This window comes from Flavobacterium crassostreae, assembly GCF_001831475.1.
Lineage (GTDB): Bacteria > Bacteroidota > Bacteroidia > Flavobacteriales > Flavobacteriaceae > Flavobacterium > Flavobacterium crassostreae.
Map to the genome: position 1 here is coordinate 1,326,443 of NZ_CP017688.1, position 57,671 is coordinate 1,384,113.

The 57,671-nt window shown below is 36.7% G+C and carries 40 protein-coding genes, 2 tRNA genes and 3 rRNA genes (1 of these 45 cut by a window edge); 20 read left to right on the top strand and 25 right to left on the bottom strand.

From position 1 onward, the window contains the following. Nucleotides 1–9: 9 nt before the first annotated feature. From LB076_RS06005 to LB076_RS06020, 4 genes are all read right to left on the bottom strand, one after another. A complete protein-coding gene (locus tag LB076_RS06005; RefSeq protein ID WP_066333715.1) occupies nt 10–555 on the bottom strand; it encodes a DUF1003 domain-containing protein in 546 nt (181 codons plus the stop codon). Nucleotides 556–729: 174 nt separating this feature from the next. Further along, nucleotides 730–2,910 carry an ATP-binding protein gene (locus LB076_RS06010; protein WP_066333712.1) on the bottom strand — a complete coding sequence of 727 codons (2,181 nt, stop codon included), beginning with the start codon at nt 2,908–2,910 and terminating at the stop codon, nt 730–732. Nucleotides 2,911–3,087: 177 nt separating this feature from the next. Further along, the gene (locus tag LB076_RS06015) at nt 3,088–3,696 is read right to left on the bottom strand and encodes a hypothetical protein (RefSeq protein WP_066333710.1); all 609 of its coding nucleotides are present in this window, start codon (nt 3,694–3,696) and stop codon (nt 3,088–3,090) included. Nucleotides 3,697–3,832: 136 nt separating this feature from the next. After that, the gene (locus LB076_RS06020) at nt 3,833–4,999 is read right to left on the bottom strand and encodes a glycosyltransferase (protein WP_066333707.1); all 1,167 of its coding nucleotides are present in this window, start codon (nt 4,997–4,999) and stop codon (nt 3,833–3,835) included. 2 nt (nt 5,000–5,001) lie between these two features. On the opposite strand from LB076_RS06020, the gene LB076_RS06025 reads away from it, so the two are divergent. Continuing rightward, a complete protein-coding gene (locus tag LB076_RS06025; RefSeq protein WP_078055263.1) occupies nt 5,002–6,144 on the top strand; it encodes a glycosyltransferase in 1,143 nt (380 codons plus the stop codon). Between the two features lie 4 nt (nt 6,145–6,148). After that, complete coding sequence (locus LB076_RS06030; RefSeq protein WP_066333702.1) at nt 6,149–6,553, top strand: sugar 3,4-ketoisomerase; 405 nt, start codon at nt 6,149–6,151, stop codon at nt 6,551–6,553. On the opposite strand, the gene LB076_RS06035 is transcribed toward LB076_RS06030, so the two are convergent. The 3 genes from LB076_RS06035 to LB076_RS06045 are packed head-to-tail and all read right to left on the bottom strand — an operon-like array spanning nt 6,543 to nt 9,061. Continuing rightward, complete coding sequence (locus LB076_RS06035) at nt 6,543–7,490, bottom strand: glycosyltransferase family 2 protein (RefSeq protein WP_066333699.1); 948 nt, start codon at nt 7,488–7,490, stop codon at nt 6,543–6,545. The two genes, LB076_RS06030 and LB076_RS06035, sit on opposite strands and share 11 nt — an antisense overlap. Next, a complete protein-coding gene (locus LB076_RS06040; protein ID WP_066333698.1) occupies nt 7,491–8,378 on the bottom strand; it encodes a glycosyltransferase family 2 protein in 888 nt (295 codons plus the stop codon). Then, a complete protein-coding gene (locus LB076_RS06045; RefSeq protein ID WP_066333696.1) occupies nt 8,378–9,061 on the bottom strand; it encodes a cell division ATP-binding protein FtsE in 684 nt (227 codons plus the stop codon). Before LB076_RS06045 ends, LB076_RS06040 begins: the two co-directional genes overlap by 1 nt. A 190-nt stretch (nt 9,062–9,251) precedes the next feature. Between LB076_RS06045 and LB076_RS06050 the strand changes: the two genes are divergently transcribed. The 7 genes from LB076_RS06050 to secDF all read left to right on the top strand — a co-directional run bounded on the left by LB076_RS06050 (nt 9,252) and on the right by secDF (nt 23,153). After that, nucleotides 9,252–12,266, top strand: a complete 3,015-nt coding sequence (locus LB076_RS06050; RefSeq protein ID WP_066333694.1) for a tetratricopeptide repeat protein — start codon at nt 9,252–9,254, stop codon at nt 12,264–12,266. Between the two features lie 123 nt (nt 12,267–12,389). Beyond that, nucleotides 12,390–14,138, top strand: a complete 1,749-nt coding sequence (locus tag LB076_RS06055) for a porin family protein (protein WP_066333692.1) — start codon at nt 12,390–12,392, stop codon at nt 14,136–14,138. 215 nt (nt 14,139–14,353) lie between these two features. Continuing rightward, the gene (locus LB076_RS06060; RefSeq protein WP_066333689.1) at nt 14,354–14,803 is read left to right on the top strand and encodes a hypothetical protein; all 450 of its coding nucleotides are present in this window, start codon (nt 14,354–14,356) and stop codon (nt 14,801–14,803) included. A gap of 199 nt (nt 14,804–15,002) precedes the next feature. Next, nucleotides 15,003–16,679 carry an asparagine synthase B gene (gene asnB, locus LB076_RS06065; RefSeq protein WP_066333688.1) on the top strand — a complete coding sequence of 559 codons (1,677 nt, stop codon included), beginning with the start codon at nt 15,003–15,005 and terminating at the stop codon, nt 16,677–16,679. A gap of 316 nt (nt 16,680–16,995) precedes the next feature. Beyond that, nucleotides 16,996–18,939 (top strand): DNA topoisomerase (ATP-hydrolyzing) subunit B, encoded by a 1,944-nt coding sequence (gene gyrB / locus LB076_RS06070; RefSeq protein WP_066333687.1) that lies wholly within the window; start codon nt 16,996–16,998, stop codon nt 18,937–18,939. Nucleotides 18,940–19,022: 83 nt separating this feature from the next. Next, nucleotides 19,023–19,958, top strand: coding sequence for a malate dehydrogenase (mdh, locus tag LB076_RS06075; protein ID WP_066333685.1), 936 nt, complete (start codon nt 19,023–19,025; stop codon nt 19,956–19,958). A 225-nt stretch (nt 19,959–20,183) separates the two neighbouring features. After that, on the top strand, nt 20,184–23,153 hold the full coding sequence (gene secDF / locus LB076_RS06085; RefSeq protein WP_066333679.1) for a protein translocase subunit SecDF: 2,970 nt from the start codon (nt 20,184–20,186) through the stop codon (nt 23,151–23,153). 135 nt (nt 23,154–23,288) lie between these two features. On the opposite strand, the gene LB076_RS06090 is transcribed toward secDF, so the two are convergent. The 3 genes from LB076_RS06090 to LB076_RS13830 form a co-directional block, all read right to left on the bottom strand. Further along, complete coding sequence (locus tag LB076_RS06090; RefSeq protein ID WP_066333677.1) at nt 23,289–23,957, bottom strand: response regulator transcription factor; 669 nt, start codon at nt 23,955–23,957, stop codon at nt 23,289–23,291. Between the two features lie 6 nt (nt 23,958–23,963). Continuing rightward, entirely contained in the window at nt 23,964–25,628 is a 1,665-nt protein-coding gene (locus LB076_RS06095) for a tetratricopeptide repeat-containing sensor histidine kinase (protein WP_141672822.1), read from the bottom strand. Between the two features lie 110 nt (nt 25,629–25,738). Then, nucleotides 25,739–25,903 carry a hypothetical protein gene (locus LB076_RS13830; protein WP_157776669.1) on the bottom strand — a complete coding sequence of 55 codons (165 nt, stop codon included), beginning with the start codon at nt 25,901–25,903 and terminating at the stop codon, nt 25,739–25,741. A 327-nt stretch (nt 25,904–26,230) separates the two neighbouring features. Here LB076_RS13830 and LB076_RS06100 point away from each other — a divergent pair, with 327 nt between their 5' ends. Continuing rightward, nucleotides 26,231–27,136: a hypothetical protein gene (locus LB076_RS06100; RefSeq protein WP_141672821.1), complete on the top strand. Its 906-nt coding sequence runs from the start codon at nt 26,231–26,233 to the stop codon at nt 27,134–27,136. A gap of 85 nt (nt 27,137–27,221) precedes the next feature. Here LB076_RS06100 and rplT read toward each other — a convergent pair whose 3' ends face one another. The 4 genes from rplT to thrS all read right to left on the bottom strand — a co-directional run bounded on the left by rplT (nt 27,222) and on the right by thrS (nt 30,575). Further along, a complete protein-coding gene (gene rplT, locus LB076_RS06105; protein WP_026708677.1) occupies nt 27,222–27,566 on the bottom strand; it encodes a 50S ribosomal protein L20 in 345 nt (114 codons plus the stop codon). A 176-nt stretch (nt 27,567–27,742) separates the two neighbouring features. Next, a complete protein-coding gene (gene rpmI / locus LB076_RS06110; RefSeq protein WP_022827375.1) occupies nt 27,743–27,940 on the bottom strand; it encodes a 50S ribosomal protein L35 in 198 nt (65 codons plus the stop codon). Nucleotides 27,941–28,054: 114 nt separating this feature from the next. Further along, complete coding sequence (infC, locus tag LB076_RS13620) at nt 28,055–28,552, bottom strand: translation initiation factor IF-3 (RefSeq protein WP_218058910.1); 498 nt, start codon at nt 28,550–28,552, stop codon at nt 28,055–28,057. Nucleotides 28,553–28,628: 76 nt separating this feature from the next. Beyond that, on the bottom strand, nt 28,629–30,575 hold the full coding sequence (gene thrS / locus LB076_RS06120; protein ID WP_066333667.1) for a threonine--tRNA ligase: 1,947 nt from the start codon (nt 30,573–30,575) through the stop codon (nt 28,629–28,631). A 934-nt stretch (nt 30,576–31,509) separates the two neighbouring features. Between thrS and LB076_RS06125 the strand changes: the two genes are divergently transcribed. The 6 genes from LB076_RS06125 (at nt 31,510) to pafA (ending at nt 38,967) form a co-directional block, all read left to right on the top strand. Next, nucleotides 31,510–33,023: ribosomal RNA gene (locus tag LB076_RS06125) — 16S ribosomal RNA — on the top strand. A 128-nt stretch (nt 33,024–33,151) separates the two neighbouring features. Then, nucleotides 33,152–33,225 (top strand) — tRNA-Ile (locus LB076_RS06130). A gap of 94 nt (nt 33,226–33,319) precedes the next feature. Continuing rightward, a tRNA-Ala gene (locus tag LB076_RS06135) sits at nt 33,320–33,393 on the top strand. 124 nt (nt 33,394–33,517) lie between these two features. Next, nucleotides 33,518–36,400: ribosomal RNA gene (locus tag LB076_RS06140) — 23S ribosomal RNA — on the top strand. A gap of 126 nt (nt 36,401–36,526) precedes the next feature. Then, nucleotides 36,527–36,636, top strand: a 5S ribosomal RNA gene (gene rrf / locus LB076_RS06145). Together the 16S, 23S and 5S rRNA genes with 2 tRNA genes alongside form the textbook arrangement of a ribosomal RNA operon. A 717-nt stretch (nt 36,637–37,353) precedes the next feature. Then, on the top strand, nt 37,354–38,967 hold the full coding sequence (pafA, locus tag LB076_RS06150) for an alkaline phosphatase PafA (RefSeq protein ID WP_070786677.1): 1,614 nt from the start codon (nt 37,354–37,356) through the stop codon (nt 38,965–38,967). Between the two features lie 64 nt (nt 38,968–39,031). On the opposite strand, the gene lysA is transcribed toward pafA, so the two are convergent. Next, complete coding sequence (gene lysA, locus LB076_RS06155) at nt 39,032–40,249, bottom strand: diaminopimelate decarboxylase (RefSeq protein WP_070786678.1); 1,218 nt, start codon at nt 40,247–40,249, stop codon at nt 39,032–39,034. A 474-nt stretch (nt 40,250–40,723) separates the two neighbouring features. On the opposite strand from lysA, the gene sucC reads away from it, so the two are divergent. Beyond that, the gene (gene sucC / locus LB076_RS06160; RefSeq protein ID WP_070786679.1) at nt 40,724–41,917 is read left to right on the top strand and encodes an ADP-forming succinate--CoA ligase subunit beta; all 1,194 of its coding nucleotides are present in this window, start codon (nt 40,724–40,726) and stop codon (nt 41,915–41,917) included. 103 nt (nt 41,918–42,020) lie between these two features. Here the strand turns inward: sucC and LB076_RS06165 are convergent, their stop codons facing one another. Continuing rightward, nucleotides 42,021–42,680: an NAD(P)H-binding protein gene (locus LB076_RS06165; RefSeq protein ID WP_070786680.1), complete on the bottom strand. Its 660-nt coding sequence runs from the start codon at nt 42,678–42,680 to the stop codon at nt 42,021–42,023. Between the two features lie 4 nt (nt 42,681–42,684). Beyond that, nucleotides 42,685–43,149 carry a DUF1456 family protein gene (locus LB076_RS06170; protein WP_070786681.1) on the bottom strand — a complete coding sequence of 155 codons (465 nt, stop codon included), beginning with the start codon at nt 43,147–43,149 and terminating at the stop codon, nt 42,685–42,687. A 325-nt stretch (nt 43,150–43,474) separates the two neighbouring features. Here LB076_RS06170 and LB076_RS06175 point away from each other — a divergent pair, with 325 nt between their 5' ends. Further along, nucleotides 43,475–43,879 (top strand): hypothetical protein, encoded by a 405-nt coding sequence (locus LB076_RS06175; protein ID WP_070786682.1) that lies wholly within the window; start codon nt 43,475–43,477, stop codon nt 43,877–43,879. On the opposite strand, the gene uvrB is transcribed toward LB076_RS06175, so the two are convergent. The 8 genes from uvrB to trmD all read right to left on the bottom strand — a co-directional run bounded on the left by uvrB (nt 43,876) and on the right by trmD (nt 54,992). After that, the gene (uvrB, locus tag LB076_RS06180) at nt 43,876–45,867 is read right to left on the bottom strand and encodes an excinuclease ABC subunit UvrB (protein WP_070786683.1); all 1,992 of its coding nucleotides are present in this window, start codon (nt 45,865–45,867) and stop codon (nt 43,876–43,878) included. The two genes, LB076_RS06175 and uvrB, sit on opposite strands and share 4 nt — an antisense overlap. A gap of 159 nt (nt 45,868–46,026) precedes the next feature. Continuing rightward, nucleotides 46,027–46,974 (bottom strand): 23S rRNA (adenine(1618)-N(6))-methyltransferase RlmF, encoded by a 948-nt coding sequence (rlmF, locus tag LB076_RS06185; protein WP_425598068.1) that lies wholly within the window; start codon nt 46,972–46,974, stop codon nt 46,027–46,029. Between the two features lie 100 nt (nt 46,975–47,074). Next, nucleotides 47,075–47,737: a thiamine diphosphokinase gene (locus LB076_RS06190; protein WP_070786685.1), complete on the bottom strand. Its 663-nt coding sequence runs from the start codon at nt 47,735–47,737 to the stop codon at nt 47,075–47,077. Between the two features lie 208 nt (nt 47,738–47,945). Beyond that, nucleotides 47,946–48,767: a DUF4249 domain-containing protein gene (locus LB076_RS06195; RefSeq protein ID WP_070786686.1), complete on the bottom strand. Its 822-nt coding sequence runs from the start codon at nt 48,765–48,767 to the stop codon at nt 47,946–47,948. A 5-nt stretch (nt 48,768–48,772) separates the two neighbouring features. Further along, nucleotides 48,773–51,154 carry a TonB-dependent receptor gene (locus LB076_RS06200; protein ID WP_070786687.1) on the bottom strand — a complete coding sequence of 794 codons (2,382 nt, stop codon included), beginning with the start codon at nt 51,152–51,154 and terminating at the stop codon, nt 48,773–48,775. A gap of 141 nt (nt 51,155–51,295) precedes the next feature. Further along, on the bottom strand, nt 51,296–53,518 hold the full coding sequence (locus LB076_RS06205) for an NADP-dependent isocitrate dehydrogenase (protein WP_070786688.1): 2,223 nt from the start codon (nt 53,516–53,518) through the stop codon (nt 51,296–51,298). Between the two features lie 274 nt (nt 53,519–53,792). Continuing rightward, nucleotides 53,793–54,143 (bottom strand): 50S ribosomal protein L19, encoded by a 351-nt coding sequence (gene rplS / locus LB076_RS06210; RefSeq protein WP_070786689.1) that lies wholly within the window; start codon nt 54,141–54,143, stop codon nt 53,793–53,795. A gap of 171 nt (nt 54,144–54,314) precedes the next feature. Beyond that, nucleotides 54,315–54,992 (bottom strand): tRNA (guanosine(37)-N1)-methyltransferase TrmD, encoded by a 678-nt coding sequence (gene trmD, locus LB076_RS06215; RefSeq protein ID WP_070786690.1) that lies wholly within the window; start codon nt 54,990–54,992, stop codon nt 54,315–54,317. Between the two features lie 174 nt (nt 54,993–55,166). Between trmD and LB076_RS06220 the strand changes: the two genes are divergently transcribed. Together LB076_RS06220 and LB076_RS06225 are read left to right on the top strand one after the other, a co-directional pair. Beyond that, nucleotides 55,167–57,290: a M3 family metallopeptidase gene (locus LB076_RS06220; protein WP_070786691.1), complete on the top strand. Its 2,124-nt coding sequence runs from the start codon at nt 55,167–55,169 to the stop codon at nt 57,288–57,290. 266 nt (nt 57,291–57,556) lie between these two features. Continuing rightward, nucleotides 57,557–57,671 carry the 5' portion of a peptidylprolyl isomerase gene (locus tag LB076_RS06225; RefSeq protein WP_070786692.1) on the top strand. Its footprint extends 818 nt past the window's final position, so 115 of the gene's 933 nt are visible here — the first part of the coding sequence; it begins with the start codon at nt 57,557–57,559; its stop codon lies beyond the right edge, outside the window.

The following is a 57,671-nucleotide window of genomic DNA, read 5'->3' on the forward strand; positions in this document are numbered from 1 at the left end:
TAGTTTTTTTTAAGGTTTTTCTTTCATTATTTTTCTTTCCAAGCGCTTTAAAATTTCTAATTGTTTGGCTTGACTATCAAACAATACTTTAATTTGTTCCTCCAAGAGTAAATCTATTTTTTCATGTAAGGCCCTAATGGCCAATTCGGATTTTAAATTAATCAAATAATCGTTTTCACTACGTTTGCGATCTTTTTCTTCCACTCTATTTTGGCTCATCATAATTATAGGCGCCTGTAGTGCAGCAATACAAGACAAAATCAAGTTCATTAAAATAAAAGGGTAAGGATCAAAATTATCCCTTAAAGGTGTTATGGTATTAAAGGCTATCCAAGCAAATAAAAGGATAAAGAAAGAAATTATAAACGCCCAACTTCCTCCAAAGGAAGCTACTTTGTCGGAAATTTTTTGTCCCTTAGTAAGCACATCTTCGGGTGGATGGAGTAGGTTGTCCAAAATTAATTTTTCGTTCTCAATGGTTTGCGTTACAATTTTTTGAAGTTTGGCTAATTGTTCCGTTTCAGAATTTAATAATATTTTAGCGTCTTTATTCATTTGGATTACAATTTGGGGATATAAAATCAATAAGCAAGGATGTTTTAAAACGACACTGCATACCAGTAGTTGCAATTTTAGCAACGTTCTCGGCTTTGAGATGGTTCAGAATGCGAAACGGTAATTCCACTAAATCTACAAATGGCGCAAGATGTGCGTTAGCAGTAGCTTTTTTTAGTTTAAAGCACTAACTTTTTCGTATAAATCTTTTAAATGAAACACAGACATATCTATTAATGGTTCATACATAAATGCATTTATATGGATGTTTTCTGGGGTCATTAAATTTACATTTTCTAAAATTCCCAATGCAGAACTTGTTGGGTATTTTATTTTATATTTTAAAAACAAATCACTAGTTTGATTTGAAGTGATTTCATCTAGATCTACTTCAGGCAATTTAGCTATTAAATATTCTTCTGTTTTAAGTCTTGTTGCAATCGCTAGAGTTATTTTATTTTCTAAATTTATTTCATTTATATTAACTTCTGCGCAAATTGAATTTGCTATTGTAATAATAAATTCTAAAAGATTTTCATTTTCAAATTCTATTGTTTTGTCGGATAGTTTTATCAATCTTGTTTTGTAAATATCGAAAATATCTTTTACGATTAATGCAGTTGAATTGTTTTTTTTATGCAGACAACTAGTTAGTTTTAAATAATCGGAGCATTCTGTAGATTCTGTGTATTCAATAATGTTTCTAACAAAAGCAATTAAACTAATGAAAATTTTAGGATTTCGGTAGTTATCGATGAAGTAGACAAAAACATCATTTCTATATTGACCATTTTGTAACTTAATAATTTTCTCATTTGATTTAGTAGTCATATAAACTACTTGTCTTTTTAAACTCAATCTTGAAGCTATTGTTCTGTAAAAATCAAAATTATGTGTTAAAACAATTATTCTGAAATCATTTGATAAATGTAATTCTTTAATATATTCAATTATAGCGAATTTATTTTTGTAATCGAATGAGTCCGCAATATCATCAAAGATGATAATATTTTTTTCTGCATTTGTTTTCCTTGATTCTATTTCAAATAAAAATTGTAAAATAAAATATGCTCTCTGTTCGCCTTTACTTAATATGGGTATTAAATTCTCTTTTTTTTGACGAACAGGATTTTCATTAGTATCAATATATTCAAACTCTAAGTTGGCAGTTTCTTGCTTTAATATTATATCACCTTGATTTATTAAAATAACTTTAAAAGGAACGTAAAATCTAGAATTGAAAGTTGTGATAATTTTTTCCCATAAAGCAAACTCTTTTTTCGCTTCATCTATTATTATCTCTAATTCTACTTTTTTTATTCTGTACAGTTCAGTTAATATTTCAGATTCTTTTTTAATTTCTGATAAATAATTAATCCATATTTTCTTTTGAAAACCTTCATAATCTTTTAGTTCTACAAGTATTAAATTATCTTTTTCAATTACTCTTTTGAAGGCTCGAAGTTCTAAATTTGCACCAATAGCTTTGTCAATTTTATCAAATGTTTGCTTCAATTTATCATCATTAATAATATTACTTATTTCAGATTCTACAAGTTGCTTTAATAAATCTGAATTAGTTATTTCAGTTCCATCATCCAACACAAATTTATGTCCTGCATCGAAATATGAGTTGTCTTCAATAGATTTTAAAATTTCTGTTGCTTGGTAGGTTCCAAAAGAATTATTTGCTGTTTGTTTAAAAAAAACAGATTTCTCTAATAAGGTTTTATAATCCGTAATATATTGTTCTAAAATTCCCTTATTCTTATCTAAAAACTTTTTTACATTATCTTTTTTGTCAAAAACATCATTATATTTAAAGTTATATTTTTCGAATTTGTCTTTTAGATTTTCTATTTCAGTTAATAATACTTCAAAAAAAGGAATAGCATTATTTTGTGAAAAAGTGTTTAAAAGTTCACCTTCACAGTCTGTACTTTGAGAAATGACTTTTAACTTTTTTAAGTATTCATTTTTTTGAGTATTTAATTCTGAATAGATATCGTCATATTTTTTTTTTAATTCTTTACTAGCTAAGAAATTACTAATCTTACTTGAAGCGTCAAAATTATTATCTTCCGCATTTAAAACTAGTATGTTTTGTTGATTAATAGGAAGTGCATCTACTAAAATTTCGTATTTTGAAACTTTAGAAGTATAAATTCTATCACTAGGAATATTTTTTAAGTCATTTTTAGAAACTAAATCAAAAGTTCTTGCAAAAGAAGTTTTCATTGTTCCATTTGGAGCATAAATTAAAAACGTATTTGAATCAAAATTTTCAAATTTAAATTCGTGTTCTAATTTTCCAATTCCAAAACAATTTTCAAAATCTATTTTAAGTATATTCATTTTATAAGTATAATTTAGTCATTTTGTGAGGCAAATTTACGACTAACTTTTCGCCTTAAATAGTTAGCAGGCTTGGAATACGATTACCTTCTCTGTAATGAATATACAATTAAAAACGGTAATTCCACTAAATTCCTCAATACACACAAATGTGTGTTGCGCGTTCGTTTTTTTTAGTCATATGACTCCTAAAAGTTTTCTAAAGTCTTCTTCTAATTCTTTTTCTAAAACCATTACGTTTTCTAATATTATATCACTACTAGTTCTTAAATTTTTGAATTCAATGTTTTCATTAAATATGCTATTTATGTTTTGAGTAATATTTCTATTGTCACTAAAAAAAGATTCTGTCATCTTATTTATTTGATTTATTTCTGAATGAATTCTGTTAATAGAATTTACTTGTTCAATTGAAAAAAATATTTTGTTTTTATGAAAAGTTTCACTCAAAGTGATTGCTAATGATGACCAATGGTCTAATTTTTGTTTTAAGTGTCCGATTGGATTTTGTTCATCTAATAAATTATTCATTACATCGTGAATAATGTTTTTATGGTCATAAAGTAAATTATATATTGATTTTATAATTTCGGCTCTTTCAGCGTGAAGTGATGAAAATTGTATTTGGTATTTAATATTTAATTTTTCCAAATTACTTTTATGTTTATCTATTTGTTTTACTAGATAATTTTCAAATATTTTTTGAGATAAATATTTAATTAATACATAAGCTAAAACAACAGAAGAACTTCCAATTCCAATATATTTTAAAAATTCATCAATCATTTCTTTATGTTTTAATTTCTGTTTTTTTAGTTGCTTGTACCTAACTTTCAGTTTAGGCTAGTAAAACAAGTCTTTAAAAGTAATAAAACTATTTTTAGATACTATATAACGAGTTAATTAGCACCTCCCTAAACCATTACGCTGGTCTGTTTAAAACAGGGTTTAACGGGTACTGTTCCCAAGTGGTAAGGTATTTTTGGGCTACTTTTATACAATCGTGTTCTTGTTCAATAAAGGCACGGGCTCGTTGGCTTATGGCATGGATTTCGTGGGGGTTTTCAATCAAATAAGATAGTTGATCCACCAAATAATCTACCTCTGGCAGGGCGTTAATGCACACCTTTTGTGTAAGGTTAAAGTGTTCTGTAAATTCGGTCTCCGCGCCCGTAAAGACTACTTTTCCTTTTGCCATAGCTTCTAGAGCATTAAATCCTTGGTCATAGCTAAAAACTTGGTCCAACAAAATATGGCATTGATTGTACCGCTGTATGTATTGGGAGTAAGCAACGCTTCGTGTGGTAGTAATGGTTACTTGGTTGGGGTATTTTTGTGCAATGATGGCCAATGCTTTTTCAAAATAATCATTACCCTTTTTGTAATAATTAACAGTGTTAATCCCATGAAAAATATGTATTGTATCTTCAATATGCAACGGACTGTATTGGTTTAGGGCCGTGTTTATGGGGTGAGGAATTAGCGGTGTTGCTTGGGGATGGTTTTTAAGAGGTATGGCATAATCCATATCTGCAGGAATAACCGCTAGGATATTTTGATACACATAGTGGTGCAATTTTTTAAAAGATTTTGTAGCATACCGCAACGTATATTTGCAGTGGTCTAATTTTGGATTTGCCAAGCAAGGTGTGAGTACAGAATATTTAAAATGCCCCTCTAACATGTGCTTTACACTGATATAATCGTCTCCGCAGGAAACCAAAAAAGCCTTTTTGTTGTTTTTAAAAAGATAGGCAATCATTTTTTTTTCCAAAAAAACGGTAGACTGCAAAGGGTATTCATTGATGAGTTGTACTACGTCAAAACCAACGAGTTTTTTTCGGTTTTTAAAAAAACGGTATGCAACCTCGATTTGCGCCACATCTATTTTGCTTAATTTAAAAATAACTTGTCGGATTTTGTTAAGCCAATAGTGCTCTTTGCAGGTTTTTGCATACACAGAAATATCCAAGGGGTAGTTTTTAAAATCATTATCTCCAATAATAACCACTTGATGCCCCAGAGATACTAAGCCTTCTTTTAAGGAATTATGAAATCTACTATACTCGCCTACTAATAAAATCCTCATGAATGGTTATATTTGTTTTCGAAATTAGTGATTTTTGTTTTATGACTCAAAAAAAAGTGTACAAAATAGCCCTTATTAGCGAACAATTGGCATCTGGAGGAGCAGAGCGTTGTGCGGCTTTATTGTCTCAATTTTTTGAAAGTAAAAATATAGTCGTACACCATGTTATTGTTATAGACAAGGTAACTTATGCTTTTTCGGGTACTTTGCTTAATCTTGGGCTTTATAAAAATAAAAGCAATGGAATACTAAATAAACTCCAGAGATTGTGTATTTTTAAAGAATATGTACAAAATAATTCTTTAGATTTTATTATTGATTTTAGAGTCAAGAACAATCCATTTCAAGAATTCATTATTGCAAAATACGTGTATAAAGCACCTTATATTGTAACGGTACATAGCTATTGCACGGATTGGTATTTTCCTAAATGGTCTTTTTTGGCCAAAAAAATATACACCAACGCCTACGGAATTGTTTCGGTGTCCCAAAAAATAGCACAAAAAATTACCGGTAAATACCATTACAAAAATACCGAAGTGATTTACAATCCTATTGCAATTGCGGAAATACAAGTGCTGTCTGAAGAACCTGTAACGCTAAAATGGGATTATGTTTTGGGTATTGGAAGGATGGATGACGGAGTGAAACAGCTGGATAAACTAATTGCTGCGTATGCAAAATCGGTGCTGCCTAGTAAAAACATCAAATTGGTATTATTAGGCGAGGGTCTATTGCGTAAAGCGCTAGAATTGCAGGCGCACCAACTTGACCTAGCCGATAAAGTAGTGTTTCTAGGCTGGAAAGAAAACCCCTTTAAATACATGAAACAGGCAAAATATACCGTTTTGTCCAGCAAAAATGAAGGTTTTGGCACCGTTCTGATAGAATCGTTAGCCTGCAAAACGCCTGTAATTTCTTTCGATTGCCTCTCAGGGCCAAGCGAAATTATAAAAAACAACTACAACGGCCTATTGGTTGAGAATCAAAATGTAGATAAATTAGCACAAGCCATGAACTTGATGATCGAAGATACCACTTTATACCAATTTTGTAAGCAAAATGCTTTGGAGAGTGTTAGGCGGTTTTCGTTAGAAACCATTGGAAATAAATGGCTAGAGTATTTAAAAATAAATGTAAGTTAGTAGTATGAATGCACGTTTAATAGAAATCCCGAATATCGAAAATGCCCTTGGAAATTTAGGGGTCGTTGAAAAAGATACCCTGCCTTTTGAGGTAAAAAGGGTGTATTACTTGTATGATACGCCTAATTTTGCCGAAAGAGGAGGCCACTCTCATAAAGATTTAACCCAAGTGCTCATTGCGGTTTCGGGTAGTTTTGATGTAATCTTAAAAGACGGTACCAGCCAAAAAAAAATCACTCTCGATAAACCCAATATAGGTTTACTAATCCACAAAAATATTTGGGGAGAATTAATTAATTTTTCTTCAGGCGCAGTTTGTTTGGTGTTTGCATCGGCTGTTTTTGATGAATCAGATTATATCAGAGACTATGCTGCCTTTTTGGAATACCTAAAAACCATTAATAGCTAGTAAAACGAATTCCTTTTTGGACCCAAAAACGTTTTATTTTTTTGATAGCTACCAGCAACAACGGGCTGGCGTTCAATAACAAGCGTTGTTTGTAGTTCAAACCCGAAACGTTGGCATCTGGGTCTATGGCATTTTTTAAACGAGAAAACTCGGATAGATTGTGCTCTATCTGGTACATTTTGGCAAAAATATAGCGGTTAAAATCCAGATATTTTTTTAGGCTTGGCTTTTCTTTCCCCCAATTTTCGTAAACATCCAAATCAGGAAGTATTTTGTTAGTTATTGGAGCATGGGTGATTTGATTTTCGGAAACCATTCTGTACCGAACGCATGCTTGGGTGCTGTAGGCTAATTTAAAATAATAATTGGCACGGATATTAAAGTCTATATCTTCAGCAAAAGTTATTTTTGGGTTGTATAAACCGGTTGTTTTAAAAACGTCTTTTTGTACACACCAACTAGACGGACAATAAATGGGCTGGGCTAAACTAGCTTCAAAAAAATCGGTAACCACAAAATTGGTGTTGGTGTTTTTTAAACCTACCTCTGGAGCAAGCGCAACAGAATTAGAGTAAATTTCTAAATAATTAGTGGCAAATAAGTGGGCCTCAGGGAACTGATTTATTAAACGAGCTATTTCTTCCAGAAAATTAGAATCCCAGAGATCATCGGCATCCAAAAAAGCAATATAAGGCGCATTCGCATTTTTTATTCCGGTATTTCTAGTTGCTGAAAGACCTTGGTTAAAGGAGTGCTTAATTATCTTAATTTTAGTACTATCTAATGCCGCAGCAACGCAATAACTACGGTCTGTAGAGGCATCATCAATTACAATTATTTCAAAATCCGTATAACTTTGATCCAGCACGCTCTTTAGCGTAGCTGCAATAAATTTTTCTTTATTAAAAAGCGGAATAACAACGGTAAATAAAGGCATTTATTGGGTGTTTAGATAGCAAAAATAGCCAATTTTGTAGAGATCAAATACAAGCAAAGAAGGTTTTGGCGAGGTTAAATTAGATTCTAGCCGGAGTTTGTGTTTTTGAAATAGCACCGCAACCCAACCCGTTATCCTTAATGCATGTAGTAATTTATAGGTTTTTAGCAATTTGGTGTCTGCAACCAAGGGGCTGCTTTTGGAGAGCGTTAAGAGGGTTTTAAGAGCGGTTCTGGTTTTAGATACAAATAGTTTAGAGGTTTCTAAATTAAGATGAAACACGGGATTTTGGATTTGCTTAATTCGGATTTGGTGCGCTTGTAACTGCTGTATAAAGGCATAATCTTCGTAGCCATAGGTTTCTATTTTGGGGTCAAAATTCAGTGTTTTGAATACCGATCTTTGAATTGCAAAATTAGAAATTAAACTGCTTTGATACGGGTTTTTTTGCCTCTGGGCTACCGTTAGTGCTTCTCTTTGGGTGCCAAATACCCATCGTAGTACGGCAGTATCTTCGGGTTTTTGGTCCGAATATAGTAAACCCCCAAAAAAAGCTTTTTCGGTACTGCTATTCATCCATCGTACATACTCTGAGACAAAGTCGTTGCGTTGCGGAAACGTATCGCAATCCAAAAAAAGCACCCAAGGGTATTTGGCTTTAGATACCAGTAGATTGCGTATGCTACTGCGTCCTATATTGTGTGGCAATAGAGTATAACTTGCGTGTTTTAATTGCGCAATGGCTTGGTTATAAAAAAGGCATTCTGAAGAGGCATCGTCTAGACAAATAATTTCAAATTCCAAGGCATTTCTAACGCCTTGTTCGTGCAATTCTTGCACTAAAGCAAAGGCATTATAATTATATATTGGTATAAGTATCGAGAGCATTATACGGTTCTCTGCACTACTTCAAATATTTTGGTGTCCTCACATTTTAAGGTTTTGGAAGGGTATTTCATCAACAATGCATAATCGTGCGTGGCCATAATAATGGTTTTGCCATTGGCATTAATATTTCGTAGGAGTTCCATTACTTCGGAGCTAGTTTGTGGATCCAAGTTTCCGGTAGGCTCATCGGCCAAAATAAGTTCTGGATCATTTAATAATGCTCTTGCAATAGCTACCCGTTGTTGCTCTCCACCCGAGATTTGGTGCGGCATTTTGAGCGCATACGTTTTCATGCCTACTTTGTCTAATACTTCGTCAATTTTACGATCCATTTCGTTTTTGTCTGTCCAGCCAGTAGCTTTTAACACAAAAAGCATGTTGTCTTTAATAGAACGGTCAGGTAGTAACTTAAAGTCTTGAAATACAATGCCTATTTTTCGTCTCAAAAACGGAATATCGTTTTCTTTTAGTTTGCTTAAATCAAAATCCACAATAGAGCCCTCTCCTTCGCTAAAAGGCATGTCGGCATAGAGCGTTTTCATTAAACTACTCTTCCCGGATCCTGTCTTTCCTATGATGTACAGAAACTCACCATGGTTTACTTCTAAATTAATGTTGGATAAAATAACTCTATCCTCTTGGTAGATACTTACGTTTTTTAATGACAGTACGGCTTGAGACATAATTTGCAAATGTTTAAGTGGTAAAAGTAATAAGTTACGGCTTGTATTCAAAATAAATTAGTGCAATAAAAACAATACTTTTTTATATAAATAGGCAAGTAGGCTTGTTTTTCATAATAAAAAGCTAAAGGTTTTCGTTATACCCAAAAGATTATAATACATTTGAATATTAAAAAAAATAACACTTAAAATGCGGAAATTTTCTTGGCTCTATTGTTCTCTCTTTTTAGCAGGTTCAGTTACTATATCAGCTCAAAAATCAGCTTTATATACTCACGAATTAAAAGAATTTAATCAGGCGGTTTATTTATTCAATGACCAACAATATGCGTCTGCCAAAATTCTGTTTAACAAAGTAAAAGATCTTAGCACCCAAGAAGAGGTGCAATCCGATTGTACCTACTATGCGGCCTATTGCGCCATACGGATGGATCAAGCTAATGCAGATGTATTGATGGAAGATTTTGTTGCAGAGTATCCCACCAGTGCCAAAAGCAACCAAGCTTTTATAGAAGTAGCCCATTTTTATTTTGAACAAGGCAACTACCCTAAAGCATTGCAATGGTTCGAAAAAGTAGACGAAAGCCAGTTGAGCAACTCGGATCGGGATCGTTTTAATTTTCAAAAAGGCTATGCTTTTTTTAATTCCAAAAAAAAGAAAGAAGCGACCACCTATTTCAATAAGGTGCGCAACTCCAAAGAATTTGGCTCCCAGGCCAAATACTACTTAGGGTTTATGGCTTACGAAGGAGACGACTACAAAGAAGCAAGCCGTTATTTTGACGAAGTTTCTGGCGAAGAAAAATACAAAGAAAAACTCTCGTATTATCAAGCAGACATGAACTTTAAATTAGGAAATTTTCAAAAAGCCATAGATTTAGGAAGCAAAGCAATGCCAAAATCGAATGCTATTGAAAAATCGGAGTTAAACAAAATTATTGGAGAGAGTTACTTTAACTTAAAACAATACGATAAAGCCGTGCCTTATTTGGCTGCATATAAAGGTAAAAAAGGGAAATGGAACAATACCGATTTTTACCAATTAGGCTATGCTTACTACCAACAAAAGGATTATGAAAATGCGATTTCTCAATTTAACAAAATCATCAACGGAAATGATTTTGTAGCCCAAAATGCCTACTACCATTTAGGAGAGAGTTACTTAAATGTCGCTAAAAAACAACAAGCATTAAATGCCTTCAAAAACGCTTCGGAGATGTCTTTTGACCTTGCCATCCAAGAAGATGCCAGTTTTAATTATGCCAAATTAAGTTACGAAATTGGAAACTCTTACCAAACCGTTCCAGAGCTATTGCTTAATTTTATACAAAAATACCCTCAAAACACCAATCGTGCTGTAATTGAGCGTTTGTTGATAGACTCGTATATATCTTCCAAAAATTATAAAGAAGCGTTGGTTTTATTAGAAAAAAACAAAGGCCCAGAGAACCAGCTTGCATACCCAAAAGTCACTTTTTATAGAGGTATCGAATTGTACTCGGATAGAGCATACACCGAAGCAGCCAAAATGTTTCAAAGTTCTTTGGGGTCTTCCGTAGATGCCAACTTTACGGCTCGCGCCACCTTCTGGAAAGCAGAAACCCAATACGTATTGCAAGAGTATAAAACGGCCTTAACCCATTACCAACAATTTATAGCCTTGCCCAAAGCAACCAACACCCCAGAATATGCAAACAGCAATTACAATATAGCCTATAGTTATTTTAAATTAAAGGATTATGATGCGGCTGCTAGCTATTTTCAAAAACAAATTGCAACACCAAAGACGGATGCTTCAAGAATAAACGATGCGTATTTACGTCTGGGAGATTGCTATTTTGTGACCTCAAAATACGGCCCAGCTATAGAGGCATACACCAAAGTAATTGCATTAAAGGCAGTAGATGCAGATTATGCATACTACCAAAAAGCACTTTGTTATGGTTTTATTTCTAAAAACGATACTAAAATTAAAGAACTCCACTCTTTCTTGCAATTGTACCCCAATTCAAGCTACCGAAATGATGGCATGTATGAATTAGCCAATACCTATGTAGCAAGCAACCAGCAAGACCTGGCCTTAAAAACATTTGAGCGTTTGGTTGCCGAAAACAACAACGGCAAGTATACCGCCAAGGCCATATTGCGCCAGGGGTTGCTATATTATAACGCAGACAAAGATGAGCCTGCTTTAATTCAGTTCAAAAAGGTAGCGGCTAGTTTTCCTAAAACGCCCGAAGCACTCGAGGCAGTATCTACCGCAAGATTAATTTATGTAGACAACGGTAGAGTAGACGAGTATGCTAACTGGATCCGGACCTTGGATTTTGTTGCTGTGACAGATCTGGATCTAGATAACGACACCTACGAATCTGCTGTAAAACAATTTGAGCAAAACAATTACAAACAAGCCATTTCTGGATTTAATGCCTATAACAGTAGTTTTCCCAAAGGTATACATGCTTTAAAGGCACATTTTTATTTGGCGCAAGCCTATTTTTCAGAAGGTCAGAAAGACAAATCCGTTGCCCATTATCAATATGTAATCGAAGAGACTAGAAATGAATTTACAGAGCAGTCCTTGGCACGATTAGCACAAATTTTATTAGCAAATAACGAAAAAGCAAAAGCCATCCCAATTTTATTGCGTCTAGAAAACCAAGCAGATTATGCCCAGAATAAAGTTTTTGCGCAGTCCAATTTAATGCAATGTTATTATGACAAAAAAGATTATGTAAACTCGGTGGTATACGCAGATAAGGTTCTGAATAGCCCTAAAATTGATGATAATGTAAAGAGCGATGCACAAATAATCATTGCCAGAGCAGCCATACAAACCGGAGACGAAGTCAAAGCCAGAGCCGGTTATGCCAAATTGCTTACACTAGCAAAAGGAGAACTAGCTGCAGAGGCATTGTATTATGATGCCTATTTTAAGAACAAAGATGGTAAGTTTGAAAACTCCAATACCGTAATTCAAAAAATAGCCAAAAATTATTCTAGTTATCGTTATTATGGTGCCAAAGGACTGGTAGTAATGGCCAAAAACTTTTATGGTCTAAAAGATAGTTTTCAGGCAACGTATATTTTAGAAAACGTTCTAAAGAGTTTTACAGATTATCCGGAAGTTGTGGCAGAGGCCCAAAAAGAATTAGATAAAATCAAAACCGAAGAAGCCAAAACCAATTCTTCGGTGGTAAAATAAAGTGCTGTTCTGGCTTTTAGATTTACAAACAACACTTTGTTTAGGAGTTGGTTGTAAAATGCGCCAGTTTTTAGAGACTAGAATTTTTAGAATAACCTTTTTGTATTAAAAAATAAATAGAACATGAATTTCAATCTTCAAAATAAAGTTTTTATACCCCTACTTTTACTAGCCTTTCAGTTTTCGTTTGCACAAAAAAAGAATGCAACAATTGGCTCCGAGGTAGTGAATGTAGTCAAACCCTATTCTCCAACCATTTCGGATGCCTTCAAAGTTCCTGAAATAGCGGTTCTGGAAGAAGAAGGAAACGCCCAAAAAGAAACCGTGCAATACACTATATTTTCTTTTCCGGTAGCCTCCACATTTACCCCATCAAAAGGAAAAGCAGAAGGCGTTGTGCGTACCAAACCACCCCACTTGTATAGCAATTATGCTACATTAGGTTTTGGTAGCTATAGCACCCTACAGGCAGCATTATACGTAAATCAAGAGTTAGGCAATGCGGATTATGTGGGAGCCATGTTTCGTCATTTGTCTTCGCAAGGAGGGATTTCGGGAGTGACTCTAAAGGATGCGTTTTATGACACCGCTATCGATCTAACCTATGGCGCTAATTATAAAGACTTGGCTTGGAATGTGGATGTAGGCTACCAAAATCAGATCTATAACTGGTACGGCTTGCCTGTTTTGTTTGGCAGTACGTTGTCTGAAGATAACCGTAAGGATTTGCTAAATTCAATCCATCCAGAGCATGCTTTTAATGCTTTTTCGGCGGGAGGAAAGATGGAGTTTTCCGAAGGAATTTTCAAAAAGGCCAAAGCCAAATTCCATCATTTTGCAGATTCTTTTGGATCCGTAGAAAACAGATTTTATGTTGCTCCTACCCTAGAGCTGGATCTAATGGAAGAACGTATCAAAACCAATATTACCATAGATTATCTCGGTGGTAGCTTTGCCAATAATTATGCCAATACCAATGCCATAAAATATGGTTTCACTAATTTAGGTATTGCGCCAAGTTTTGTGATGCAAAAAGACGATTGGACTATAGATTTAGGAGCAGCCGTTTTTTATAGCTTAGACAACCAAAACAATAAAAACAAACTCTTTGTGTATCCACAAATTAATGCCACTTATAAAGTAGTTGGCGATTTGATGGTTTTTTACGCCGGTGCCCAAGGCGATTTGCAACAAAATACCTATAGTGATTTTGCTAACCAAAATTCTTTTGTGTCTCCCACCTTGCTAATAGCACCAACAGACAAACAATACGATATTTTTGCAGGACTAAAAGGTAAATTAATACAAAATGTGAGCTATAATGTACGTGGATCGTATAAAAACGAAAAAAACAAAGCCTTATTTAAAAGTAATGATTATACCGAAACCAGTACAAATGATCCGTATGGTTTTGGAAATTCGTTTCAGGTGGTTTATGATGACGTCCGGACAGTGTCTTTTTCGGGAGATTTAAAAGCAGCTTTTTCAGAAAATGTTTCCTTTGGTATCAGCGGGGCCTTTAGTAGCTACAGCAATGCCAACCAATCCGAAGCTTGGAATTTGCCTCAAATTACACTAAATACCAATCTGGAGGTTACTATAACTCCAAAATGGTATGCAGGCGCTACCGTATTTTATGTAGGACAAAGAAAAGATGCCCAAACCAATACTAGCCTAACAACCACCGCTACAAATATTACATTAGGCAGTTATCTGGATGCCAATGCGCACCTAGGTTATAAATACAACCAGCGTTTGACAGGATTTTTGAAAGCCAATAATTTTGCAAACCAAAACTACCAAAAATGGGCCAATTATCCCGTTCAAGGATTTCAGATTATGATAGGAGCAAACTACAAATTTGATTTTTAAATCCGAACAATATTGCGGCATAAAAAATGGTTTTCTGACTCAGGAAACCATTTTTTTTGTATACCTCCAAGACAACCCCAAAAAGCGTATTTGATTCTTTTTTTAAATAAAAAAGAAATACTTTAGATCTTAATTAATACCCTAACTTTGACTGCTCCTAGATTCACAGAAACCATACTTTTGGGGTTTCTTGATTTTTTAAATTTCTTTATAAAATGAATTTCAAACAAAAAACACACCACTATTACCAGCAATTAGTACAAGACAAAATAGATGTTTTTAGAGACATGATAACAGCTCTGACCGAAGATTCTAAAAACGATGCCAAAGGATCCGCGGGAGACAAACACGAAACCGCATTATCCATGATGCACCTAGAGCAAGAAAAACTAAGTACAAAGTTGGCACAGCTTTTGGCGCAAAAAGCAGTATTGGACAAAATAGACTCTGCTAAAACAGCCCAAACCATTATGTTGGGTAGTTTAGTGAAAGCAAACGGAATATACTTGTATCTCAGTTTGGCATTGCCCAAAATTACCGTAGAGAACACCACCGTTATTGCACTCTCGTTAGAGTCTCCGCTGGGGAACAAGTTGATAGGTGCTGCCGTGGGCTATACCTTTGAGATACATACCACAAAATACACCATTGAGCAAATTTTATAAACCAAGGCCAATTTATGGTGCATCTTGTTTTTTTAAACCAACAAGAAAAAGTAATCCAGTTTTTACTTTCTGTTTTTGTTAAAAAAGCTTTTTTTGGTTTTAAACTATAACTAAAACGAGCTATTGTGTTTTGGAATTTAAAGTGTTGTTGCATCTTTGCTTTATCAAAATAAATAAAAAATTTAAAATATATAGCATTATGTGTGGAATAGTATGTGCCTTTGATCTAAAACAAAATGCGGAATCGTTACGACCGCAAATATTAGAAATGTCCAAAATCATCCGTCATAGAGGTCCAGATTGGAGCGGAATTTATAGCAATGAAAAAGCCATCCTCTCTCACGAAAGATTGGCAATTGTGGATCCAGCCTCCGGGAAACAACCTTTGTTGAGTCCAGACGGGCAATTGGTATTGGCAGCCAATGGCGAAATATACAACCACAGCCAATTGCGCAAACAATTTGAAGGAAAATACGATTTTCAAACCGAGAGTGATTGCGAAGTAATTTTGGCATTATATAAAGAAAAAGGCCCTCATTTTATAGATGAAATGAACGGGATTTTTGGATTTGCAATTTATGATGTTGAAAAAGACGAATATTTTGTAGCCCGAGATCACATGGGAATAATCCCGTTGTATATTGGTTGGGACCAACACGGTACTTTTTATGTAGCCTCGGAGTTAAAAGCTTTAGAGGGATATTGTACCAAAATTCAATTATTTCCTCCAGGGCACTACATGAGCAGCAAAGATGGCGCATTTGTACCATGGTATAAAAGAGAATGGACTGAGTATGCAGCCGTTCAGGACAATGTAACGAGTATAGCGGCGATCAAAGAAGCTCTAGAGGCAGCAGTTCATAGACAACTAATGAGCGATGTGCCTTACGGTGTATTGCTTTCGGGAGGTTTAGACTCTTCTATTACCTCGGCTGTAGCCAAAAAATACGCCCAAAAACGGGTAGAATCTGGGGATCAAGCAGATGCTTGGTATCCACAATTGCACTCCTTTTCGGTAGGTTTAGAAGGCTCTCCGGATTTAGCTGCTGCGCAAAAAGTTGCCGATCATATTGGAACCATTCACCACGAAATTAAATTTACCATCCAAGAAGGTTTAGATGCCTTACGAGATGTGATTTATAACCTAGAAACCTATGATGTTACCACCATTAGAGCCTCTACACCAATGTGGTTAATGGCGCGAGTTATTAAATCTATGGGCATCAAAATGGTATTGTCTGGAGAGGGTGCAGACGAACTTTTTGGAGGATACCTGTATTTTCATAAAGCACCAAATGCACAAGAGTTTCATGAAGAAACCGTGCGTAAATTAAGTAAATTACACATGTATGATTGCCTGCGTGCCAATAAAAGTTTAGCCGCTTGGGGGATTGAAGGTCGGGTACCTTTTTTGGATAAAGAATTTATGGATGTAGCCATGCGAGTAAATCCAAAAGATAAAATGATAACCACCGAGCACAAAATGGAAAAATGGGTTGTCCGCAAAGCCTTTGAAGACATGTTGCCAGAGAGCGTGGCTTGGAGACAAAAAGAACAATTTAGCGACGGTGTGGGCTACGGCTGGATTGATGCCTTGAAAGAAGTGGTTGCGGTTGCGGTTACAGACGAGCAATTAGCTGCTGCAAAATATAAATTTCCGATACAAACTCCAACTTCTAAAGAAGAGTATTATTACCGCAGCTTATTTGCAGAACACTTTCCGAGCGATGCAGCAGCATTGTGTGTGCCACAAGAGGCAAGTGTGGCTTGTAGTACCAAAATTGCGCTAGAATGGGACGAAGCATTCAAAAACATGAACGACCCTTCTGGAAGAGCAGTTTTTAACGTACATGATGCCGCCTACACAAAGGCATAGCTAAAAAACTAAAAGTATAGTGCAAAAAAGCGCCCTCTTGTTTATTGGAGGGCGCTTTTTTTTGTTTTTTTATATGTAAAAAAAATATAAACGCCATTTAAAGCTAGTTTTAGGCCTTAACCAAGTGGTATTTGTTTACCTTATGCAGGCACCTCTTTGGATCGGCAAATACAACAGCGGGTTTTTTTATAAAAACAAAGCGCTAAATCAACAATATGTTAATAACTTAGGTGCTTAAATTGCTATTTTAACCATAAAATAGTTTACGTTTTTATATATTTGCGTGTTAGACAAAATTACATTTTAGAATAAAAATATGAGCGAAGAAATCAATAAGAGCAATTATTCAGCAGATAGTATTCAGGCATTAGAAGGAATGGAGCATGTTAGGATGCGTCCGTCTATGTATATCGGGGATGTAGGAGTAAGAGGTTTGCATCATTTAGTTTATGAAGTAGTCGATAACTCTATTGATGAAGCTATGGGAGGTCATTGTGATACCATACGCGTAGATATAAACGAAGATGGATCCATCACTGTTGAGGATAATGGTCGTGGTATTCCGGTTGGTATTCATAAAAAAGAAGGCGTTTCGGCACTTCAGGTTGTAATGACTAAAATTGGAGCTGGAGGTAAATTTGACAAAGATTCGTACAAGGTTTCTGGAGGTTTACACGGAGTAGGAGTTTCGGTAGTAAATGCGCTTTCTAATCATTTAAGAGCTACGGTTCATAGCACAGACGGAAAAATCTACGAGCAAGAATACGAAAAAGGGAAAGCCCTTTATCCAGTCAAACAAATAGGAGACACCACCAAAAGAGGAACCATTGTTACCTTTTATCCGGATCCAAGTATTTTTACGCAAACCATAGAATATTCTTACGATACTTTGTCTGCACGTATGCGGGAATTATCTTTTTTAAATAAAGGAATAACCATAACATTTACAGATAAAAGAGAAAAAGATAAAGACGGAAATTTTGTTAGTGAAGTATTTCACTCACAAGAAGGTCTTAAAGAATACATTCGTTATTTAGACGGAAACCGGGAGCCAATTATTGCCCACGTGATCTCTATGGATAATGAAAATGGAGAAATACCAGTAGAGGTGGCATTGATTTACAACACCAGTTATACCGAAAATATTTTCTCGTATGTAAACAACATCAATACCCACGAAGGAGGAACCCACTTGCAAGGTTTTAGAACCGGACTTACCCGTTCTTTAAAAAAGTATGCAGATGCTTCTGGGATGTTAGATAAATTAAAATTTGATATCTCTGGAGATGATTTTCGGGAAGGCTTAACGGCAATTATATCCGTAAAAGTTGCTGAACCACAATTTGAGGGGCAAACCAAAACCAAGTTAGGAAACAGAGAAGTTGTCTCGCCGGTTAGTCAAGCTGTAGGAGACATGATTGAGGCGTATTTGGAAGAAAATCCAAACGATGCACGTATTATTGTTCAAAAAGTAATACTTGCTGCTCAAGCCCGTCATGCTGCCAAAAAAGCCCGCGAAATGGTACAGCGCAAAACCGTAATGGGAGGTGGCGGATTGCCAGGTAAACTATCGGATTGTTCTGAGCAAGATCCCGCCAAATGCGAGGTTTACCTTGTGGAGGGAGACTCTGCGGGAGGAACTGCCAAACAGGGTAGAGACAGGGCATTTCAAGCAATTTTGCCATTGCGTGGTAAGATTTTGAATGTAGAAAAAGCCATGCATCATAAGGTTTTTGAAAACGAAGAGATCCGAAACATTTTTACCGCACTAGGGGTTACCGTAGGAACCGAAGAAGATAGCAAAGCACTCAATATTTCTAAATTACGTTACCATAAAGTAATCATTATGTGTGATGCCGATGTGGATGGTAGCCATATTTCTACGTTAATTTTAACCTTCTTTTTCCGTTTTATGAAAGAATTAATTGAAGAAGGACATGTTTATATAGCCGCACCACCTTTGTATTTAGTCAAAAAAGGAAACAAAAAAGAATACGCCTGGAATGACTTGCAGCGCGATCAATCCAATGAAAGAATGGGCGGTAGCGCCGCTATACAGCGTTATAAAGGTCTTGGAGAGATGAATGCAGAACAATTGTGGGAAACCACAATGGATCCAAACTTTAGAACCTTACGCCAAGTTACTATTGATAGTTTGGTTGAGGCAGATAGAGTGTTTTCGATGCTAATGGGAGATGAGGTGCCACCAAGAAGAGAATTTATTGAAAAAAATGCGGTCTATGCAAATATTGATGCCTAATACATTCAAGATCGTTTTGGTGCCAATAGGGATCAAGCAATAATAAATAACTAAATTACCAATAACCTAATAAACTCAAAAATATGAAAGTTACAATCGTAGGAGCAGGAAATGTGGGAGCCACTTGTGCAGATGTTATTTCTTACCGAGGAATTGCAAGTCAAGTTGTATTATTAGATATTAAAGAAGGTTTTGCCGAAGGTAAAGCATTAGATATTATGCAATGTGCCACCAATACCGGGTTTAATACCCAAGTATCTGGAGTAACAAACGATTACTCTAAAACGGCAAAGAGTGATGTAGTGGTAATCACCTCTGGTATGCCCCGAAAACCAGGGATGACGAGAGAAGAATTGATTGATATTAACGCCGGAATTGTAAAATCAGTCATAGAAAAGGTGTTAGAGTACTCTCCAGAGGCTATTTTTGTAGTGGTTTCCAATCCTATGGATACCATGACCTATTTGGCTTTAAAAGCAACTGGGTTACCAAAAAACAGAGTTATTGGTATGGGAGGAGCATTAGATAGTTCTCGTTTTAGAACCTATTTGTCCATGGCTTTAGACAAACCAGCAAACGATATTTCGGCAATGGTTATTGGTGGCCATGGCGATACCACCATGATACCATTAACTCGTTTGGCATCGTATAATGGCATACCTGTTACGGAGTTTTTATCCGAAGAAGCCTTGCAGAATATAGCAGCCAGTACTATGGTTGGAGGGGCTACCCTTACGGGCTTGTTAGGCACTTCAGCTTGGTATGCGCCAGGAGCCTCGGTGGCATTTTTGGTAGACAGTATCTTGAACGATCAAAAGAAAATGATTGCATGTTCTGTACTTGTAGAAGGAGAATATGGCCAAAACGATATGTGTATAGGTGTGCCGTGCATCATAGGCAAAAATGGAGTGGAAGAAATTGTGGAAATTGAATTAAATCATTCCGAAAAGGCTGCATTTGCGAAGAGCGCAACCGCAGTTAGACAAATGAATGAAGCTTTAAAAACAATTTTGAAGTAACATAAAAGCCACAAAACAGAGAAGACTGCACTTTTGCAGTCTTTTTTTTGAGATTAATCTATAAATAAATTGTTTAATCTTAACCTTAATTATATATTTGCTCGGTTTATAAAAAATAAAATGCGTATTATTACGCTCTTTATTAATATAAGTAAAAAGCAGTCGTGACTTTTGAAAGGTTACATCCATAATAAATAAATAAAAAATAATTAATTTTTAGTAATAATGCAGAATAAAGGACTCATTAAATTTTTCGCAATTCTATTTGCATTGGTAAGTATTTACCAACTATCATTCACTTTTGTCGCCAGTAAAGTTAAAAGCGATGCCAAAGCTTTTGCAGGAAACAACCCAGACAAAGAAGCAAAATATCTGGATTCTATCGGCAAAGAAACCGTATTTAATCTAGGATTTACAGATTTCACATTCAACGAAGTAAGTGATAAACAAATCAATAAGGGTCTGGATTTAGAAGGAGGGATTAACGTAATTCTTCAGATTTCCGTTAAGGACATTTTAAAAGGATTATCTAACAATTCCAAAAATGCTATTTTTAACAAATCGTTAGCAGATGCAACGGCTAATCAAAGAGGAAACCAAACCTATATTGATGCTTTTTTTGAAGCTTTTGAAGCCAATTCTAAAGGAACCGTAAAATTAGCATCTCCAGATATTTTTGCAAACAGAAGTTTGCAAGGAGAAGGAGGAGTTACTTACCAAATGGCAGATTCTGAAGTTCAAAAAAATATCAAAAGAAAAGTAAATGAATCTGTAGAAAGTGCTTTTGGAGTACTTAGAAAACGTATTGATAAATTTGGAGTAACACAGCCTAATATTCAAAAATTAGGAGAGTCAGGAAGAATACTTGTAGAGCTTCCGGGTGCTAAAGATGTAGATAGAATTAAAAAATTATTACAAAGCACTGCCCAATTAGAATTCTGGGAGACGTATAAAATTGATGAAATCGGAGGCTTTTTGGTTTCGGCTAATGAGGCTTTAAAGAAAACGGAAATTACAACCCTAGAAACTAAAACAGTGGCTAAGGATTCGTTAAGTGCATTACTTACGGACGCCAAAGATTCGCTTGCAACCAAAAAAGGCAACAATCCATTGTTTGATAAAATTATTGCTCAAGGTGGCGGTCCTGTTTTAGGATTGTTTGCACCCAAAGATACTGCCGTTATAAACGGTTATTTAAAAAGAGCAGCAATACGTGGTTTATTGCCAGCTGAGCAGCGTTATGTTAAATTTGTTTGGGGTAAAGCAACCACCATTACAGATGCAAAAGATAAAGAAGTTGCAGCCGTAGAATTATATGCTTTAAAAGGAAATAGAGACAACGTTGCAGCAATGAGTGGTGGTGTGGTTACTGATGCTAAAGATTCTTTTGACCAGTTAGGAAAACCATCTGTTTCCATGCAAATGGACGGACAAGGAGCAAAATCTTGGGAAGAATTAACCGCGAAGGCCTACACTCAAAAGAGCAATATTGCCATTGTATTGGATAATGTAGTTTATTCTGCTCCAGGAGTATCTAGTGGACCAATTGCAGGAGGTAGATCTGAAATTTCTGGTTCTTTTGATGTAACTGAAACCAAAGATTTAGCCAACGTATTAAGAGCAGGTAAACTACCTGCTGCTGCAGATATTGTACAATCTGAAGTAGTTGGACCATCCTTAGGTCAAGAAGCCATTGATAACGGTACCAACTCTGCCATTGTAGGTTTGTTGATTGTATCTCTTTGGATGATGGTGTATTATGGTAAAGCAGGTTGGTACTCTAATATTGCTTTAGCAGTCAATTTATTATTCCTTTTTGGAATTTTAGCAAGTTTAGGTGCAGTACTTACTTTGCCAGGTATCGCAGGTATTGTATTAACAATGGGTACTGCTGTAGATGCTAATATTATTATTTACGAAAGAGCCAAAGAAGAACTTCGGGCAGGCAAAACACTCGAAGAAGCAATTAAAACCTCGTATAGTTGGAGAGGGGCAATGTCTTCTATTACGGATGCAAACGTAACGCACGTTCTTACAGGAGCAGTATTGTTTATTTTTGGTTCTGGACCAATTAAAGGTTTTGCCACTACCTTATTAATAGGTATTGCAACATCTTTATTTACATCTATTTTTATAGCAAGAATTTTCTTGGATAGAAATTTAAGAACCAAAAGTGATTTGACTTTTACTACTAACTTTTCTAAAAAAATATTCAATAATTTCAATTTTGATTTCTTAGGAATGAAAAAATGGACGTACTTGTTTTCAAGTATTGTAATTGTTGTAAGTATTATTTCATTATCTACAAACGGACTGGATGAAGGAGTAGATTTTGTTGGAGGAAGAACCTTTCAAGTACGATTTGAAAAACCAATCGAAGCTGGTGTGGTTTCAGAAGAGTTATCCAAAGTTTTTGGTAGTGCCGAAGCTAAAGTTTTTGGTAGCGCTGATCAATTAAAAATAACTACAAAATACAAAGTGCAAGAGCATGGAGTAGAAGCGGATATAGAGGTAAACAAATTATTATTTGAAACCTTAAAACACCACTACACATCTGGATTAACATATGAAAAATTTGTAAATGCTTATGACGGTAAAAATTTAGGAGTATTACAAGCTTCAAAAGTAGGGCCATCTGTTGCTGAAGATATTAAAACCAATGCTTATTGGGCGGTATTAGGAGCTATGTTATTAGTGTTTTTATACTTAATGATTAGTTTTAGAAAATGGCAATACAGTTTAGGTGCTATTGCAGCAGTTGCTCACGATGTTATTTTTGTGTTAGGGATCTATTCTTTATGTTACAAATTTATGCCTTTTGGTATGGAGATTGACCAACACTTTATTGCGGCTATTCTTACCGTAATTGGTTACTCAATGAATGATACGGTAATTGTATTTGATCGAGTTCGTGAGTTTTTAGCAGGTAACACAAAAGGTGATTTTGCTGAAATTGTTAACCAATCGATTAACACCACCATGTCCAGAACCATAAATACTTCGTTGACCATGATTGTGGTTTTATTAATCATGTTTGTATTTGGTGGAGAATCTATTAGAGGATTTATCTTTGCAATGTTAGTGGGTATTCTGGTAGGTACGTATTCTTCCTTATTTATAGCTACTCCTGTGTTAGTAGATACTATCTCTAAAGAAGATAAAAAACGGGTAGAAGAACAGCATGAGGTGATCTAAAACATGCTTTAATTATATTCAAAAGACCCAATGAAAATTGGGTCTTTTTTTTTGTAATCTGTTTTTAAAATAAGCATACCAAAAAAATCCAAACCCCTATTAGAAGGTTTCGACCTAGTATTAAAAAATAGTTTGTTATATCAATCCCAAATCTTTGGCTATAGCAACAAGATGTGTGGTATTGTTTGCTCTAAAATAAATACGTAACTTATTACTATGTTTTTCAATGCTACTCTTACTGTTTGGAGTAATACCGAGCTCTTTGAACTGGAGTTCCATATTTTCTTGTGATATTCCCAAAGAGAGGTATTTTATGATCAGTATGTCATAATCGTTTATCTGATGGATTGTTTTGTCTTGATAGAGAGTGGCTAGTTCTGGAGAAATAAATTTTTCATCGGTGTGGTATACTTGCATAATGGCCTGCTGAAGGTCTGTTATGGTATTTCTGCCCTTAATCACGTAGCCGTTTATTGCAAATTTTTTAAATAAGGATTGTACAATATAGGGCTTGTCTTCTACAGAAAAAGCAATGATTTTTGTTTCTGGAAACAAATCTTTCACTATTGCAATGAGTTCTTCGCCAGATTTTATTTTATCGTTACGGTGATCTTCTTTAAAAGATAGGTCACTAATTACTAAATCGTAAGGCTGTTCTTCTAATTGTGCCTTTTTTATTTTTAATAACGCTTCATCACAATATTTAGCAATGTCTACTACCGGAACATTTAAATTGGTAAGCACTTGCAAGGCTCCTTGATCATTAAAATCGATATCATCTACTATTATTGCTTTTTGGAACATAGGTTGTTATTTTGGAATTGTAATGGTTACTCTAAAACTTTTATTGGTTTCGCTAGCAAAAGTAATTGTTCCTTTGATGGCATCAATACGGTTTTCCACATTTGACAACCCATTTTTTAAATTTAATGTCTTTGTAAATCCAATACCATTGTCTGTATAACTAATCAAAAGCGTATTTTGTTGGTTTTCAAATCCAATTACAGCAAAGGTACATTTGCTGTGTTTTCTCATATTCACCATTAGTTCTTGTAAAGTTCTATATAAGGCAATTTTTTTGATGGCAGTGAGTTGTAACCAATCAATATCTCCGTTGTATTTTAGAATTACTTTTATGTTTTGCGTACCATAACTATTGAGCATTTCTTTTAAATTGGTTTCGTAACCTTCGTCGGTAGGAATAGTACTGTTTTCTTTCGAGATGTTCCTAGTCCTTAGATAAATTTGATCTAAATTTTGAAGTAACGTTTCTTTTTCAGTCCTATCTTTCCAGTCTAAATTAGTAGTAAAAAGCATGGTCTGGTAGACATCATTAGCAAGCTCATCATGTAATTTTTTTGAGATTCTAGTTTCGGTGTCATACATCGCTTCTATTTTTGTAAGTTTATTTTTAGTTCTAAAATAAGTAACAAGAAACACAATAGCTGTAGTGAGTACTAATAGTGCAATCAGTGCAATGTACTTTTGATTTTTTTGTCGCACTAATTTTAATTCTGTGGCTGAATTTTGGGCTTTTAGTTTTAGGTTTTCATCCCGTTCTTTAGCAGCATCGTATTTTATTTTTGCAAACTGGTTTTTGGCTTTTTGTCTTGCTTGGTTTAGACTGTCATTAATCCGAAAATAATTCTTTGAAGCTATTCTAAAACTACTTTTTGGATTGTTCTGGATCATTAGGCTTAAAGATTTTAAACGGCCCTCTACATTGTTCGTTTTGGTAGCTTTATCGTAAGCAATTTTAGCGTAGGTATTGGATTTTGTAGGGTTTTTATCTGCAAAATATTCAGACAAATGCAAGTAACTCTTAGTTAGTCCATAATCCTCTTGAAGTTCGGTTCTAATTTCTAAGGCGTGGTTTAAATATGTAGCAGCTCTTGGGTTTTCTATTTTAAAATACGAATAGCCCAAGTTATCTAGAACCCGAGCATAGTTTTCTTTGTTTTGTTGTACCGTCTTTTGACCAGATAAACTATCTAAAGCAGCTATTGCATCCATATAGTTGCCTTGTTCTAAATTTACGGTGGCAATATTGTTTTTCAGGACTGCCTTTTGTATGGGATCTGTAGCCATTTGGAATGCTTTTTTATAATAAAAAACAGCCTCTTTATACGCATATAAATTCTCGTAGTTTATACCTAATAAATTATACAGATAGCAATGGTAGGATTGGTTTTTTTCTGTTTGTAAATAAGACAAAGCTTCCGTAGCGGTGGTTTCACTACTAGAATAATCCCCTTTTAATTGTTCAATAGTTGCCATTTTTAGCAACGCATAAATAATTTTATTGGGACCTTGATTTGTATCAGAAGTAGTTTTAATTTTATTGTAATAATAAAAAGCACTATCGTAATTCTGGTTTTCAAAATACGTTTCAGCCAGTGCTACTTGTTGTTTGTATTTGGAGTTTTTTGGAAACTCTAAATCCTCTTTTAGTTCCTTTTTGCAAGATGTATACAAAAATAACAGCGGTAAGAGTAAATAGTAAATCGGGAAAGGAAACTTTTTTAGTATCATTTCCCGAAAGTACATAATTTATTTAAAAATAAAGTTTCATTTTAATTCCTTTTTTACGGTTTTGGAGGACTAATTGGTGGATAACCCGTAGAGCCATCTCCTGGTTCTCCAGCCCTTATATTTGTGGACTCTTTTTTTGTTTCTAGCTCTTCACTTGTGCAGGATGTAATTGCCATACTTACTAGTATGTAGCAGGATAGGATGCATATTCTTTTCATTCTGAATAATTTAAAAATTAGTTCTAGCTTTGGCTCTTGATTTTACAATCAATTGTACCCAGATAGGTAAGCCGTTACAAGCATTTGGTTACTCTGGGAAGTAAAGTGTGCTAACTAACAGAGCAGTATTTATACTTCCCGGATAGACCTACCATGCGCTTTAGCAACACTTTTATAGAACTAGTTTTGTACATTTGTTCCTATCGCGATACAGAACAATAACTAATTCTGGGAGCAAAGAAATGCACTTTTTGAGCCATGGTTTTGATCCAATTCCATGGATTCCAGTAATTCCAGTAAATTCCAGTAACTTTTAATAATTCCAGTTTGAATATGCATACAGTGACTTTTGATCAATACAAAGAAGCTATAAGAGTCCATTATGAGAGTAAAAAAATAGCAGATATTACCGGAATTTTGTCAAATCCAAGTCCGGCACAATTGCGTAACTTATGTTTGTTTTTGTTAGGAGATTCTTTTTCAAATAATGATGAGATAATCATTAGGTCCTTTTTGAATGTAAAAGAAGAGGAGAGTTTACAAAAAGCTATTGCAGATTGTGAGATAAGTAAATTTAGACCCATAAGGTCTTTTTTAAAGAGAGAAAAAGATTGCCAGAACAGAACTAGAGTAGAATTGGCAGCCATTCTTGTAGATTATAATCTGCGTCCGTATCAAAAATATGCGCAATCAAAGCAAAAAGCTAAGATTCAAGAAAACCAATATGTACCAATTGAATCAAATAATTATTCTCAAACTAGAGACCAAGCAACACCAACTTCTGGCAAAGAAACAGGCAGTAAGCTTAGTGAGCCACAAAAGGATTTGCGATCTAAGTGGGGTTTCCAAAACAGAAATTATATTTTGTTAGGTTCAGCTACTTTTTTGCTATTGATTTTTGCCATAAAATGGTGTGTATTCCCCAATACGCAGTGCATGCAGTGGCAGAACAACCATTATGTTGCGGTAGATTGTATAGACCAACAACAAGGGTTTTCACAACGGAATACGATAGTACCTATTGATCCTTATAGCATGCAATTAAAAAAATTAGATAACACCAAAGAGTGGCTTTTTTTTAAAAATGGAAAGCCCTTGTTATGGTATAGCAAGCAATATGGTACTATTGAACTTTTTAATGGACCTGGATTTCATCCAGAAACCCAAAAACCTTTAAAACCCATTACTGCTTATATCATTAAAAAATACCAATTAAAACCCAAAAAAGAATAGAACCAAAATCCAGCGCATAAAAAAGCCTCAATTTTTCAATTGAGGCTTTTTAAAGTAAGTAATATAAATTGAGTTTATAAAACGTTTATTTTACTTTATTAAGTATTGCTTTGAAAGCTTCTGGGTGGTTCATAGCCAAATCTGCAAGAACCTTACGGTTCAATTCAATATTGTTCTTTTTCACTTTACCCATGAATTGAGAATAAGACATTCCTTCCAATCTAGCTCCAGCGTTGATACGTTGGATCCATAAAGCACGGAAATTTCTTTTATTCACTTTTCTGTCACGGTAAGCGTAGCACATTGCTTTCTCTACCGCATTCTTAGCAACTGTCCAAACGTTTTTACGTCTACCAAAGAAACCTTTGGCTTGCTTCATTATTTTTTTTCTTCTTGCTCTTTTAGCAACTGAATTTACCGATCTTGGCATAATTTTAGTGTTTTTTGTAGCAGGCGGCTTGAATTAAATCAAAAGCACTTAAAGGCCGTACTCCAAGGTTATTTTAAATTGTTTTAACCTAAAGAATTTCTTTAGTCTGCTGTTTTAAAATTTATGGATCTTGAGTCGGTGACTTTTGACCTTTCAACTTTAAGACTTTCGACTAATTATATAATTCTTAATTGTTGTTTGATGCTTTTCATATCTGTTTTGTGAACTAACGCTGAGTGTGTCAAAGCTAATTTACGTTTTTTAGATTTTTTAGTCAAGATGTGACTTTTAAAAGCATGCTTTCTTTTAATCTTCCCAGAACCAGTAACTTTAAAACGTTTCTTGGCGCTAGATTTGGTTTTCATTTTAGGCATTTTTTCCTAGATTTTAATTTATTCTTACTTACTTATCTTCTAGTCTTAAAGTCGAAAGTCTTAAGGTCATAAAGCAAAAACTTTACACCTTACAACTTTCGACTTTGGACTTACTTATTTTTTCTTTTTCGGAGCAATAAACATAATCATTCTCTTTCCTTCCAAAACAGGCATCGCTTCCACTTTACCATATTCTTCAAGGTCTGTAGCTAATCTCAATAACAAGATTTGTCCTTGATCTTTATAGATAATAGAACGGCCTTTAAAGAATACAAACGCTTTTAGCTTAGCACCCTCTTTCAAGAATTTTTCTGCGTTTTTTCTCTTAAATTCATAATCGTGCTCATCAGTTTGAGGACCAAAACGAATTTCCTTCACAGTTACCTGTGTAGACTTTGCCTTTAAGATTTTGTCCCGTTTCTTTTGTTCGTAAACAAATTTCTTATAGTCCATAATCTTACATACTGGCGGCTCAGCATTTGGTGAAATTTCAACTAAATCTAGTTCAAATTGATCCGCTAATCGTAAAGCTTCAGAGAGTTTAAAAACTCCTGGCTCTATATTCTCACCTACAAGACGTACTTCTTGTATACCACGAATATTATTATTTATTCTGTGGGCATCCTTTTTTTCTACGCGAGGTTGGTAACCTCTGTTGCTTCTTATTGCTATGACTTTATAATTTAAGTTAAACTGTAAATACTTTTAATGTTTTCTTTATTTCCTCGTTCACTATCAAAGCAAACGCCTCTATGGTAATGGTGGTATTTCCTTTTCCTTCTTGTCCATGACGTCGGATAGAAATAGTACCGTTTTTTTCTTCTTCTTCCCCTACAATCAACATAAAAGGGATTTTTTGCATTTCTGCATCTCTAATTTTTTTCCCAATTGTTTCGTTTCGGTTATCTATCAGGGCGCGAATTTCGTGATTTTCTAGCAAACCTAAAACTTTTTTAGCATATATTTCATATTTCTCACTCAAAGACAATATAATAGCCTGTTCTGGGATCAACCATAGTGGGAAATTTCCTGCTGTATGTTCTAACAAAATAGCTATAAAACGCTCCATCGAACCAAATGGCGCTCTATGGATCATAACTGGTCTATGTAGTTCATTGTCAGATCCTTTGTATGTCAGATCAAAACGTTCTGGCAGATTGTAATCCACCTGAATCGTACCCAATTGCCATTGTCTTCCAAGAGCATCCTTTACCATAAAATCTAGTTTAGGACCATAAAAAGCAGCTTCGCCATATTCCACAACAGTATCGAGTCCTTTGTCTGCTGCGGCATTAATAATAGCATTTTCTGCTTTTTCCCAGTTTTCATCTGTCCCAATATATTTTTCTCTATTCTCTTTATCTCGCAACGAAATCTGAGCCGTAAAATTCTCAAACCCTAAAGATCCAAATACATAAAGAACCAAATCAATCACCTTCTTGAACTCTTCATCCAATTGCTCCGGAGTACAAAAAATATGTGCATCATCCTGCGTAAAACCACGCACACGCGTCAAACCATGCAACTCCCCACTTTGCTCGTATCGGTACACGGTACCAAACTCCGCATAACGCTTCGGTAAATCTTTGTACGACCACGGTCTTACGTTATAAATTTCGCAGTGGTGCGGACAATTCATAGGTTTTAGCAAAAACTCTTCTCCTTCATGGGGGGTGCTAATAGGCTGAAAACTATCCGCACCATATTTAGCATAATGACCAGAGGTAACATACAGTTCCTTTTGACCAATATGAGGGGTTACCACTTGCTCATAGCCCGCTTTCTTTTGCGCCTTTTTCAAAAATTGTTCCAAACGCTCTCTCAAAGCAGCCCCTTTAGGCAGCCATAACGGCAAACCTTGACCTACTTTTTGCGAAAAAGCAAACAATTCCAATTCTTTACCTAATTTTCTATGGTCTCTACGTTTAGCCTCTTCCAGCAACAGCAAATATTCCGTTAAATCTTTTTGCTTCGGGAACGATGTTCCGTAAACACGCGTCAATTGCTTGTTCTTTTCGTCACCTCTCCAGTACGCACCAGCAACACTCATTACTTTCATGGCTTTAATTATTCCCGTATTCGGAATATGGCCACCACGGCATAGATCCGTAAAAGTATCGTGATCACAAAACGTAATGGTTCCATCCTCAAGATTCGTAATCATCTCCGTTTTATAAACATTATCCTTGTACAACGCCAAAGCATCCGCCTTACTAACCGGACGCATTTTAAACTCGTGCTTTCCTCTAGATATTTCAAGAACCCGATCTTCAATTTTCTTAAAATCTGCTTCCGTAATCTTATGCTCCTCAAAATCCACATCATAATAAAACCCATTCGCAATTGCAGGACCAAGGGTTAATTTAGCCCCAGGATACATCTCCTCAAGAACCTGTGCCATTACATGCGAGGTAGAATGCCAAAAAGCCTTCTTCCCATCCGCATCATTCCACGTATATAAAACAAGACTACCATCGGTCGTCAAAGGCGTTGACGTTTCAATAGTAGTACCATTAAAAGAAGCCGAAATAACATTTCTAGCAAATCCTTCGCTAATACTTTTAGCAACATCCATCGGAGTTACGTCCAGCGCATACTCTCTAACTGACCCATCGGGCAAAGTAATCTTAATCATTGTTTGTTAATTTAAGAATGCAAATATAAACCATTACAAAAATACACACAATATATAACAAGTTTTGTTTCATATAATATAAACATACCCAAAACACACCTTATACACTCTGGCGCACCAAATCCGAGAATCTGTCCTTACCATAAAAAAACAAAGGAGCTATTTCCTGCTATCCGCTACAATCTACCTCGCCGAACCCCGTCTCGGCAGGATTTCCACTACTATCAGGGCTAGGAGAGCGGCGTCCCAAAGCTAATCTCATTCCAAAGTTAAGTCTACCTATATATAAAGAAAACAGATACACATGCAAAAAACAACCACCAAACCCCTAAAACCGGCAGAATAACCGCAAAGAAGATAGCAATGACCTATAAAAGCAACAAAAGAAGCATTTGTATAGAATTAAAAACAAAGCAGTTAGCGATTCATATTAATAAAAGATGAATAAAAGGTAAAAAAAGTATTGATTAACCGAAAAAAGGCGGTAGTTTTGCACCCGCAATAAGAAACAAGTTCTTTTAAATACTGGCATGCAGACGAAATCAAGACGAAAATTTATTTTTCAAAAAAGAGTTCAAAAGCTTGTGAGAATTAAAGCAAAAGTTTACATTTGCACCCCGCAAACAAGCGACGTTATTTGACATACTGCTAAGAGAAATAGAGAAAAAATTAAAAAATTATTTTTTAAAAAAAACTCAAAATTTTCTTGCCAGTTACCAAAACAAGTTGTAGTTTTGCACCCGCTTCGAGAGTCACGAAAATTGACCGACGAAACGAGAAACAAGATAAGACACGTTCCTAGACATATTGAATTGACAGCCGTTTTAAGAGAGATCTTAAGACAAAGAATAAGAGTAATAGAAATGCAAGAATAAAAAAAGAACCAATAGATCTTCAGTCAAAAATAAATAGCTTAGAGATAAGCAAACAATATACGATGAAGAGTTTGATCCTGGCTCAGGATGAACGCTAGCGGCAGGCTTAACACATGCAAGTCGAGGGGTATAGTTCTTCGGAACTAGAGACCGGCGCACGGGTGCGTAACGCGTATGCAATCTACCTTTCACAGAGGGATAGCCCAGAGAAATTTGGATTAATACCTCATAGTATAGCAGTCTCGCATGAGACCACTATTAAAGATTTATCGGTGAAAGATGAGCATGCGTCCCATTAGCTAGTTGGTATGGTAACGGCATACCAAGGCTACGATGGGTAGGGGTCCTGAGAGGGAGATCCCCCACACTGGTACTGAGACACGGACCAGACTCCTACGGGAGGCAGCAGTGAGGAATATTGGACAATGGGCGCAAGCCTGATCCAGCCATGCCGCGTGCAGGATGACGGTCCTATGGATTGTAAACTGCTTTTATACAGGAAGAAACCCTGGTTCGAGAACCAGCTTGACGGTACTGTAAGAATAAGGATCGGCTAACTCCGTGCCAGCAGCCGCGGTAATACGGAGGATCCAAGCGTTATCCGGAATCATTGGGTTTAAAGGGTCCGTAGGCGGTCAGATAAGTCAGTGGTGAAAGCCCATCGCTCAACGGTGGAACGGCCATTGATACTGTCTGACTTGAATTATTAGGAAGTAACTAGAATATGTAGTGTAGCGGTGAAATGCTTAGAGATTACATGGAATACCAATTGCGAAGGCAGGTTACTACTAATTGATTGACGCTGATGGACGAAAGCGTGGGTAGCGAACAGGATTAGATACCCTGGTAGTCCACGCCGTAAACGATGGATACTAGCTGTTGGGAGCAATCTCAGTGGCTAAGCGAAAGTGATAAGTATCCCACCTGGGGAGTACGAACGCAAGTTTGAAACTCAAAGGAATTGACGGGGGCCCGCACAAGCGGTGGAGCATGTGGTTTAATTCGATGATACGCGAGGAACCTTACCAAGGCTTAAATGTAGATTGACCGGTTTGGAAACAGACCTTTCGCAAGACAATTTACAAGGTGCTGCATGGTTGTCGTCAGCTCGTGCCGTGAGGTGTCAGGTTAAGTCCTATAACGAGCGCAACCCCTGTTGTTAGTTGCCATCGAGTCAAGTCGGGAACTCTAACAAGACTGCCAGTGTAAACTGTGAGGAAGGTGGGGATGACGTCAAATCATCACGGCCCTTACGCCTTGGGCTACACACGTGCTACAATGGACGGTACAGAGAGCAGCCACTATGCAAATAGGAGCGAATCTACAAAACCGTTCTCAGTTCGGATCGGAGTCTGCAACTCGACTCCGTGAAGCTGGAATCGCTAGTAATCGGATATCAGCCATGATCCGGTGAATACGTTCCCGGGCCTTGTACACACCGCCCGTCAAGCCATGGAAGCTGGGGGTGCCTGAAGTCGGTGACCGCAAGGAGCTGCCTAGGGTAAAACTGGTAACTAGGGCTAAGTCGTAACAAGGTAGCCGTACCGGAAGGTGCGGCTGGAACACCTCCTTTCTAGAGCCTTAGTGTTAGCGCAAGCACGCTAGGGAAAGAGACGAAAAGAGAAGTTGGTCATTATGCTTAAAATTTTATTACTCTTGCTGTTAATTTAAAAAAAGAACAAATAATTTAAGAATGAAGAGTGTCTCGTAGCTCAGCTGGTTAGAGTACTACACTGATAATGTAGGGGTCGACAGTTCGAGTCTGTCCGAGACAACAATTTAGGATTAGTTATATATAAGGAAATTTTAGAAGTATGAGTATGAATACCTTAATTCAAAATTCAACATTCATAATTTAAGATTAGAAATGGGGGATTAGCTCAGCTGGCTAGAGCGCCTGCCTTGCACGCAGGAGGTCAACGGTTCGACTCCGTTATTCTCCACAATTCCGAAAGGAAAAAAGTTCATTGACATATTGAGATAAGAAAATATTACAAGTAGAAAGCGTTTTTTACTATTAGTAGTAAAAGACAAAAAAAACGGTCTTAATTAATTTTAAGATTGGTACAATAAGCAAAATAAGGGCGTATGGGGGATGCCTTGGCTCTCAGAGGCGATGAAGGGCGTGATAAGCTGCGAAAAGTTACGGGGACGAGCACACATCGATTGATCCGTAAATACCCGAATGGGGCAACCCACTATGTTGAAGACATAGTACACCTACGGGTGGGCAAACCCGCTGAACTGAAACATCTAAGTAGGCGGAGGAGAAGAAAACAAAAGTGATTCCGTAAGTAGTGGCGAGCGAACGCGGATTAGCCCAAACCAAAGTTGTTACGGCAATTTTGGGGTTGTAGGACCACGATATTCCATGTAAAACGAACTAGAATCTACTGGAAAGTAGAACCAAAGAGGGTGATAGTCCTGTATAGGTAAGTGCTATAATGGATAGTGGTATCCTGAGTAGGGCGGGACACGAGAAATCCTGTCTGAATTTGGCGGGACCATCCGCTAAGGCTAAATACTCCTGAGAGACCGATAGTGAACCAGTACCGTGAGGGAAAGGTGAAAAGAACCGTGAATAACGGAGTGAAATAGATCCTGAAACCATACGCTTACAAGCGGTCGGAGCCCTTTCGTGGGGTGACGGCGTGCCTTTTGCATAATGAGCCTACGAGTTAACGTTGCTGGCAAGGATAAGTGGTTAAGCCACGGATCCGTAGCGAAAGCGAGTCTGAATAGGGCGCTTTAGTCAGTAGTGTTAGACGCGAAACCGTGTGATCTACCCATGGACAGGTTGAAGCTTTGTTAACCCAAAGTGGAGGACCGAACCCGTTGACGTTGAAAAGTCTTGGGATGATCTGTGGGTAGGGGTGAAAGGCCAATCAAACTCGGAAATAGCTCGTACTCCCCGAAATGCATTTAGGTGCAGCGTTATGTTTAAGTTATATAGAGGTAGAGCTACTGATTGGATGCGGGGGCTTCACCGCCTACCAATTCCTGACAAACTCCGAATGCTATATAATGTTTCATAACAGTGAGGGCTTGGGTGCTAAGGTCCAAGTCCGAGAGGGAAAGAACCCAGACCATCAGCTAAGGTCCCCAAATATATACTAAGTTGAAAGAACGCGGTTTGTCTGCCTAGACAGCTAGGATGTTGGCTTGGAAGCAGCCATTCATTTAAAGAGTGCGTAACAGCTCACTAGTCGAGCGGACGAGCATGGATAATAATCGGGCATAAGTATATTACCGAAGCTATGGATTTACGATAATACGTAAGTGGTAGGGGAGCATTCTAATGGGGTTGAAGGTGATTCGTAAGGGTTGCTGGACTAATTAGAAAAGAAAATGTAGGCATAAGTAACGATAATGCGGGCGAGAAACCCGCACACCGAAAGACTAAGGTTTCCACAGCTATGCTAATCAGCTGTGGGTTAGTCGGGACCTAAGGCGAACCCGAAAGGGACAGTCGATGGACAACGGGTTAATATTCCCGTACTAGTTTTAACTGTGATGGGGTGACGGAGTAATGAAAGTGTCGCGAACTGACGGAATAGTTCGTTGAAGTACGTACCTATAGGCTGCGCAGGCAAATCCACGCGGCTTGGGGAAATACGATAGTACTCGGCGTCTTCGGACAAAGAGATAGTACACCTAAGCGCTTCCAAGAAAAACCTCTAAACTTCAGGTTAATAGTACCCGTACCGCAAACCGACACAGGTAGTCGAGATGAGAATTCTAAGGTGCTCGAGAGATTCATGGCTAAGGAATTAGGCAAAATAGACCCGTAACTTCGGGAGAAGGGTCGCCAGCAGCAATGCTGGCCGCAGTGAAGAGGTCCAGGCGACTGTTTATCAAAAACACAGGGCTCTGCAAAATCGTAAGATGAAGTATAGGGCCTGACACCTGCCCGGTGCTGGAAGGTTAAGAGGAGATGTTATCTTCGGAGAAGCATTGAATTGAAGCCCCAGTAAACGGCGGCCGTAACTATAACGGTCCTAAGGTAGCGAAATTCCTTGTCGGGTAAGTTCCGACCTGCACGAATGGTGTAACGATCTGGACACTGTCTCAGCCATGAGCTCGGTGAAATTGTAGTAGCGGTGAAGATGCCGCTTACCCGCAGTGGGACGAAAAGACCCTGTGCACCTTTACTATAGCTTAGTATTGACCTTGGACAAATGATGTGTAGGATAGGTTGGAGACTATGAAGTGGCGTCGCTAGGCGTTGTGGAGTCATTGTTGAAATACAACCCTTTGTTTGTCTGAGGCCTAACCCCGCATTGCGGGGGACATTGCTTGGTGGGTAGTTTGACTGGGGTGGTCGCCTCCAAAAGAGTAACGGAGGCTTCTAAAGGTTCCCTCAGTACGCTTGGTAACCGTGCGTAGAGTGCAATGGCATAAGGGAGCTTGACTGAGAGACATACAGGTCGATCAGGTACGAAAGTAGAGCATAGTGATCCGGTGGTTCCGCATGGAAGGGCCATCGCTCAAAGGATAAAAGGTACGCCGGGGATAACAGGCTGATCTCCCCCAAGAGCTCATATCGACGGGGGGGTTTGGCACCTCGATGTCGGCTCGTCACATCCTGGGGCTGGAGAAGGTCCCAAGGGTTGGGCTGTTCGCCCATTAAAGTGGCACGCGAGCTGGGTTCAGAACGTCGTGAGACAGTTCGGTCTCTATCTACTGTGGGCGCAAGAAATTTGAGTGGATCTGATTCTAGTACGAGAGGACCGAATTGGACAAACCTCTAGTGTATCTGTTGTCACGCCAGTGGCATGGCAGAGTAGCTACGTTTGGAAGGGATAAGCGCTGAAAGCATATAAGCGCGAAACCCACCACAAGATGAGATTTCTTTTAAGGATCGTGGGAGATGACCACGTTGATAGGCTATAGATGTAAAGGCAGTAATGTCATAGTCGAGTAGTACTAATAATCCGTAAGCTTATGTACACCCTTTCCAGCCTCGTAAGAGGCTGGGGAAACTTTCTAATTATATTTTTTTCTTTATCTCAGTATGTTACGATATTCTGTAATGTTTATTAGCACCATGCTAATTTACCCATTGCAAAACGACCTTAAGGTGGTTATTGCGGCGGGGCTCACCTCTTCCCATCCCGAACAGAGAAGTTAAGCCCGCCTGCGCAGATGGTACTGCAGTTATGTGGGAGAGTATGTCGTCGCCTTTCTTTATGGAACCCCAACTTGTAAAAGTTGGGGTTCTTTTTTTTTATAGGCACCAGGTGTCGGCTAAAAAGCCTCGATCCGTCGCCTTTCTTTTTAAAAAACCCTTATCCTAATCGGATAAGGGTTTTTTGTTTTATATCTAAAACCCATTGGATCCAATTTTGTTGTTCTTAAAAAGGGCAAATCAACTTTTATTACATCTCAAATTGCGATATTAATGCTTTTATTTTTTCGTTGAAAGATTCTGCCGAAGCATTTGTACTGAATCATGCGCAAATGTTGTGGGTTATCCAAAAAGGTTTGATAACCTAAAAAGGAAGAACTCAATGTTTTGAACGGCTTTAAACCGACTTCTGAATGCTTTAATTTTAGTATTTAAAGATTATTCCTATTTTAAAGAAGCTTATGAATTTCGTTTCTTTCGAAGTATTCGTATTTCAATTGTTGAAATAGTTTAATAGTGATTCATTATTGATCTTGAGATTGTATTGTTCCGATTTAAATCCAGATCGATTTACTTTTAGCTTACCAATGTGGTTGCTTTAAGATGCTCACATTTTCTATAATCGAATTTTTTTTGAGCAACTTATTTTTCGTTCAATTAGATTATATTAAAAGGTTGTTTTAATGTTAATTCTATTGTGGTGAATTCTATTGTTAGGACTTATTTAAAAGTTTGTTATTGTTAATTGCTATTTTTGTAGTTAAATATACTTAATATGAAAAAAATAGCTCTGTTGTTTATTTTTGCAACGCTAACTAATTTGCAAGCACAAGATCGACCAAAATTGGTTGTTAGTTTAGTTGTGGATCAAATGAAAATGGAATATTTGTACCGATTTTCAAGTGATTTTTCAGATAACGGATTTAATAGGTTACTTAATAATGGGTATGTTTATCAAAATATGCATTACAATTATATGCCTACCTATACTGCTCCCGGTCATGCCTCTATTTTTACAGGCGCAACACCTGCTATGCATGGTATAGTAGGTAATGAGTGGTTTAGCAGAAATGCTGGAAAAGAAACCTATTGTACGGACGATGATGGGGTGCACACTCTTGGCGACGGGACTCTTGAGGAGGGCGCTATGTCTCCTAAAAATTTGTTAACAACAACAATCACGGATGAGTTGCGTATGGCTACAAATTTTAAAGGGAAAGTTATTGGTTTGAGCATAAAGGATCGTGGTGCAATTTTGCCAGCAGGACATTTTGCCAATTGGGCCTTTTGGTACAGTAAGTCGGGGTCTTTTATATCTAGTTCTTTTTATGGAGAAGCTTTACCAGAATGGGTAACCAAATTCAATAGCGAAAAAAACTACCTATCCTACATTAATAAGGGCTGGGATTTATTTAAGCCTAAGGCGATTTATAATGAAAGTTTGGAGGATAACAACTCTTATGAAGGTAAGTTGTATACTAGTATTGCCCCTGTTTTTCCTTACGATTTAAAAAGTATGTATGATAAAAATGGTGCTTCTGTATTGCGTTCTACTCCCTTTGGGAATGATTTTTTAGCTTCATTTGCTATGAGAGCAATCGAAAACGAAGAATTAGGTAAAGACACTACAACTGATTTTTTGTCTGTTAGTTTTTCTTCAACAGACTATATAGGCCATTTATTAGGCCCAAGATCTATGGAACTTCAGGATACGTATTTGAGATTAGATCAAACTATAGCAGATTTTTTGAATTATCTAGATAAAAAGGTCGGTAAAGATAATTATTTGCTGTTTTTAACAGCGGATCATGGTGGTGCTGAAAATGTAAATTATTTAAAAGAACATCAATATCAAGTGAGTAGTATTAGTCCTAAAGAAATTAGAAACAACTTAAAAGAATTTTCTGTAAAGACATTTGGTATAGATTTGGTCTTAAATTATTCTAATTTTAATCTTTTTTTTGATAAAAAAATCATTAATGCCAATAACCTAGATTTAGCCGTTGTAAAATCTAAATTCAAGACCCATCTGATGGGGCAAGATTATGTAAAAAGAGTCTATACCGAAGAAGAAATTTTAAATCCTTCTGCTAACGATTATTTTTTAAATTTTATAGCAAATGGATACGATGTTACTCAAAATGGAGATATGGTTGTTTTGGATAAACCAGGATATATAGAATACTGGGGTACGGGTACCTCGCATGGAACAACCTATAGCTATGATACGCATGTTCCTGCACTATTTTATGGTTGGCATATCCCAAAAGGACAATCTTTTGCAAAAAAAGAAATTACACAAATAGCGCCTACCATTGCACTGAAGATTAAAATTTCACTTCCAAATGGTACTAAGGCCGAAGTTCTGGAGGAAGTTTTGAAAGATTAAATGAAGAAGATTTATAATTACTAAAAAAAAGGATGTACTAATATAGTACATCCTTTTTTAGTGTTTATAAAGTAACCTCTGATGGTAATGAAATTTGATTTTTTAATAAGTCTTCAAATGTTTCATGAGCACGAATCAAATGCCCTTGACCTTGTATCCATAAAACTTCGGCAGGCTTGTATCTAGAATTGTAATTAGAAGCCATAGAATAGCAATAAGCTCCTGCATTTTTAAAACTCAGAATATCCCCTTCTTTAATTTCAGCAATACGACGGTTATTTGCAAAAGTATCCGTTTCGCAGATATAGCCAACTACAGAATAAAAACGTTCCTTTCCTTTGGGATTAGAAATGTTGTCAATATGATGCTGCGATCCATAAAGCATAGGTCTAATTAAATGGTTAAAGCCACTATCTATTCCGGCAAATACTGTAGATGTAGTTTGTTTAATTACATTTACTTTTGCTAAAAAATGACCTGCTTCACTTACCAAAAATTTTCCTGGTTCAAAAATTAATGTTAATTCTTTTCCATATTCTGTGCAGAACGCATTGAATCTTTTGGATAATTTTTTACCTAATTCTTCAATATCCGTCTCAATATCGTCTTTTTTATAAGGTACTTTAAAACCGCTTCCAAAATCTAAAAACTCTAAATCTTTAAAGTTTCTGGCGGCATCAAATAAAATTTCAGCAGCATATAAAAATACTTCAATGTCCAAAATATCCGAACCCGTGTGCATGTGAATACCTACAATATTCATTTTAGTGTTTTCGACGATACGAACAAGGTGGGGTAATTGGTGTATTGAAATTCCAAATTTACTATCAATATGTCCCACAGAAATATTGGTGTTTCCACCAGCCATAACATGTGGGTTGATGCGAATACATACCGGAACATTAGGATGTTTGGCTCCAAATTGTTCCAAGATAGATAAATTATCTATGTTGATTTGTACGCCCATCGCATTTACTTCTTCAATTTCTTCAAGAGAAACGCCGTTTGGGGTATAAAATATTTTTTCAGGCTCATATCCAGCATGAAGCCCTAATTGTACCTCTTGGATGGATACGGTATCTAGACCAGACCCCATTTCTTTCAATAACTGAAGTATAGCAACGTTGGACAATGCTTTCATGGCGTAGTTAATACGCAACTTTTCAACCTTAGAGAAAGCATTTGTTAATCTATTGTATTGGGATTTAATTTTATCGGCATCATAAACATATATTGGACTGCCAAATTGTTCTGCTAATTGTACTAAGTCTTTTGATTGCATGGGGTTTAATTTTTAAGCAAATTTATTATAGTTTTTTGGTTATACAAATAAATACGACAATCTTAACAAATTATAACAAAAAGTTATTTTTGTAACAAATAGTTGTTTTTTAATACAGTTGTTTTTCAACAAGATACCGCTGGTACATCCTACAATTTAGATCGCTTTTACAAAAGCAACAAAAGTTGGCGTCAACAAAGTGTATTGTGAGAATTGGGATGTTTATAAAGCTATTTTTTGATTAAAATAAAATTATATACCGCAATAGTTGCAGAAACATTATTTGTGGTTTAAATGGGCCAATAAGTTTTCGGCGAAGAATCTCGAAAACCAAAAAAATAGAACTTTAAAAAATTATCTCTAGATTAAGATTATTTTAAATAAAGAAAAAGATTTCACAGTTTAGATGAATTTTGCTATTTTTGTACCACTTATATTCTGAAATAAATTCAGGATTCAGACAAATTCTATATTATGAACATACACGAATATCAAGGAAAAGAGATTTTAGCTAGCTACGGAGTTCGCATTCAACGTGGGATCGTTGCTAATAATGCAGTTGAAGCAGTTGCTGCTGCCAAACAATTAACTACTGAAACGGGAACGAGTTGGTACGTTGTTAAAGCACAAGTTCATGCAGGTGGACGTGGTAAAGGCGGTGGCGTTAAATTAGCAAAAAATTTAGCCCAAGTAGAAGAAATTTCAGGTCAAATAATTGGAATGCAATTAGTTACTCCGCAAACATCTGCAGAGGGTAAAAAAGTACACAAAGTATTAATTGCAGAAGATGTTTATTATCCTGGTGAATCCGAAACTTCAGAATTTTATGTTTCAGTGCTTTTAAATAGAGCTACAGGTCGTAATATGATTATGTATTCTACAGAAGGTGGAATGGATATTGAAGAAGTTGCAGAGCATACACCACACTTAATTTTTACTGAAGAAGTAGATCCAGCTGTAGGTTTACAAGGTTTTCAAGCAAGAAGAATTGCATTTAACTTAGGACTTTCTGGAAATGCTTTCAAAGAAATGGTGAAATTTATTGATGCGTTATACAATGCTTACATTGGTTCTGATGCATCTATGTTTGAAATTAACCCAGTTTTGAAAACTTCGGATGATAAAATTTTGGCAGTAGATGCTAAAGTAAACATTGATGACAACGCTTTATACAGACAAAAGAAATATGCTGAAATGCGAGACATTTTGGAAGAAAATCCAATTGAAGTAGAAGCGAAAGAGGTAGGATTAAACTATGTTGATCTTGATGGTACTGTAGGATGTATGGTTAACGGCGCTGGTTTAGCTATGGCAACCATGGATTTAATTAAGTATGCTGGTTTTGAGCCTGCAAACTTTTTGGACGTTGGAGGAACTGCAGATGCAAAACGTGTTGAAACTGCATTTCGTATTATCTTAAAAGATCCAAATGTTAAAGCAATTTTAATTAATATTTTTGGAGGTATTGTTCGTTGTGACCGTGTGGCACAAGGGGTTGTAGATGCTTACAAAAACATGGGAGATGCCATTAAGGTGCCGATTATTGTTCGTTTGCAAGGTACTAACGCCGCTATTGCAAAAGAATTAATTGATAATTCAGGAATGCCAATTTTATCTGCCGTAGAATTTCAAGAAGCAGCAGATCAAGTACAAGCAGCACTTTCTTAATTATAAAAATAGTTATATATTAAAAATCCTGAGCGAAAGCTCAGGATTTTTGTGTTTTATAAAAAAATAATAAAAGGATCAGAGTAGTAAACAGTACGTTTAATTAAGAGTGTGTTATTTCTTCAATTTTGTCTGAATTGTATATTTGAAACCCAGAAGTTTCTTTTTGAGCAATCTGCTCTAAGGCTTTTGCTACAGTGGTACTTTGAATAGGCTTGTAGATTTTTAGCTTTCCGAGAAATAAAAACGAAAAAGTTTTCATTAAAAAGCCACCAATTTTTTCTCCAAATCTAAATTCATTACGATCTCCTAAGAGCAGTGATGGTCTTAAAATAGATACCCTTTTAAAAGCAGTGGTTTTAAGAAAATCTTCTATTTCTCCTTTTGTTTTCAAATAGAAATTATTGGAATCAGAATCTGCACCCAAAGAAGAAATTAGTAAAAAATGGTTTATTCCATTCTTAGAAGCTAAAGTGGCAAACTGTTTTGGATATTCAAAATCTACTTTTTTAAATGCTTCTTTGCTTCCGGCCTTACTAATAGTGGTGCCTATGGTACAAAAGAAATCATCTCCAATGATGCTGTTTTGATAGGTTTCGGGCTGCTCAAAATCTACAATTACTTCGGAATATTTTGGATGCTGGATGTTTGTGGTAGCTCGATTAAAACAAATTACTTTTTCGTAGGCCTTATTGTTCAAAAGATTTTGCAATAAAGCAGCGCCAACTAAACCTGTGCTTCCGATTATTAAAGCTGTTTTCATAAGATTATGGTTTCTTATTTTTGCCAAAATTAAATTTGACTTTTTCTACAACCTGTACTTTTTTGTTACCCTTAGGATATTGTTTTTTTGAAGTCTTTTTAGCCGCACCAGATTCGGATGGGCTTTGATCTGCTCTAGATTTTTCTTCATCTCTAGGCGTTGCTTTAAATTCGGCTCTTTCTTTGGTAGTTGTTTTGGCTGGAATTTGTGCTTTGTGCTTGGCTAAAACCGCTGTAGGATTTTTGGGATTTTCTTTGGTTCCGCGTAAATGAATTACCAATCCATTCAAAAAATTGCGCAAGACTTGATCCCCACATTCCATATAATTTTCATGCTTTTCATCACGGAAAAAAGCGCCTAATTCAGACTTTGTAATTCTAAAATCTACTAATTCTAAAATTTCAACTATTTGATCGTCCCGTAGCATTAATGCTACCCGTAATTTTTTAAAGATATCGTTATTTGTCAAGGTGTTGTGTTTTTTTTACAAAGGTACGTTTTTAAATCAATTGCTTTTCGAATTTTAAAACCATTTTAGAGTAGTTTTAAGCCCCGTGCTTTTTTTTTATAGACTGCACAATGAAGCGTTAGGGCAACTTTAAAGATTAGCATTTAGCGACAAGCAGAATTGCTATTTATAGCCGAGTGTTTTTGTATTGCCATAGCGTAAAGTTTAGATGTTGCATATTGTTTAAATTTGGATTCTATAAGACCAACAAAAAAGCATAATTATCAGTTTATGGCGCTTAATTTGGAATTTTCTTTAAAAAAATGGTATTTTAGCAAAAAACACTATGATAGAAGTATACGAAGAAAAGAAGCGTTTGATTTTAGATATGATTGCATTTTCTACCACCGAAGGAAATTTGCCCAAAAAAGAATATGATTTTTTGTTTGTTATAGCCAATGCCTTAGATCTCAAAAAAGGAGATTTTAATAATTTGTTTCTTTTAGAGTTGCCTTTAGTTGCCTCAAAAACAGCTTTTGTACGTTTGCAACATTTTTACCGTTTGGCATTTTTGATGCATAAAGGCAAAAAATTAAATTCGAATGAGTCGAATACTATGTATCAAATTTCTATTCGGATGGGTATAAATCCAGATGCCACGAAAAGAGTTTTAGTGCGCATGGACAAATCTCCTAGTGTGTCTCTATCTACAGAAAATTTGCAGGCTATTTATGATGAATTTTATTCTTAATTTAGTTGTTTTTGCAAATTTTTAATTTCATCTCGCAACTTTGCAGCATGCATAAAGTCCAGTTCTTTGGCGGCTTTTTCCATAGATTTGCGTTTTTCTCTAATTTGTTTTTCAATTTCGGCCTTAGATAAATAGCTGTTTTCTGGTTCTGCTACAGCGGCTGCGCCATAGCCTAATTCTTGTTCTATTAATGGGTTTTTGACAAAAGCGCTATCAATTTTTTTGTTTAACGCTTGGGGTACAAGATTGTTTTGCGTATTGAAATTAATTTGTTTTGTTCTACGGTAGCTTGTTTCGTCTATTGTTTTTTGCATGCTTGCCGTTATTTTATCGGCGTATAGTATGGCTTTTCCGTTCAAATTACGTGCTGCACGACCAATGGTTTGAGTAAGAGAGCGGTGGCTTCTTAAAAAACCTTCTTTGTCTGCGTCCAAAATAGCCACCAGAGACACCTCAGGTAGATCTAGCCCTTCCCGCAATAGATTAACTCCAATGAGTACATCAAACAGCCCTTTGCGTAGGTCTTGCATGATTTCAATACGTTCTAGCGTATCAATATCCGAATGTATGTAACGGCAACGAATGTTTACTTTGGTAAAATATTTGGCTAGTTCTTCGGCCATTCTTTTAGTTAAAGTAGTCACTAATACCCGCTCATCTAACTCGCAGCGCAGCTGAATTTCTTCAATTAAATCGTCTATTTGATTTAGGCTAGGTCTAATTTCAATGGTAGGGTCTAATAGTCCTGTTGGTCTAATGACTTGCTCCACTACTACACCTTCTGTTTTTTGTAATTCATAATCTGCAGGAGTGGCAGATACGTAGATAACTTGGTTTTGCATGGCCTCAAATTCATCAAATTTTAGCGGACGATTATCCATTGCTGCCGGTAGTCTAAAGCCATATTCTACTAAGTTCTCTTTTCTACTTCTGTCGCCACCATACATCGCATGAACTTGAGATAGTGTAACGTGACTTTCATCCACTACCATCAAAAAATCTTTAGGAAAATAGTCTAACAAACAAAAGGGTCTAGTTCCAGGGAGTCTACCATCTAGATAACGGGAATAATTTTCAATACCCGAGCAATAGCCGAGCTCCCGGATCATTTCTAAATCAAAATTAGTGCGCTCTTCAAGGCGTTTTGCTTCTAAATGTTTTCCTGTTTCTTTAAAATAATCTACCTGTTTTACTAAATCTTGTTGTATGTCCCAGATGGCACCTTGTAGTACATCCGGAGAGGTAACAAACATATTTGCGGGATAGATGGTTAGTTTTTCAAATTTTTCGAGTACTTCGGCCGTTTTGATATCAAAAGTTTCTATCTCTTCTATTTCGTCTCCAAAAAAATGAATTCGGAACGCATCATCCGCATAACTCGGATACACTTCAACAATATCACCTTTAATTCTAAAATTACCAGGGCCAAAATCTGCTTCGGTTCTAGAATACAAACTTTGCACCAACTGGTGCAGTAATTTGGTACGAGAGAGGATTTGGCCTCTTTCTATCTCGATAACGTTTTTTTGAAATTCTACAGGGTTTCCAATACCGTACAAACACGACACCGATGCCACAACCAACACATCTCTTCTGCCTGAGAGCAGGGACGAAGTGGTGCTCAAGCGCATTTTTTCGAGTTCTTCATTGATAGACAGATCTTTTTCAATAAAAACACCAGTTACTGGCATAAAAGCCTCGGGCTGGTAGTAGTCGTAGTAAGATACAAAATACTCCACCGCATTGTTCGGAAAAAATTGTTTGAACTCGGAGTATAATTGCGCCGCTAGGGTTTTATTATGCGCTAAAACCAAAGTTGGTCTTTGTACCTGCTCAATCACGTTGGCAACGGTAAAGGTTTTACCAGAACCGGTAACACCTAATAGTGTCTGAAATTTTTCGCCAGCAACAATACCATCACTTAATTTAGTAATGGCCTGTGGTTGGTCTCCTTTAGGTTGGTAATCGGATACTACTTGAAAATTCATAGATTTTGGGGCAAATTTTGAGAACCACAAAGTTACAAACTTTATACCACAAAAAAAGGCTTCTTGCTACGGACCAGCCTTAAGGACTTCTTTATCTATAAAAACAACAAAACAAATCCTATTTTGCCCAGCAATATTTTTACATCACACAACCAATTGCTAATCAAATTTCCATTCCTTTTGTTGTTCTTCGCTCAAAAACGTCCAAGCAACCATGCGGCTATTTTTTTGACCCTGCGCCATAGCAATCGTCTTTGTGGTAACTACATTTACTTTGTTCAAGGTTTTGTAAATGCTCGACAAATGCGATTGTTTGGCCACCAAAGTAGTAAACCACAAACATTGCATTGGGTATTTGGCACTTTCATAAATCAGTTGTTTTATAAAGCCCAGTTCGCCACCCTCACACCATAGTTCCGCATTCTGTCCGCCAAAATTCAATACCGCCTTAGTAACTTTTTGGCCCTGTAAATTGCTTAATTTTTTAAGAGCCGCTTTCTCAGCTTTAAGTTCAGAAGAGTGAAATGGTGGATTGCACATTGTAAAAGCAAATTTATCCTCTGGAGTTATAATGTTTTTAAACACAAACCGAGAAGAGAGCTGCAATTGCAAGCTAATAAAATCAATCAGTTTGGGGTTGTTTGCAATTATTTGGCTACAATTGGCAAGCGCTTTTTCGTCAACATCCGTTCCTACAAAACTCCATCCGTAGCTAGCATTTCCTAACAAAGGATAAATACAATTAGCACCTAAGCCAACATCCAGCCCTTCAACAGAAGCACCTTTCGGGAGCACCCCATTATTAGATTCTGCTAATAAATCCGCAATATAATGGATATAATCCACCCTGCCAGGAATAGGCGGACAGAGATAATTTTCTGGGATATCCCATTTTTGGATTCCGTAATAAGTAGTCAACAAAGCTTTGTTTAAGGTTTTCACTGCATCCGGAATACTAAAATCTAAGGTTTCAATATCGTGTTCATTAATGCCAATATACTTTTTTAATTCAGGGCAGTTTTCTACCAAAAGAGCAAAATCATATCGCAACCGATGCAAATTTCTGGGATGTAGGTTGGTTTTCTCTGTAATTTGTTTCAACATTATAAATAGGTTTCAAGGAGACAAAAAAACATTTTTTGTCAAAATCAGTAGCAAGTTATACAAAAACAAACACTTTTGTAAGTTTTAATACGTTGTTTTTAAATTAATCTTTGCACTCCATCAACAGCAAATCCCCATCCGTATGTTCAATAACCACCAGCCCATCCGATGCTACATGGTTGCTACTACCGGTTTTGTACCCTATAATCAAGTGGTCTTTTTTTAAAGGATAAAATAAATTTTCAGAATCAATACCAACCACCTTACCTACAGGAATTAAAGATATAGTTGTATTGGCTTCGTACCATTTTTCAAAACGTCTAGGCAACAAAAATACTTTAGAGTGGTCGTCTATAATCACAATTTTTAATTTGTCTCGGTATGGAACCATACTAGTCAAATTAGTGATCGTATGGTCCGCGCGTTTGCCAGTAGCCCAAACCACATTTACAGCAGGTATTTTTCTTTGGCACAAATAGTCAAATGCTTTTTCAAGATCCGTTTTATCTTGATTGGGAGCCACCACAATTTCCAGAGGATACTGTTTTTCTTGGTAGTATTGTGGATCAAAACCCCGATCAAAATCCCCAAGTAATACATCCACTTTTATATCCAACTGCATAACCCTTTCCATGGCAGCATCCAGTACAATAACCAGCGGAGACCATTCCAGCAATTGGCCCAATAATTCCGGATCACAAGAAGCCCCGTTGGCTATAATCAAAGCAGGTTCTTGATCCTCTCGTACAATATGATGTGAAGACATGAAGCATAAATTTAGACGTAAAGATAAAAAAAACCACACACAAAAACAGTCCTCAGGAGCTATTCCTGCTATTCGCTATAGCCTTCCCTCCAAAACTATTTTTTGTTAGTGCCTTCCCGAGCTTCCTTTGGTCGCTCCGTAATTCACACAAAAAAAGGGTCTTGGAGCTCAGGGCTGCCGCTACTATCAGGGCTAAAAAAACGCCAAATTATTGTATAATATATGTTCTAGAATCTGTTTCGCTAACAGAGAAAAACCCCAAAGGATACTGCTCCTTATTGGTAGTATTCACGATATTTCCTCTCAAAGTAGTAGGCGGAGATTGAAACGGTCCGCCACTATTACCACCGGCAATACTAGTTAAAATCTGTAAGTAATTGTAATACTTTCTGGACACCCCATAATGCGTTATTTTTACCGCATCTCCAGGCTTCAAATCCTCTTTTTGAGACAAACTAAAAAATCGATTCCCTTTAAACAAGTCATCATCAGTCACCGATAGATCTTGTCGAAAATTTTCGGGATAAGTATACCTAAAAAAATAATAATTATCCTGTTCTAAAGGATCCTTAAAAAACGTTTTAATCTGTACTTCATCTCGAGTAATTCCGCCTTCATTAGTTTGGGTTACCTCATCAATAGCGGCTACGCCTTGTAGGGTTTCGGTAGCGGTATACACCGTATTATTTAGTGTTACACTAAGGCTGTACTCTTGACCAATAACAGGAATAAAGTGGTCACACACATATTCCCCACTATTTGACAACTCCTTAAACACAAAAGCCATTCCATTGGAGTTTTTAACCACTACCACAGCATCAGATACAGTAGGAATCTGGCTACTAAAAAACGAAGTAGTAGTAGATAATTTTATTTTCTGCTGTTTACCGTCAGTGCCTTTTTGCCAATTTATAGCAGCTTCAATAACCAAGCGAGGTGCTTCTGGTTTCAGGTCCACCGAGACCACTTCTTCGCAACTACTCAAAAAAAGCAACAGCAACAAGCTTATAATTAGGTTGGTCTTTTTCATATCTTTTAAAATTTAAAATTATAACTCACAGCCGGAACTACCCCAAAAATAGACGTCTTTATGGCTTCATTTGTGCCAGTATCCGCATTTTGACTAAAATTAATAGCAGCTGCATTTTTTCTATTATAAATATTGTAAACACTAAAAACCCATTCGCCTTTCCAGTTTCTGTTGCTATTTGATTTAGGAGTCAAAGTAGCCGAAAGATCCAAGTGATGGTACGTAGGCAATCTATTGCTATTGCGCAAACCATAATTAGGAACCACAACATCTAAATAGTTATATTGTCCAGTTGGATACGTTACTGGTTGTCCAGTCTGTAACGTAAAGTTGGCTCCAAAAGCCCATTTTTTGCTCCTTTCGTAGGTTGCTGTTACCGCAAGATTGTGGGTTTTGTCATAAGCAGATCGGTACCATTGGCCGTTGTTAATACCTAATTCCTCAGCAGTTCTTCCTGGGGTTTGTTGCTCAGACTTAGATAAGGTATACGAAACCCAACCATTCCATCTTCCTTCATTTTTTCGAAGCATAAGCTCCAATCCGTATGAGCGCATTTTTCCGTTCAAAATCACTTGTTCAATAGCATCATTTGCAATCAAATCTGCGCCATCAATATAGTCCAATCTGTTTTTTATTTTTTTGTAATAGGTTTCTACCTCCAAAGAATACATGTTGTCTTTAAAGTTTTTAAAATACCCAAAGGCCACTTGATCTGCAATTTGTGGCTGGATGTAATTGTCACTCGGCATCCATATATCCAAAGGAGTAGGAGAGGAGGTGTTGGATATCAACTGTAAGTACTGCGCCATGCGGTTGTAACTAGCCTTCAAGGACGTGTTGTTATTTAGCTGATAGGCTACCGCTGCCCTTGGCTCTAAATTGTTGTAGCTCTTGATTACTTTGTTTTTGCCATAAAACCGCGAGCTTGTAGGAGTTGCTTTTTCATAAATTTGTTGTTCAGTATCAAATACCACAGCTTGATTATTGGTGTAATAATTGATGGTAGAAGCTCCTAATCTATAAAACATACTGTAGCGCAATCCATACGTTAGGTTCCATTTTTTGGATAGTTCTTGTTCTGCACTAACATACAAAGCAGGTTCAAAAGCATATTTTTTATCTAATTGGTCTGGATTAATGGCAGAGTTAGAGTCAATAGGGCTAATTCTTCCGGGGTTAAAAGAATAATAAATAGCATTTAGGCCGTATTTTAATTTAAAATTATCCGAAATATAACTTTTAAAATCATATTTAAGGTTGTAATTTTTGATGCCAGAATCCCATTTGAAACCAATAAAATTTAAATTCAATCCATAATAGTAATCACTATAAATTAATGAAAAATTAGAAAATAATTTGTCCGAAAACAAATGATTCCAGCGTAAATTTAGAGTAGTGTTGCCGTATTTATTCGTAAAACTATCGCTAATAGAAAAAACATCTCGACCAAAATAACCCGAAAAATATAAATTATTATCTGGGTTTAATTTGTAGCTCATCTTGGCGTTTAAGTCATAAAAATATGCGGTACTATTTTTTAATTTCTCAGATAGTTTTAGAAACAAATGTGCGTAAGAACTGCGTCCTCCAATCAAAAAAGAACCTTTATTTTTAACCAAAGGACCTTCTAATAAAAGCCTGCTGGAGATCAAACCAATCCCTCCATTGGCATGAAAAGAGTTGCTGTTTCCGTCTTTTTGATAAATATCCAAAACAGACGATGCTCTTCCGCCAAAATTAGCAGGAATACCTCCTTTGTACAATCTTAAATCCTTAATTGCATCCGGATTAAAAACCGAAAAGAAGCCAAAAACATGCGACGAATTAAAAATAGTTGCTTCGTCCAACAAAATTAAATTTTGATCTGCACCACCGCCTCGCACATTAAAACCAGAGGATCTTTCTCCAGCACTAGTAACTCCGGGTAGCAGCAACAACGATTTTATAACATCTACTTCGCCTAATACTACAGGCATTTTTTGGATAGACGCAATAGAGAGTTTATTCATACTCATTTCTGCCGCACGTATGTTGGTGCTTTTGCGGTTGTCTGTGATGACTACCTCATCGAGCATCTCGCCACTTAATTGTAAACTAAAATTATGTTTTTTGCTTTGCGTGAGTGCTATAGGTTCGGATAGGGTAGTGTAACCAATGTAACTAGCCAGTACGGTGTAGTTTCCTTCGGGTAAGGTGATAGAATAAAAGCCATACTCATTGGTGGTAACACTAGAGTTTAACTCCGGAATGTACACATTTACACCTATAAGGGTTTCATTGCTTTTTTTATCCGAAATAACGCCACTTAGCGTGTATTTTTCTTGCGAAAAGCAGGGAATACTAAATAAAAAGGCAAGGATAATGCCGCTAATTTTATTAAAATACATATTCTGGTTGTGTTTACAATTAGACTGAAAAGATAAGAAAATTGAAGTTAAGCAAAAGTTAAATCTTAGATACTGAAAAAAGAGGCTGCCTTTTTTGGGCAGCCTCTTGGAGTAAAATAAAGGAGTTGTAGTTTGCTATCGTTATGCAATCTGTTCCAATATAGCATTTAATGTGGCGCTAGGGCGCATGGCTTTATTGGTTAGTTCTGGATTGGGTTGGTAGTAGCCGCCAATTTCTTGCGGTTTTCCTTGTGCTGCAATCAGTTCTTGATTAATTAGGGTTTCTTTGTTTTTAAATTCGGCTGCAATTGGAGTAAAAGTAGCTTTTAATTCGGCATTTTTGTTTTGCGCAGCAAGTGCTTCGGCCCAATACATTGCTAAATAAAAATGAGAACCGCGGTTGTCAATTTGTCCAATTTTTCTGCTTGGAGACTTATCATTTCTTAAAAAAGCATCGTTTGCATTATCTAAAGCTTCAGATAATACCATTGCTTTAGTATTGTTTAGAGATTGTCCTAAATGCTCTAAAGAAGCACCAAGAGCCAAAAACTCTCCTAAAGAATCCCAACGCAAATAGCCTTCTTTGGTAAATTGCTCTACATGTTTGGGAGCAGACCCGCCAGCACCAGTTTCAAACAAGCCACCACCGTTCATTAAAGGAACAATGGACAGCATTTTTGCGGATGTACCTAGTTCTAAAATAGGGAATAAATCGGTTAAATAATCCCGTAGCACATTTCCGGTAACAGAGATAGTATCTTGGCCTTTTTTAATTCTTTCTAAGGTAAAATTAGTTGCCTCAATAGGATTTAAAATTTGAATATCAAGACCATTAGTGTCGTGGTTTTTTAAATAAAGAGTTACTTTTTCTATTAATTGCCTATCATGTGCTCTATTAGAATCCAACCAAAAAACGGCTGGAGTAGCAGACAAACGTGCTCTATTTACGGCTAGTTTTACCCAGTCCTGAATAGGAGCATCTTTGGCCTGACACATTCTAAAAATATCTTTGGCAGCTACAGCCTGTTCCATTAGTACCGCTCCTTTGGAATCTACAACCCGTACAACACCATCTTCAGACATTTGAAATGTTTTATCATGGGAACCGTATTCTTCGGCTTTTTGTGCCATTAATCCTACGTTAGGTACGCTTCCCATTGTTTTTGGGTCAAAGGCACCATTCTTTTTGCAAAAATCGATAGTTGCGGTATAAATTCCGGCATAGGATCGGTCCGGAATGATGGCTAAGGTATCCTGTAATTGGCCATCTTTGTTCCACATTTGTCCAGAGGTACGGATCATTGCAGGCATAGAAGCGTCTACAATTACATCCGAAGGAACATGCAGATTGGTAATACCTTTGTCTGAATTAACCATTGCAAGAGCTGGACCATTTTTTATGGCTTGTTGGATTGCTGCTTCGACTTCTGCTTGTTGGGGGTGTCCGGCAATTTTGGCATAAATATCTCCTAAACCATTGCGGGTATCCATATTTAATTGTGCAAAAAGGGCAGCATATTTTTCAAAAACAGCGGCAAAATAAACCTCTACTATTGCTCCAAAGAGGATAGGGTCCGAAACCTTCATCATAGTAGCCTTGAGGTGTACGGATAACAAAATGTTTTTTTCTTTTGCCTCAGCAATCGCTTTTGCAACAAATAGTTTTAACTCTTTTAAGTGCATTACTGCGGTGTCTACTATTTCACCTGCTTGCAGCGGCGTACTTTCTTTAAGAATGGTGGTTTTGCCGTTTGCAGCAACAAATTCAATTTTTACATCTGTAGCATGGTCTAATGTAATGGATTTTTCACTTCCGTAAAAATCGTCCTTTTCCATGCTAGCTACTTTAGTTTTGGAATCTGCAGACCAAGCCCCCATAGAGTGCGGGTTTACTTTGGCATAATTTTTTACTGCTTTTGGCGCCCTACGATCCGAGTTTCCTTCGCGTAGTACTGGGTTGACTGCAGAGCCTAATACTTTAGAATATTTTTTCTTAATCTCTTTCTCGGCATCATTTTGTGGTTCTTCAGGATAATTTGCAATAGCGTAGCCATGTGCTTGTAATTCTGCAATTGCTTCTTTCAATTGCGGTACCGATGCAGATATATTGGGTAATTTGATGATGTTTGCCTCTGGTGATGTGGCTAGTTTTCCTAATTCAGTCAAGGCATCTTTTACTCTTTGTTCGGGTTTTAAAGATTCCGGAAATTGCGCCAAAATACGTGCTGCTAAGGAGATGTCTTCTGTCTCAATTTCAATGCCAGCAGTAGCTGTAAAAGCCGTAACGATAGGTAAAAAAGAATAAGTTGCTAACAAAGGAGCCTCGTCAGTCAATGTGTAAACAATCTTGGATTTTTGTGTCATCTGTATGGTTTTATAATCGTATTTTTTAAAAAAAATAAGGGTTTAAAAGGAATGTTTTGCTCAAAATAAGCCTCACAAATATAAGAAAATCAGTCCGTAAATTACGGCTCTTATTGGCAGGATTTATGGAATTGTAGGATTGTTAATGTGTTAACTACGAATTTGTTGTTTTGTTAAAAGAACGCAGTCAAATTCAGAAATGTTTAATTTTTTTTGAAAAAGGCAAAAAAAAATCCCGACAAGGTCAGGATTTTTAGAATAAAGAGACAGTAAACTATCTTCTTTTGTCTTTGATTTTTGCTTTTTTACCAGTAAGTTCTCTAAAGTAGAAAATTCTAGCTCTACGTACGGCACCTTTTTTGTTAATTTCTACTTTTTGTAAAGCAGGTAAATTAATAGGGAAGATACGTTCTACACCTACAGAACCTGACATTTTACGAATAGTAAAAGTTTCAGTGTTACCAGAACCTCTTCTTTGGATAACAACTCCTTTAAAGAACTGTGTTCTTGTTTTTTCACCCTCTTTAATTTCGTAATAAACGGTGATAGTGTCTCCAGCTCCAAATTCAGGAAAGTCTTTTTTTGCTACAAATTCGTCTTTAACGAATTTCATTAAATCTGCCATGATAATTGTAATTATGGTTTTGTATTAGAGCAACATACACGGATCTCGCCAGAGGTTAGTCTAAAGTGGGTGCAAAAGTAAAAAATTATTTTGGATTTAAAAGTATATTTCTAAATTATTTAAACGCTTATTTGGAGACTTTTAAACCTCTCCAAAGCCTTTTCGCAGACGTTATTCGTCCAATAAATCAGGGCGTCTGTTTTTAGTATGTTGGTAGGCCATATCCTCGCGCCATTTATCAATTTTGGCAAAGTTACCACTGGTTAAGACCTCCGGGACTTTCCAGCCTTTGTAATCTGCAGGTCTGGTATAAATAGGCGGCGACAACAAATTATCCTGAAAACTATCCGTCAAGGCAGAGGTCTCGTCACTCAATACCCCCGGAATCAAGCGTATTAAGGCATCGGATAAAACTAAAGCGCCTAATTCTCCCCCGGACAAAACATAATCTCCTATAGAGATTTCTTTGGTAATAAAATGATCTCGTGCCCGTTGGTCTACTCCTTTGTAATGGCCACAAAGCAAAATGATATTTTGGTACATAGACATGGTATTGGCCATTTTTTGATTTAAAGTTTCGCCATCCGGAGACATATATATAATCTCATCATAAGCACGCTGGCTCTTTAAGTGAGTGATACACGCATCAATGGGTTGTACCGTCATTACCATTCCTGCACCGCCGCCATACGGATAATCATCCACACTTTTTTGTTTGTTGGTGGTATAATCCCGTAAATTATGAAAATGAACCTCTACCAAACCCTTATCAATGGCTCGCTTAAGGATGGAAGCCTCAAAAGGACTTTTTAATAATTCTGGCAAAACCGTAATAATATCAATACGCATATTTTCTTTTCTAGATTTAAAAGCACAAAGATACAAAGTTTTCAGGAGTTACGGTAGAGTACTTATGCCAAGCCAATGCTGTAAGGCCAGAGTCTAAAAACAATTAACAGATGCAATTTTTGGTGCTACCTTATTTTAATTACTTTTATGCCCAAATAAAAAACAGTCCCTTTTATGAAAATAGTATCCAATCTCATCTTATCCAGTACCATGCTGGTTATGGTTACGTCTTTGCAAACCAGCACTGCCCAAAACAAATCCGTCCAAAAGACCAATCCATTATTACAAAAAAGTAGTTTGCAATACCAAGCTCCCCGTTTTAATGTTATAAAAGACAAGCACTTTAAACCCGCCTTTGTGTATGGCTTAGAAGTTCAAGCAAAAGAAATACTAGCAATAGCTACTAACCCGGCGCAACCAACCTTTCAAAACACCGTACTAGCATTAGAAACCTCGGGAGTAGATTTAAAAAGAGCAACCAGTGTTTTTTATAATCTAACAGGAGCAAATACCAATCCAACCCTGCAAGCTTTACAAGCAGAGTATGCGCCCATTTTTTCGGCACATAGTGACAATATTTATCTAAATAGCAAATTATACCAACGCATCAAGGCAATAGATCCCAATACTCTAAAAGGAGAAGATCAAAGACTAACAGCCTATTATTTGCAAGAATTTGAACTCGCAGGAGCTAATCTATCCGATGCCGATAAAGAGAAAATGAAAAAAATAAATGAGGAACTAGCCACTCTAGGCACCTTATTTGGAAACAAATTATTACTGGCACGCAAAGAAGGAGCTGTTTTATTTGACAATCCTGCAGATTTAGATGGTCTAAGCCCCAATGAACTTGCTGCCGCCAAAGCCAAAGCCACAGAGGCAGGTCATGACGGACACTATTTAATAGGACTCTTAAACACCACCCAACAACCCGTATTACAAAACCTAACCAACCGCGCCTCCAGAGAAAAAATATTTAAATCCTCTTGGAACCGCTCTCAAAATAACAACGAAGCAGACACACGAGATGTGTTAGAAAAAATGGCAAGATTGCGATTGCAAAAAGCCAACCTAATGGGCAAAAAGAATTTTGCACAATGGAAACTACAAGACCAAATGGCACAAACCCCAGAGCGCGCCATGGATTTGATAGCCAAAATAGCCACTCCAGCCGTAGCCAAAGCCAAAGCCGAAGCCAAAGAAATCCAAGACCTTATAGATGCCCAAAATGGCGGTTTTCAACTAGCCCCTTGGGATTGGAACTACTATGCAGAACAAGTAAGAAAACAAAAATACGATTTAGATGAAAACCAAGTAAAACCGTATTTTGAATTAACCACCGTCTTAGAAAAAGGCGTCTTCTTTGCCGCAACCAAAATGTACGGAATCACCTTCAAAGAGCGCAAAGATTTACCCGTTTACCATCCAGATGTAATTGCCTACGAGATTTTTGACAAAGACGCCAAATCCATAGCCATCTACTACTTAGATTTTTATACCAGAGACAACAAAAACGGCGGTGCCTGGATGAACAACTTTGTAGAGCAATCCCATTATTTAAAACAAAAACCAGTAATTGTAAACGTTTATAACTTTCAAAAACCCGCCAATGGCACCCCAGCATTGATAAGTTTTGATAACGTAATTACCATGTTTCATGAATTTGGGCACACCCTGCACGGATTATTTGCAAATCAAAACTACACCAGCCTATCCGGAACAGCAGTTCCAAGAGACTTTGTAGAATTTCCGTCCCAAATCAACGAACACGCCGCCTTAGATCCCGAAGTATTAAAAAACTACGCCATACACTACCGCACCAAAGCCGAAATTCCTCAAGAACTAATCCAAAAAATCAAAAAAGCCGAAACCTTCAACAAAGGCTATGACGTAACCGAACTCCTAGCCGCCTCCGCCTTAGACATGAGCTGGCACAGCGTAAGCAAGCCCGAAGATTTCAAACCCACCTTAGATTTTGAAACCCAAGCCCTTCAAAAATACGGACTACTAGTAGACCAAGTACCCACCAGATACCACAGCCCCTATTTTGCCCACATTTGGAGCGGCGGATACTCCTCCGGATACTACGCCTACACCTGGTCCAAAACCCTAGACTACAACGTTTATGACTGGATGCAAGCCAACGGAGGTTTAACCCGAGAAAACAGCGAACGCTTCCGAAAATACATCCTATCGGTAGGCAACAGCGTAGATCTAAACCACGCCTTCAAAGAATTAATAGGCCACGAAATGCAAATAGAACCCTATCTAAGAAACGCAGGATTTTTAGACAAATAAACCCACATAACCCCAAAAAAAAGACATTCCACAAAGAATGTCTTTTTTTTTGGAGCAATTTCCAGCTGTACACTATATCTATTGTGCCAAACCCTGGCACAATAGGATGCCGTTACCATCTGGGCTAGCGTCCGCACACCACATCAAGACCCCACAACCACACCAATTTCTGCCACCAAGAGTATAAATCCAAGCGGAAAGCCCCAAAAAACACAAAGGGATAAAAATTAATTTGTAAATTTGTGCATCAATATAAAAACACAAAAATGGAAAACGGAATATACGCAAAATTTAACACCGCCAAAGGTGCTATTTTAGTAAAACTAGAGCATGAATTAACCCCAGGAACCGTAGGGAACTTTGTAGCACTTGCAGAAGGAA

Coding starts and splice junctions, on each gene's coding strand:
- LB076_RS06005 (WP_066333715.1), bottom strand. CDS start 555: ATGAATAAAGACGCTAAAATATTATTAAATTCTGAAACGGAACAATTA.
- LB076_RS06010 (WP_066333712.1), bottom strand. CDS start 2,910: ATGAATATACTTAAAATAGATTTTGAAAATTGTTTTGGAATTGGAAAA.
- LB076_RS06015 (WP_066333710.1), bottom strand. CDS start 3,696: ATGATTGATGAATTTTTAAAATATATTGGAATTGGAAGTTCTTCTGTT.
- LB076_RS06020 (WP_066333707.1), bottom strand. CDS start 4,999: ATGAGGATTTTATTAGTAGGCGAGTATAGTAGATTTCATAATTCCTTA.
- LB076_RS06025 (WP_078055263.1), top strand. CDS start 5,002: ATGGTTATATTTGTTTTCGAAATTAGTGATTTTTGTTTTATGACTCAA.
- LB076_RS06030 (WP_066333702.1), top strand. CDS start 6,149: ATGAATGCACGTTTAATAGAAATCCCGAATATCGAAAATGCCCTTGGA.
- LB076_RS06035 (WP_066333699.1), bottom strand. CDS start 7,490: ATGCCTTTATTTACCGTTGTTATTCCGCTTTTTAATAAAGAAAAATTT.
- LB076_RS06040 (WP_066333698.1), bottom strand. CDS start 8,378: ATGCTCTCGATACTTATACCAATATATAATTATAATGCCTTTGCTTTA.
- LB076_RS06045 (WP_066333696.1), bottom strand. CDS start 9,061: ATGTCTCAAGCCGTACTGTCATTAAAAAACGTAAGTATCTACCAAGAG.
- LB076_RS06050 (WP_066333694.1), top strand. CDS start 9,252: ATGCGGAAATTTTCTTGGCTCTATTGTTCTCTCTTTTTAGCAGGTTCA.
- LB076_RS06055 (WP_066333692.1), top strand. CDS start 12,390: ATGAATTTCAATCTTCAAAATAAAGTTTTTATACCCCTACTTTTACTA.
- LB076_RS06060 (WP_066333689.1), top strand. CDS start 14,354: ATGAATTTCAAACAAAAAACACACCACTATTACCAGCAATTAGTACAA.
- asnB (WP_066333688.1), top strand. CDS start 15,003: ATGTGTGGAATAGTATGTGCCTTTGATCTAAAACAAAATGCGGAATCG.
- gyrB (WP_066333687.1), top strand. CDS start 16,996: ATGAGCGAAGAAATCAATAAGAGCAATTATTCAGCAGATAGTATTCAG.
- mdh (WP_066333685.1), top strand. CDS start 19,023: ATGAAAGTTACAATCGTAGGAGCAGGAAATGTGGGAGCCACTTGTGCA.
- secDF (WP_066333679.1), top strand. CDS start 20,184: ATGCAGAATAAAGGACTCATTAAATTTTTCGCAATTCTATTTGCATTG.
- LB076_RS06090 (WP_066333677.1), bottom strand. CDS start 23,957: ATGTTCCAAAAAGCAATAATAGTAGATGATATCGATTTTAATGATCAA.
- LB076_RS13830 (WP_157776669.1), bottom strand. CDS start 25,903: ATGAAAAGAATATGCATCCTATCCTGCTACATACTAGTAAGTATGGCA.
- rplT (WP_026708677.1), bottom strand. CDS start 27,566: ATGCCAAGATCGGTAAATTCAGTTGCTAAAAGAGCAAGAAGAAAAAAA.
- rpmI (WP_022827375.1), bottom strand. CDS start 27,940: ATGCCTAAAATGAAAACCAAATCTAGCGCCAAGAAACGTTTTAAAGTT.
- thrS (WP_066333667.1), bottom strand. CDS start 30,575: ATGATTAAGATTACTTTGCCCGATGGGTCAGTTAGAGAGTATGCGCTG.
- pafA (WP_070786677.1), top strand. CDS start 37,354: ATGAAAAAAATAGCTCTGTTGTTTATTTTTGCAACGCTAACTAATTTG.
- lysA (WP_070786678.1), bottom strand. CDS start 40,249: ATGCAATCAAAAGACTTAGTACAATTAGCAGAACAATTTGGCAGTCCA.
- sucC (WP_070786679.1), top strand. CDS start 40,724: ATGAACATACACGAATATCAAGGAAAAGAGATTTTAGCTAGCTACGGA.
- LB076_RS06165 (WP_070786680.1), bottom strand. CDS start 42,680: ATGAAAACAGCTTTAATAATCGGAAGCACAGGTTTAGTTGGCGCTGCT.
- LB076_RS06175 (WP_070786682.1), top strand. CDS start 43,475: ATGATAGAAGTATACGAAGAAAAGAAGCGTTTGATTTTAGATATGATT.
- uvrB (WP_070786683.1), bottom strand. CDS start 45,867: ATGAATTTTCAAGTAGTATCCGATTACCAACCTAAAGGAGACCAACCA.
- LB076_RS06190 (WP_070786685.1), bottom strand. CDS start 47,737: ATGTCTTCACATCATATTGTACGAGAGGATCAAGAACCTGCTTTGATT.
- LB076_RS06195 (WP_070786686.1), bottom strand. CDS start 48,767: ATGAAAAAGACCAACCTAATTATAAGCTTGTTGCTGTTGCTTTTTTTG.
- LB076_RS06200 (WP_070786687.1), bottom strand. CDS start 51,154: ATGTATTTTAATAAAATTAGCGGCATTATCCTTGCCTTTTTATTTAGT.
- LB076_RS06205 (WP_070786688.1), bottom strand. CDS start 53,518: ATGACACAAAAATCCAAGATTGTTTACACATTGACTGACGAGGCTCCT.
- rplS (WP_070786689.1), bottom strand. CDS start 54,143: ATGGCAGATTTAATGAAATTCGTTAAAGACGAATTTGTAGCAAAAAAA.
- trmD (WP_070786690.1), bottom strand. CDS start 54,992: ATGCGTATTGATATTATTACGGTTTTGCCAGAATTATTAAAAAGTCCT.
- LB076_RS06220 (WP_070786691.1), top strand. CDS start 55,167: ATGAAAATAGTATCCAATCTCATCTTATCCAGTACCATGCTGGTTATG.